At 47.7% G+C, this 51,640-nt stretch carries 41 protein-coding genes and 1 pseudogene; 19 read left to right on the top strand and 23 right to left on the bottom strand.

From position 1 onward, the window contains the following. The first annotated feature begins 103 nt into the window (after nucleotides 1-103). On the top strand, nucleotides 104-232 hold the full coding sequence (locus tag Y697_RS14960) for a hypothetical protein (RefSeq protein WP_259462363.1): 129 nt from the start codon (nucleotides 104-106) through the stop codon (nucleotides 230-232). Nucleotides 233-496: 264 nt separating this feature from the next. On the opposite strand, the gene Y697_RS07020 is transcribed toward Y697_RS14960, so the two are convergent. Beyond that, nucleotides 497-2,161: a dipeptidase gene (locus Y697_RS07020; RefSeq protein WP_121550935.1), complete on the bottom strand. Its 1,665-nt coding sequence runs from the start codon at nucleotides 2,159-2,161 to the stop codon at nucleotides 497-499. 542 nt (nucleotides 2,162-2,703) lie between these two features. Here Y697_RS07020 and Y697_RS07015 point away from each other — a divergent pair. After that, entirely contained in the window at nucleotides 2,704-3,810 is a 1,107-nt protein-coding gene (locus tag Y697_RS07015; protein WP_259462362.1) for a YibE/F family protein, read from the top strand. Between the two features lie 645 nt (nucleotides 3,811-4,455). Continuing rightward, entirely contained in the window at nucleotides 4,456-4,629 is a 174-nt protein-coding gene (locus tag Y697_RS14655; protein ID WP_183083753.1) for a hypothetical protein, read from the top strand. A gap of 330 nt (nucleotides 4,630-4,959) precedes the next feature. Here the strand turns inward: Y697_RS14655 and Y697_RS07005 are convergent, their stop codons facing one another. Then, nucleotides 4,960-6,624: a dipeptidase gene (locus tag Y697_RS07005; protein ID WP_121550933.1), complete on the bottom strand. Its 1,665-nt coding sequence runs from the start codon at nucleotides 6,622-6,624 to the stop codon at nucleotides 4,960-4,962. 1,369 nt (nucleotides 6,625-7,993) lie between these two features. On the opposite strand from Y697_RS07005, the gene Y697_RS14650 reads away from it, so the two are divergent. Beyond that, a complete protein-coding gene (locus Y697_RS14650; RefSeq protein WP_183083752.1) occupies nucleotides 7,994-8,167 on the top strand; it encodes a hypothetical protein in 174 nt (57 codons plus the stop codon). 141 nt (nucleotides 8,168-8,308) lie between these two features. Here Y697_RS14650 and Y697_RS06995 read toward each other — a convergent pair whose 3' ends face one another. The 11 genes from Y697_RS06995 to Y697_RS14645 form a co-directional block, all read right to left on the bottom strand. Then, nucleotides 8,309-10,144 (bottom strand): PfkB family carbohydrate kinase, encoded by a 1,836-nt coding sequence (locus Y697_RS06995; RefSeq protein WP_121550931.1) that lies wholly within the window; start codon nucleotides 10,142-10,144, stop codon nucleotides 8,309-8,311. Continuing rightward, nucleotides 10,141-11,142 carry a hypothetical protein gene (locus Y697_RS06990; RefSeq protein WP_259462361.1) on the bottom strand — a complete coding sequence of 334 codons (1,002 nt, stop codon included), beginning with the start codon at nucleotides 11,140-11,142 and terminating at the stop codon, nucleotides 10,141-10,143. Before Y697_RS06990 ends, Y697_RS06995 begins: the two co-directional genes overlap by 4 nt. A 16-nt stretch (nucleotides 11,143-11,158) precedes the next feature. After that, the gene (locus Y697_RS06985; protein WP_121550929.1) at nucleotides 11,159-11,755 is read right to left on the bottom strand and encodes an SIS domain-containing protein; all 597 of its coding nucleotides are present in this window, start codon (nucleotides 11,753-11,755) and stop codon (nucleotides 11,159-11,161) included. 3 nt (nucleotides 11,756-11,758) lie between these two features. Beyond that, a complete protein-coding gene (locus Y697_RS06980; RefSeq protein ID WP_259462360.1) occupies nucleotides 11,759-12,685 on the bottom strand; it encodes an ROK family protein in 927 nt (308 codons plus the stop codon). Between the two features lie 27 nt (nucleotides 12,686-12,712). Further along, nucleotides 12,713-15,829 carry a glycoside hydrolase family 38 C-terminal domain-containing protein gene (locus tag Y697_RS06975; RefSeq protein WP_121550928.1) on the bottom strand — a complete coding sequence of 1,039 codons (3,117 nt, stop codon included), beginning with the start codon at nucleotides 15,827-15,829 and terminating at the stop codon, nucleotides 12,713-12,715. A gap of 56 nt (nucleotides 15,830-15,885) precedes the next feature. After that, nucleotides 15,886-17,040, bottom strand: a complete 1,155-nt coding sequence (gene aar, locus Y697_RS06970) for a bifunctional L-alanine/L-glutamate racemase (protein WP_121550927.1) — start codon at nucleotides 17,038-17,040, stop codon at nucleotides 15,886-15,888. A 21-nt stretch (nucleotides 17,041-17,061) separates the two neighbouring features. Then, nucleotides 17,062-17,901, bottom strand: coding sequence for a carbohydrate ABC transporter permease (locus Y697_RS06965; RefSeq protein ID WP_121550926.1), 840 nt, complete (start codon nucleotides 17,899-17,901; stop codon nucleotides 17,062-17,064). Continuing rightward, a complete protein-coding gene (locus Y697_RS06960; RefSeq protein WP_121550925.1) occupies nucleotides 17,898-18,782 on the bottom strand; it encodes a carbohydrate ABC transporter permease in 885 nt (294 codons plus the stop codon). The genes Y697_RS06965 and Y697_RS06960 overlap by 4 nt, the downstream gene beginning before the upstream one ends. A gap of 115 nt (nucleotides 18,783-18,897) precedes the next feature. Next, nucleotides 18,898-20,148 carry a sugar ABC transporter substrate-binding protein gene (locus tag Y697_RS06955; protein ID WP_121550924.1) on the bottom strand — a complete coding sequence of 417 codons (1,251 nt, stop codon included), beginning with the start codon at nucleotides 20,146-20,148 and terminating at the stop codon, nucleotides 18,898-18,900. A gap of 30 nt (nucleotides 20,149-20,178) precedes the next feature. Next, entirely contained in the window at nucleotides 20,179-21,330 is a 1,152-nt protein-coding gene (locus Y697_RS06950) for an ROK family protein (RefSeq protein ID WP_121550923.1), read from the bottom strand. A gap of 367 nt (nucleotides 21,331-21,697) precedes the next feature. Further along, a complete protein-coding gene (locus Y697_RS14645) occupies nucleotides 21,698-21,904 on the bottom strand; it encodes a hypothetical protein (protein ID WP_183083751.1) in 207 nt (68 codons plus the stop codon). A 306-nt stretch (nucleotides 21,905-22,210) separates the two neighbouring features. Here Y697_RS14645 and Y697_RS14640 point away from each other — a divergent pair, with 306 nt between their 5' ends. Next, entirely contained in the window at nucleotides 22,211-22,390 is a 180-nt protein-coding gene (locus Y697_RS14640) for a hypothetical protein (RefSeq protein WP_183083750.1), read from the top strand. 112 nt (nucleotides 22,391-22,502) lie between these two features. Here the strand turns inward: Y697_RS14640 and Y697_RS06935 are convergent, their stop codons facing one another. Next, the gene (locus Y697_RS06935) at nucleotides 22,503-23,375 is read right to left on the bottom strand and encodes a type II secretion system protein (RefSeq protein ID WP_121550921.1); all 873 of its coding nucleotides are present in this window, start codon (nucleotides 23,373-23,375) and stop codon (nucleotides 22,503-22,505) included. Between the two features lie 1,195 nt (nucleotides 23,376-24,570). Here Y697_RS06935 and Y697_RS14635 point away from each other — a divergent pair. Further along, complete coding sequence (locus Y697_RS14635) at nucleotides 24,571-24,744, top strand: hypothetical protein (RefSeq protein ID WP_183083749.1); 174 nt, start codon at nucleotides 24,571-24,573, stop codon at nucleotides 24,742-24,744. Nucleotides 24,745-24,951: 207 nt separating this feature from the next. Here Y697_RS14635 and Y697_RS06920 read toward each other — a convergent pair whose 3' ends face one another. The 3 genes from Y697_RS06920 to Y697_RS06910 all read right to left on the bottom strand — a co-directional run bounded on the left by Y697_RS06920 (nucleotide 24,952) and on the right by Y697_RS06910 (nucleotide 28,997). Continuing rightward, the gene (locus Y697_RS06920) at nucleotides 24,952-26,424 is read right to left on the bottom strand and encodes a thioredoxin-like domain-containing protein (protein WP_409071769.1); all 1,473 of its coding nucleotides are present in this window, start codon (nucleotides 26,422-26,424) and stop codon (nucleotides 24,952-24,954) included. A 228-nt stretch (nucleotides 26,425-26,652) separates the two neighbouring features. Further along, a complete protein-coding gene (locus Y697_RS06915; RefSeq protein ID WP_259462364.1) occupies nucleotides 26,653-27,696 on the bottom strand; it encodes a LacI family DNA-binding transcriptional regulator in 1,044 nt (347 codons plus the stop codon). Nucleotides 27,697-27,716: 20 nt separating this feature from the next. Next, complete coding sequence (locus Y697_RS06910; protein ID WP_121550917.1) at nucleotides 27,717-28,997, bottom strand: MFS transporter; 1,281 nt, start codon at nucleotides 28,995-28,997, stop codon at nucleotides 27,717-27,719. Between the two features lie 288 nt (nucleotides 28,998-29,285). Here Y697_RS06910 and Y697_RS06905 point away from each other — a divergent pair, with 288 nt between their 5' ends. The 5 genes from Y697_RS06905 to Y697_RS06885 all read left to right on the top strand — a co-directional run bounded on the left by Y697_RS06905 (nucleotide 29,286) and on the right by Y697_RS06885 (nucleotide 35,349). Continuing rightward, entirely contained in the window at nucleotides 29,286-30,275 is a 990-nt protein-coding gene (locus Y697_RS06905; protein WP_121550916.1) for a tripartite tricarboxylate transporter substrate binding protein, read from the top strand. 48 nt (nucleotides 30,276-30,323) lie between these two features. Next, a complete protein-coding gene (locus Y697_RS06900; protein WP_121550915.1) occupies nucleotides 30,324-30,776 on the top strand; it encodes a tripartite tricarboxylate transporter TctB family protein in 453 nt (150 codons plus the stop codon). A gap of 15 nt (nucleotides 30,777-30,791) precedes the next feature. Then, nucleotides 30,792-32,303, top strand: a complete 1,512-nt coding sequence (locus Y697_RS06895) for a tripartite tricarboxylate transporter permease (RefSeq protein WP_121550914.1) — start codon at nucleotides 30,792-30,794, stop codon at nucleotides 32,301-32,303. Further along, entirely contained in the window at nucleotides 32,300-33,595 is a 1,296-nt protein-coding gene (aroA, locus tag Y697_RS06890; protein ID WP_121550913.1) for a 3-phosphoshikimate 1-carboxyvinyltransferase, read from the top strand. The genes Y697_RS06895 and aroA overlap by 4 nt, the downstream gene beginning before the upstream one ends. A gap of 680 nt (nucleotides 33,596-34,275) precedes the next feature. Continuing rightward, the gene (locus tag Y697_RS06885) at nucleotides 34,276-35,349 is read left to right on the top strand and encodes a succinylglutamate desuccinylase/aspartoacylase family protein (protein WP_121550912.1); all 1,074 of its coding nucleotides are present in this window, start codon (nucleotides 34,276-34,278) and stop codon (nucleotides 35,347-35,349) included. Nucleotides 35,350-35,422: 73 nt separating this feature from the next. On the opposite strand, the gene Y697_RS06880 is transcribed toward Y697_RS06885, so the two are convergent. From Y697_RS06880 to Y697_RS06870, 4 genes and pseudogenes are all read right to left on the bottom strand, one after another. Next, nucleotides 35,423-37,054, bottom strand: a complete 1,632-nt coding sequence (locus Y697_RS06880; RefSeq protein WP_121550911.1) for a hypothetical protein — start codon at nucleotides 37,052-37,054, stop codon at nucleotides 35,423-35,425. Then, the gene (locus Y697_RS06875; protein WP_259462356.1) at nucleotides 37,032-37,373 is read right to left on the bottom strand and encodes a hypothetical protein; all 342 of its coding nucleotides are present in this window, start codon (nucleotides 37,371-37,373) and stop codon (nucleotides 37,032-37,034) included. Before Y697_RS06875 ends, Y697_RS06880 begins: the two co-directional genes overlap by 23 nt. Further along, a pseudogene (locus tag Y697_RS15145) lies at nucleotides 37,374-37,439 on the bottom strand (prepilin-type N-terminal cleavage/methylation domain-containing protein); the annotation flags it as partial. After that, nucleotides 37,435-38,139: a hypothetical protein gene (locus Y697_RS06870; protein WP_147433190.1), complete on the bottom strand. Its 705-nt coding sequence runs from the start codon at nucleotides 38,137-38,139 to the stop codon at nucleotides 37,435-37,437. The pseudogene Y697_RS15145 and the gene Y697_RS06870, both read right to left, overlap by 5 nt. A gap of 804 nt (nucleotides 38,140-38,943) precedes the next feature. Between Y697_RS06870 and Y697_RS06865 the strand changes: the two genes are divergently transcribed. From Y697_RS06865 to Y697_RS06835, 6 genes are all read left to right on the top strand, one after another. After that, nucleotides 38,944-39,207, top strand: a complete 264-nt coding sequence (locus Y697_RS06865; RefSeq protein WP_121550908.1) for a hypothetical protein — start codon at nucleotides 38,944-38,946, stop codon at nucleotides 39,205-39,207. 481 nt (nucleotides 39,208-39,688) lie between these two features. Next, nucleotides 39,689-40,405 (top strand): CBS domain-containing protein, encoded by a 717-nt coding sequence (locus Y697_RS06860; protein ID WP_121550907.1) that lies wholly within the window; start codon nucleotides 39,689-39,691, stop codon nucleotides 40,403-40,405. Between the two features lie 721 nt (nucleotides 40,406-41,126). Next, nucleotides 41,127-41,822: a helix-turn-helix domain-containing protein gene (locus Y697_RS06850; protein WP_121550905.1), complete on the top strand. Its 696-nt coding sequence runs from the start codon at nucleotides 41,127-41,129 to the stop codon at nucleotides 41,820-41,822. A 7-nt stretch (nucleotides 41,823-41,829) separates the two neighbouring features. After that, entirely contained in the window at nucleotides 41,830-42,270 is a 441-nt protein-coding gene (locus Y697_RS06845; RefSeq protein WP_121550904.1) for a DMT family transporter, read from the top strand. A 238-nt stretch (nucleotides 42,271-42,508) separates the two neighbouring features. Further along, the gene (locus Y697_RS06840; RefSeq protein WP_121550903.1) at nucleotides 42,509-43,897 is read left to right on the top strand and encodes a transglutaminase-like domain-containing protein; all 1,389 of its coding nucleotides are present in this window, start codon (nucleotides 42,509-42,511) and stop codon (nucleotides 43,895-43,897) included. A gap of 282 nt (nucleotides 43,898-44,179) precedes the next feature. Continuing rightward, complete coding sequence (locus Y697_RS06835) at nucleotides 44,180-45,373, top strand: winged helix-turn-helix domain-containing protein (protein ID WP_121550902.1); 1,194 nt, start codon at nucleotides 44,180-44,182, stop codon at nucleotides 45,371-45,373. 1,064 nt (nucleotides 45,374-46,437) lie between these two features. Here Y697_RS06835 and Y697_RS06825 read toward each other — a convergent pair. Continuing rightward, entirely contained in the window at nucleotides 46,438-47,688 is a 1,251-nt protein-coding gene (locus tag Y697_RS06825) for a pyridoxal phosphate-dependent aminotransferase (RefSeq protein WP_121550900.1), read from the bottom strand. A gap of 1,114 nt (nucleotides 47,689-48,802) precedes the next feature. On the opposite strand from Y697_RS06825, the gene Y697_RS06815 reads away from it, so the two are divergent. Both Y697_RS06815 and Y697_RS06810 read left to right on the top strand, forming a co-directional pair. Further along, entirely contained in the window at nucleotides 48,803-49,282 is a 480-nt protein-coding gene (locus tag Y697_RS06815; RefSeq protein ID WP_259462355.1) for a bifunctional 4-hydroxy-2-oxoglutarate aldolase/2-dehydro-3-deoxy-phosphogluconate aldolase, read from the top strand. After that, nucleotides 49,269-50,168 carry an ROK family protein gene (locus Y697_RS06810; RefSeq protein ID WP_121550898.1) on the top strand — a complete coding sequence of 300 codons (900 nt, stop codon included), beginning with the start codon at nucleotides 49,269-49,271 and terminating at the stop codon, nucleotides 50,166-50,168. The genes Y697_RS06815 and Y697_RS06810 overlap by 14 nt, the downstream gene beginning before the upstream one ends. 458 nt (nucleotides 50,169-50,626) lie before the next feature. Here Y697_RS06810 and Y697_RS06805 read toward each other — a convergent pair. Next, a partial coding sequence (locus tag Y697_RS06805; RefSeq protein WP_259462354.1) for a formylglycine-generating enzyme family protein occupies nucleotides 50,627-51,640 on the bottom strand: 1,014 nt, incomplete at its 5' end.

Raw genomic sequence — 51,640 nt, 5'->3', positions numbered from 1 at the left:
CAATCTTCTTTACATACTCGCCCCAAAATGAGAGGTTTCCTGCGAATCAGCGTAAGTTTAATCACCAATCTTACTGGTTTCTTCTCTCTCTCTCTCTTCTCTCGTGAGCGCAGCGAACCTCTCCACAACGCTCTTTCTCAACGGTCTTAGTTTGCCCGGCGTAGCCGGAACTGGCCGCACGAAGTGCAACTTGCCACCGAAGGTGACTGGCCTGCGCAGCAGACTGACTTAAAAAACGCCTCCTGCCGAAGGCAGCCTTGCGACCTGGGCCGTTCTTGCCCAGCCTTGCGTCTATTGTTTTATTCTTCCTCGCGCCAGCGAGCATCACTTCCGCCGATGTTCTTCGGCGCATCACTTCCTGCCGAAGGCAGACTTGCGTCCCGACGGAGTCGGCATTTCAATACCATTGTCTATTAATGCTCAAAAATGCGAAGGCCGCCCACTTTGGGCGGCCCTCTTCTGTACAACCTTTAAAAGGAGGTGTTACACCGGACGATCACTTAGCTTTGTAACCATCATCACCAAACAGGTGACCGTCGGCGTATCCTACTTCCTTGAGCCACCAGTCGGGATAACCTGCAGATGAACCAACGTTAGGAACGTTGATGTATCCGTCTCTGTATTTTGTAATAAGGTATTCGTTGAAATCCCACAGTTCTTCCATAACACTTTCAGATACGTTTGCAACGTAATCCGTGAGGAACTCCTTACAGAGTTCGGGATCGGCTTCGAAAAGCTGGGCCGCTGCCATATCAATTGCCGGCTGTACTGCAAAGAGCTTTCCTTCGATTTTCTGCTGAAGAGCCTGTATCTCGGGGTACATGTAGCTGAATTTCAGTTCCGCCCAGTTGCCCATGAAGTTCATGCCCCATGCCGCAACATCCCGATCAAACTTCTCTAGGCTACCGGTGTCAAAGGCATCAGGCACATCGGTAATCCCGCAGAACATCGGAACTAGAATCGATTCATGAGGTGCTGCCGCTCCGAACCAGACAACACCGCCAACGGGGTCAGGAAGCCAACCTCTGGACTGAGTAACAAAAACATAATCACATCTGAATATAGAGATTGCTCTTTCCCAGCTACCCTTTATGAGCTTGCTCGATCCTGCATAGCGTTTAGGATTGCCGAAAGGTCCTGCTGCGAGTCCTTCAGTTAGATCGAATTCTGTACCTTCGTAGAAGTCTCTGAAGAGAGAGATTGCATCTGCAACGGAAAGCTTCTCATCTGGAACGACAGAGAATGGAAGAGCTTTGCTGAAGCCGTCTTCTACCCAAGGAGAGAATTCCTTAGAAGGTGCTACGCTGTCAAGTACTCTCCAGATTCTTCTCAAACTGTAATAGGGCTGAGAATACTCGCCTGTGCTGACAGTTGCCATCCAGTCGATAGGACCGGTGCTGGGATCGTACCAGCCTGCTTCGGTAGCAACTTCGATCAAATTCGGAGAGAACATGATGTCGGGATTTTCCGGATCTAGTTCTCTGATCCTGAAAATATTGGCCTCGACGAAGACTTCTCCGTCCGGAACTTTCTTTGCTGCCCAAAGAGCACTCTTTTTGTCGGGCGTAGCACAGATTTCGAAGACCCATGCTTCTTCGGTATCGGCAACCGTCAATGTTTCTCCCCAGCCGTAATAACCGTACTCAACCGCAAGAGCTCCCATCAGCTCAACGGCTTCGCGAGCAGTAGTGCATCTTTCGAGAGCGACTTTCGAAAGAGCCGATACGTCAAAGATGCATTCTCCAGCCACCGGCTGGGCGTAGACCTTTGCCGAACAGGTACACTCCCCTATCGCCAGCTGATGCTCGTTTATGATTCCATACGCACCGTCGAAGTACGCATATGTGTGTTCCACCTGCTCGATGAAGCCAAGAGGTTCTGTCGGCGGGTAGTTAGGATCGTTGTACGTTGGACCCATAGCGGTACCGGAATAACGGGGGTATCCTTCGAGGAACGGATACACCGGTCTCAAGGTACCGGGTTCGTAGTCTTCAGCCGGTACATAGACATACCTGAAATCACACGCACCACAGTCGCATGAATGGCTTGTCATGACGGAGCCGTCAACAGATGCTCCCTTTGTTACGATAATCGTAGTACATGCCCAACCAAAGCTTGCGATCGCGGCAACCACAATCAGGACTAACGAAATCTTTCGCAATTGAAACCCCTCCCAACGAAAAGAATTTATGGGGATTAACCCCTTCTGAGGCCGTTGGACCTCATAAAGAATAATGTCTAAGCAGCACCTGCCAACAGTGTTAATTAGAGAGACCGCTATCTGGCGGGATAGCTCTAAGGGAGTCGGGATCTGCCTGTAGAGAAAAGGCCTGATAACTCGTTCAAAGAACGATTAGGCAGAATCACCGAACAGAAACGGATATTTTGCTCTGCATTTCACAAGCATGGTGGGTCGCAAGAAGAATAATGATCAGTGCGGTCACCGTCCCCACGGCAAACCATCAACTCAAACTTCAGAAGTAACGCGACCTCCTGCCTGAAGAATCACCCGTCTTGATTATATCAGCAGATGCTATGACAAACGAACTTTTCCAAAATCCGAAACACAAGTTTTATAAAGGAGAGATTTTCTCCGATTGGCTTTGACGGCTTTACGGCCTTTCGATAGCCTGGACCTCTTCGGGTAATGCATTAGATGATATAATTCCAAGGAAACAAAGTGAGCCTGGGGGAGATTTGCAGTTGAGATTGAAGAAAGCTTTGCTCTACATAATGGGAGCGGTCTTATTCGGTTATGTGCTTTTTACTTTCATAAATGCTTCGGTAAACGATCAAAGTACGATCAAGGGAAAGGTCCTGGAGATCGTAAGTTTCGATGAAACAGGAGGTTATTCGGGAAAGGGTCTGCAAACACTTAGGATCAAGATTCTTAATGGAAGCCATGCCGGTGAAGAGGTGATTGTCGAGAACCACTTTACAGATAACACCGCGATGGATATTCGCGTGGAAGACGGCGATACCGTAGTGCTTTACGTTGATCAAAGGGGAGAAGAGACTTTCCACATAACTGACTTCATAAGGCAGAGATACGTCTTCGTTATTGTGCTAGTATTCATAGCCTTGCTTCTGCTTATTGGAAGGACCTCCGGGCTCAAATCGTTTATAACTCTTACTATCACTGGCCTAATCATAATCAAAGTGATGTTGCCGCTGATACTTGCCGGGTTCGACCCTATAGGCGCTTCTTCGTTGTCGGCGGTATTGATTACAGTGCTTACTTTCGGAATCGTCTCCGGTATCAACACGAAGTCATTCTCTGCGGCCTTCGGCACTTTGTGCGGCGTACTCTCTGCAAGCGTTATTGCTTACATAACCGGCTCACTTGCCAACCTTACGGGTCTGAGCAGCGACGAGGCAACGATGCTCGTGTATATACCCCAAAATATTCATTTCGATTTCATGGGTCTGCTGTTTGCCGGAATAATCATCGGGACGCTGGGTGCAGTGATGGATGTCGCGATGTCGATCTCTTCGGCAATGTTTGAAATGAAATCCCTCAACCCCGATATCGCGACGGGCAAACTCGTGAAATCGGGCTTCAACATCGGCAGAGATATAATGGGAACGATGACCAACACTCTTACCCTCGCGTACACAGGAAGCTCAATCTTCCTGATGCTGGTCTTTCTGGCATACAAAACACCTTTGATAAGGATAATCAACATGGACGTAATTGCAACAGAGATCATCAGAGCGTTTGCAGGAAGCATTGGGATAATCCTTTCGATTCCGGCCACCGTCTTCCTCTCGGCTTATTTGCTTAACAAATATCATTCAAAGAAAACCTGAATGGTGCGAAACTTCCTTTTCATGTCGTAATTCCTTGAACCTGTGTCCTCATTCCAATAAGCTTTGTCGACAAGCGGGCATAGAGATGATTCACAGCTGGTCTGGGGTCTTGGGTCTTGGGTCTAGAGTCTGGCGAACAAAAGCGGCTGACAGATTCACAATTATTGGTGTTACAGAGGACGTCATCACGATAGCGGCTTTTCGAAGACTTCTTGTATTGTTATCACGAAGAGGCTTTCAGAAGTGCCTCACTTCATCATCCCGTAGTGTTCCTATACGGGATCTGGTACTTGATCTTGGCAAAGGAAGTCTCATTATCCGAAACAAGGAACCAAGCATGGATTTTCTGTGTCGAGCTCAAATGAGGATAACCTTTATCAAGTGGGGGGGACAGACAATGGAAAACCTGTCTGTCCCCGTATTTTACGAGCAAATTTGTGAGCGATCAGCGGTTTTTTGTTTTTAAGCGTACAGCGGTTTTTTGGAGCATGACTGACTGTGATTTTTTTACTTTCGGACCTAGAACTTGCAACTGATCTTATCGGTGGACGGTGGACCCATGACGGTTGACCTGAGAGGCTTCCTGCGAATCAGCGTAAGTTTCATCACCAATCTTACTGGTTTCTTCTCTCTCTCTCTTCTCTCGTGAGCGCAGCGAACCTCTCCACAACGCTCTTTCTCAACGGTCTTAGTTTGCCCGGCGTAGCCGGAACTGGCCTCGCCAAAGGCGAGACTGGCCAGGCGGAGCCTGACTGGCCTGCGCAGCAGACTGGCTTCAAAAACGCCTCCTGCCGAAGGCAGCCTTGCGACCTGGCGTGATCTTCGCCAGCCTTGCGTCCCGGCATGTTCTTGGCCGGCATTGCGACCTGGGCCGTTCTTGCCCAGCCTTGCGTCTATTGTTTTATTCTTCCTCGCGCCAGCGAGCATCACTTCCCGACGAAGTCGGCCTCACTTCCCCGGACGTTTCTCCGGGCATCACTTCCGCCGATGTTCTTCGGCGCATCACTTCCTGCCGAAGTCAGACTTGCGTCCCGACGGAGTCGGCATTTCAATACCATTGTCTATTAATGCTCAAAAATGCGAAGGCCGCCCACTTTGGGCGGCCCTCTTCTGAACAAGTTTCATTGTGAAAGGAGTGCTTCTAGAAGACTACTTTGCTTTGTAACCGTCGTCTCCAAATATGTGACCCTCATCGTATCCTACTGCGTCAAGCCACCAATCGGGGTATCCTGCAGAAGATCCGACGTTGGGAACGTTGATATATCCATCTCTGTACTTAGTTATCAGGTACCTGTTGAAATCCCAAACATCTTCCATGACTCTGTTAGTTACATCAGCCACGTAATCTGTGAGAAATTCCTTACAGAGTTCGGGATCAACTTCGTAGAGCTGTGCTGCTGCCGCTTCAATCGCTGGCTGTACTGCAAAGAGCTTTCCTTCGATTTTCTGCTGAAGAGACTGTATCTCGGGGTACATGTAGCTGAATTTCAGTTCCGCCCAGTTGCCCATGAAGTTCATGGCCCAACCTGCTACGTCAGCATCAAATTCGTGAAGATTGCCATGATCAAATGCGTAGGGAACGTCGTTAATTCCACAGTAAAGGGGAACGAGAATCGATTCATGAGGTGCTGCCGCTCCGAACCATACGACTCCACCGATAGGATCCGGCAACCAGTTTCTGACCTGTGTAACAAAAACATAATCACATCTGAATATTGAGATTGCTCTTTCCCAGCTACCCTTTATAAGCTTGCTCGATCCTGCATAGCGATTAGGATTGCCGAAAGGTCCTGCTGCGAGTCCTTCAGTTAGATCGAATTCTGTGCCTTCGTAAAAGTCTCTGAACAGAGAGATTACGTCTGCAACTGAAAGTTTCTCATCAGGTACTACCGAGAACGGGTAATCAGTCGTGAATCCATCTTCTACCCAAGGAGAGAATTCCTTAGAGGGTGCTACCCTGTCAAGTACTCTCCAGATTCTTCTCAAACTGTAATAGGGCTGAGAGTACTCGCCTGTGCTTACAGTTGCCATCCAATCGATAGGACCGGTGCTGGGATCGTACCAGCCTGCTTCGGTAGCAACTTCGATCAAATTAGGAGAGAACATGATGTCGGGATTTTCCGGATCTAGTTCTCTGATCCTGAAAATATTGGCCTCGACGAAGACTTCTCCGTCCGGGACTTTCTTTGCTGCCCAGAGAGCGCTCTTCTTGTCGGGTGATGCGCATACTTCAAAGACCCATGCTTCGTTGGGGTCAGTAACGGTCAGGGTTTCTCCCCAGCCGTAATAACCGTACTCAACTGCAAGGTCTCCCATGACCTTAACTGCGTCTCTTGCTGTTGTACATCTCTCTAGTGCCACTTTTGAAAGAGCAGCTATATCGAAGATGCACTCGCCTGCTACAGGCTGGGCGTAGACCTTTGCCGAACAGGTACACTCGCCGATCGCAACCTGATGTTCGTTGATGACGCCGTATGCCGCTTCATAGTAAGCAAATGTGTGCTCAACCTGATCGATGTATCCAAGAGGTTCGTAAGGTGCGAAGTTAGGATCATCGTAAGTCGGGCCCATATCTTTACCAATATAGCGTGGATAAGGTTCGTGGAAAGGATATACAGGTCTCTTACTACCGGCTTCGAAGTCGGCCGCAGGAATGAAGACATACCTGAAATCACATTCACCGCAGTCACAGGAATGACTTGTCATAACAGAACCATCAACTGATGCACCCTTGGTGACGATTACGGTCGTGCAAGCCCATCCTAGACTCACGATTGCAGCTACGGCAATCAGAACTAACAACGTTTTGCGCAAATAAAACCCCTCCTACTGTAATGTATTTATGGGGAATACCCCAAACTCGAGGTCTTACGACCTCCAGAAAAACAAGAAAATAACTCACTCAGGACAAAATCTCACCGAACGGCTAATCCGTTCAGTTTCGAATCAGACAAGAACCGACTTGAAGAAAGAAGCTAATGATCTTCGGGAGGCAGATCCTTGATCATGTCGAACAACTCACAGCAGAACTAACGAATAGACTTCGTTAATTATTGCTGACCAGCTAACAAGTATTCAATAACCTTGCAAAGCAAGGATCGCCTGCGGGAAGAATCGAACAAACTGATTATAACAGCAAATACTATGATAAACGAACTTTTCCAAATTATGCAACAGAAGTTTTAAAAAGGAGTGATTTACTCTGGTCTGGCTTTGACGAAGTCACTTAACGTCGTTATACCGAGGTTGGGGTTAGCAGGTAGGAGGTAGGAAAGAGCAAAGGAACTGGTTCATCGTTGAACGGTTCGCCGTTGGCCGAAAAGAGATGCTGGATGCTGGAAAGAGCACTGCATCGGTTCTAAGTTACAAGTTGTGAGTTGTAAAAAAGGCCGGGGTCGGAGGTTGGTGGTTCGAGGTTCGTAAGAGCAAAAGGAAAATGGTTCATCGTTGAACGGTTCGCCGTTGGCCGAAAAGAGATGCTGGATGCTGGAAAGAGCACTGCATCGGTTCTAAGTTACAAGTTGTGAGTTGTAAAAAAGGCCGGGGTCGGAGGTTGGTGGTTCGAGGTTCGTAAGAGCAAAAGAAACTGGTTGACCGCTGAGCGGTTCCCGTTCTCCGAATAAAAAACCTGTTCTTCGTTCTAGAGTAAGGGTCTGTTCACATTCTAGGTCAAAATCGAGAAGCAATACTCTCAAGATTCCGACCAAGAGCTTTGTCGGATTGACTGAATCTAGCCTTTTCGCGGTAACCGTTAATTGTCATTCCGATGAGCCTGCCCCAAAATTCTCCTGTTTGGGGCCTCCTGTTCAGAGTCATCCCGAACTTGATCAGGGATCTGGGCTTTTGAAAGACCGGGGTTGGGGTTAGCAGGTAGGGGGTTGGAAAGAGCAAAGGAACTGGTTCATCGTTGAACGGTTCGCCGTTCGGCGAGGAAACCGTTCTTCGTTCCAGAACGAGGATCTGTTCTTCCTGCTCTTTCGAAGGACGGGTCCATGCTATTGGACGAAGGACCAAGGACGGCTTCTAAATCCCCGCTCGAGCGGGGGGGACCGCTTGCGGTGGGGTGTGTGCTCTTCTCGGAGGACGGTGAACCCGTGACGGTTGACCTGAGAGGTTTCCTGCGAATCAGCGTAAGTTTCATCACCAAATCTTACTGGTTTCTTCTCTCTCTCTCTCTTCTCTCGTGAGCGCAGCGAACCTCTCCACAACGCTCTTTCTCAACGGTCTTAGTTTGCCCGGCGTAGCCGGAACTGGCCTCGCCAAAGGCGAGACTGGCCAGGCGGAGCCTGACTGGCCTGCGCAGCAGACTGGCTCCTCTTATGCCTCCTGCCGAAGGCAGCCTTGCGACCTGGCGTGATCTTCGCCAGCCTTGCGTCCCGGCATGTTCTTGGCCGGCATTGCGACCTGGGCCGTTCTTGCCCAGCCTTGCGTCTATTGTTTTATTCTTCCTCGCGCCAGCGAGCATCACTTCCCAACGGAGTCGGACTCGCGGCTGCTATCAGATCTCATTCTTGAAAATTAGTTTCGTAAGCGAGGCTCTAGTCGAGAAATCGGGAATTATTACGTCTGCCCCGGCTTTCTCCAGTCTTTCAAATTTCTCTTTGTTCCAGCCAAAACCGGCCTTCTCATTTGAGGCAACCCCTAAGGTGAATGCCCCGGCTTCTCTGCCTACAGTGATTTCAACGGGCCCATCGCCTATTACAACGAGTTCGTCGGGCTTTATTTTCTCCTCTTTCATGAGCCTTTCAATGACTTTCTTTTTCGAATACTCCTCGACGCTGTTCAATGCTCCAAAGACCCCGCCATTCATGTAGCTGTGTACTCCTAGGTATTTTGTTTCCTTTATCACATCTTCCTTATCGGTTCCCGATGCAACCAGAAGAGTGACTCCCCTTTTTCGCAGGGCCTTCAGGAACCCAAGCGCTCCGCGAAGTAAGTATCTGCTTTTAGTGTTTTCATTGATGCGTTTCTTCACTATATCTTTTAAGTATCCGGTATAGATCTTCTTATACTCCAGTGGAGTCATAATCTCGTCAGGTGGAACAAACCCGTACTGAACAACGAGCTTACGGAGTCCCTCCATCTGCAGTATTGTTTGAAAACCTGTGGTTTCAGCAATAAATTCGTTTACCTCGACCCTGAGTCTTGAAAGCTCGTCTTCTCCAATCTGCTTCTTTCCGGTAATGAAACGTATCATGAGATCTCTCATAATTGGCTGCCAGCCCTCTCTTAGGAGAGAAATCGTGCCATCAAAATCGAAGAGTACTCGCTTAACATTACCAGGAAGCCTGCAGGTGTTCCTGAAGATTGAAGGATCATCGATTTCGGAGTATTCGGGTTCACTCAACGCGGAAAGCGCTTGTATTGAAAGTGTTCCTGTCCCTTTCTGAGAGACGCAGAGTGCTGCGGCTTTCGTTGCCATTCTAGCTGAATCCAATAAGGTGTTTTCTTCAGAGCATTGATCTACCGTGAGTGCGGCAATGTAAGCATCTCCCGCTCCACAGACATCTCTCACTTCTCCGTCAAGCCTGAAAACCCGGTTCAACACACCATACTCGAAACAGAACGATCCATCTTCGCCAGCGGTAATTACAACTGGCGATCTGACTTTCCGAGAGAAATCCACCAAATGTCGCTGGACCAGTATTTTGTCGGGAACTTCGCTTTCATCTTTGCTCAGGATATCCATTCCCTTCAAACCACGGATGAATTCATTCAAGTTAGCCTTCACAAGAAAACCGGTGAAGGCCTCGGGTTTGGTCCTGGAATCAGCTATGAAGATCTTGTCTCGAAATCTTGTGCGCATTTCGAGAAGGCGGCATACTATCTCGTTATCTACACATCCCCTCCCGGGAATGTCTGCCTGGTCTTCGACAACGACGGCATCGACGGTTGGCACAAGAAGTCCGATTGCTCCTAGCATCTCGGCTTTGCTTGTCTCGTTCAGACCAGTCGGAGGAACGTCCAGCCTTGGAAGATCCTCCTCACCCGTGGTCAAGTTTATGAACTTTGTATAAACTGGCGTGACATGAGCCTGCGACTTTATTAGGAACTGAGTGCATATTCCGTACCTACTGAGTTCTCTTTCGAGATCGTACAGCCTTCCGTCGCAGCCCACAGGCCCCAGCACGATTACTTCCACATCAAGCATCGCAAGATTCTTGGCCACGTTTCCAGCAGCCCCGGGAGAAAACTCCTCTTTGATTCCAGTTACTGTCATGAGCCCCGTCTCTAGGCTTGGTTTCGACAGAGCGGGATCGTAATAGACGTACCTGTCCAGAAACAAGTCTCCGATAACGAGGATTCTTGGCTTCTTTTCATTCATTGGACTCATACCGATCTCCTCACAATCGCCCTGTAAAATGCCGGCAGAGTCTCTCTGTGATCGCCCTTTATGTAGTAACCATTACCGCCAAATGCTTTGGGAATTCTTGTCACGATCGATTTTATGTCCCGAAAGTAGTAAGAAGGAGCGCTCTTGTTGTTTTTGGAAGCTTGCTCGAGATCAGCCTCTCTTATGTCGAAGCTGGCCGTTGTGATTCCCTTTGGAGGTTTTCCAACATTTGCGGCCATCGAAATCGCCTTCAGTATCACTTCAACCCCTATCACGGCCGAACCGATGACTATGACTACTCCGCCATTCTCCAGTTTCGAAATCTCGTTGGCGAATACAAGGAAGTCTCTTCCGGAACAACCACCAAGAGCCTCTCCATCGAAGTGAGCAGTCATATGAAAGATATCCGTTCCCACGGCGCAATGAACACAGAGCGGAATGTCTTTCTGGAACGCGTTATACTGAACCGAAACCTCGGGGTACATACATTTCGCCTTTTCGGGAAAGGGTTCGCCAGATATCAATCTGCCAATTGACTCTCCATAACCAATAAGAAGACTGTTTCCATGGACAAGTGCCTGGTTTATGTATCTGTTCGTCTCTTCTGCAAAGCCGAAAAGTCCTTCTGATAAGGCGTTGGGAATGCTCTCGGAGGTCTTTCCGCAGTAGGCCAGTTCGAAATCGTGTATTGTAAAGGCCCCGTTGACTCCAAGGGCAGAAATGATTCCCTTCTTTATGAGCGATGAAAGAAGCGGCCCCATACCATTCTTGATTATATGGGCCCCGCTGAATACTATCACCGGTCTGTCCTGCCTTCTAGCTTCCACAACCTTCGAAGCCAGCTCTTCCAGATCTCTTGAAGAGTAGCTTTCTGCTTCATCGATCGCTTCATTTTCATCGATCAAGTCTGAGATAGAGACCTCGCTTGGTCTATCCTTAAGCGGATAGGTTCTTATACTTGAACTGTCGAATATCTTGAACTTTCCGTCGTATCTCATCATTCCACCTGCCGTTTCAAATCTGCCCAATTCTATTTTTTTCAGCTACCATAGCTTCTACTAGCTGGCACAGCACGTGTCCCAGTGTTATGTGTGTCTCCTGTATTCTCGGCACATCCGTTGAATCAACCTTGAATAAATAGTCACATCGATCGACCATTTCGCCGCCCGTCCTGCCAGTCATGCCAATTCTAAAAGAGAGCCTTTTCTTAGCCACTTCGAGACCCTTAATTACATTCTTCGAGTTCCCGCTCGTGCTTATGGCTATTACCACATCCTCTTCTCTCAGAAAGGCTTCCAACTGTCTCGAAAAGATTTGATCATATCCGAAATCATTCGGGATCTCGGTAAGAATCGAGTCGTTGCTGGGCAAGGACACTGCCCTTATCGGCCTTCTCTCGAGATAGAATCTTCCCACAAGTTCCGCTGCCAGATGAGCGGCATCTGCAGCGCTTCCTCCATTTCCCATGAAATAGACCGTGCCACCGTTACCGATTCTACGTACTACCTCACGGGCAACCTCTAGAAGAGCCTCTCCATAACGTCCAATGAACTCTTTCTTCACCCTTATGCTTTCTTCAAAGGCCTTTCGGGCCACGTCTTCAAGCTCCATCTCCTATCGCCTCCCTCCTCTTCCACTGGCCACAATCAACGCCGCGTAATCACCGATCTTGTCTTTGAGTCCGGAGAGAACGACTCTTTCTCTCGCTTCCTCACCAATCAAAGACTCACAGACAGCCTTCTTCATTGCAGACTCCAGCCATACTTCGGGAAGACGCCACGCAAGATTTCCAAGTATTATTCTGTCAGGATCCAGAATGTCCAGAAGCACTGCCAGACCTTTGCCGAAGTAAGTTCCGCTTTCCTCAAGTACTATGACAGCGTAAGCATCTCCCTTCAAGGCCAAACCTGCGATTTCTTCGGCGGTTGTTCCCCGTCTGAATCTCTCCGGGAATCTATAACTGGCATACAGCGAAATCCCTGTTCCGCCGCAATATGATTCCCAGGAACCGTTCTTGCCGAAGAGCGACGGTCCGTCATCGGCCACTCGCATGTGACCGACCTCTCCGGCTAATCCCTTCGATCCACTGTACACTTTGCCGTCTATGATTATTCCCGCTCCAAGGCCTGTCCCAAGCGTCAGAAAGATAATGTTTGAGAAACCCTTTCCTGCTCCCAGAATACTTTCTGCCAGGGCTCCGGCTCTTCCATCGTGCTGAGCTGTCACGGAAAAATGAAAACGTTCCTCAAGCGGTTCTACTATGTTGACCGTCCCCCACCTGAGATGAGGAGGATTGTAAAGAGTTCCCGTATTTGCATCCATTGGACCTCCAACAGATACTCCCGCTCTGGCCGGAACCTCCCTCTCCACCAGAGCATCGATTTCAAAAGAGAGTCTCTCGACAAAGTTTTCAAAACCGCTATCGGGTTCAGTAGGAAACTCCCTTCTCCTGATGATATTCAGGTCTTCATCGCCCAAAACAACTGCGGTCTTCGTGCCTCCAATATCTATACCCAGTATCTTTCCTTCTGCTTCATTCATCTTCATCACTTCCCAAAGCTTCTCTCTTCACTCAAAAATCAGAGTATGTAAGCCGAACTGCCTGTACTCGATTTGAACCCTTCCATCTACAACAGGAAGTTCGCTGGCCTTGTCTTCAAGAATGTTGGAGATCCAGCAACGCTCAAAGGGCATAGAAGTTCTGACACTGGCAACCCCACATCTGCCTTCAACTTCGGCCACTCTGAGCACATAACCGGTTCCCTCGGAGTGTTTCAAGGCGAGAACTTTCAGATTCCTGGCCGATATCTGAAGGCAGTCTTCACCGAAATCCACCCTGCCAGATGCCAGAACTAGTGGTTTATTGAGGCCTTCTGCTTCTACTACTGCTTCTAGAGAGTCTGTGGAGTCATGAGAAAACAACGAGTACGTGAAACTGTGCCTTCCCTCGTCGGCGAAGAAATCAGGATAGATCGGCGATCTGAGAAGCGTCAACGAAAACTCGGAATCGGAGCAGGCGTGGCCGTATTTGCCGTCATTCAATATAGAGACGGCGAAACCCGGTTCCGAAACCTCCACCCATCGATGAGCCGGAAATTCAAATCGCGCTTCCTCAAAGGAGTTTCTGACCCTCGTGCTTCTGAACGAATGGCCGGCCGAAAGGTCGCACCTGATTTCCCTGGAGAGAAGATTGACAGGAAAAAGAGCCTTTAGCAAGGTCCTTCTGGTGTGCCAGTCGATTTCAGTTTCAATATCCAACCTCTTTGAAGAGGCATTCAGGACGTATCTCTGTATTATCGAGCTTCCCTCGTAATGATAAGTTGCCTGAACTACTTTCCTTACAGGGCCGCTTTCTATCGTTCTCACTTCATAAGCATCGAGCCTTTTTCTCGATCTGGCATAGTCATGATCGATATCCCAGCCGTCCCATGCAACGGGAATGTCTTTATAGACATAGAGAGAATTTCCCGGTCCAGAAAGAAGCTTTCTGTCAAGTATCTTGTCGTAGGCAGATATACTTCCGTCAGCATGCACTTCAACGATCAAATAAGCGTTCTCCATCAAGGTGTCGCCATCGGGCGCGTACCGCTCGACTTTCTCGTCAATGTATTCAAAGACTTGAGCGGAGAAAGGAGAGATCTTCTCGTCGAGACTGTATACGGATTTTCCATCATACGTTTTTTGGGAGGCGAGCTTCTTGCCGTCAGACCTCCGCAAACATCTCTCGCCTTCATCGGAAAAGATTACTTCTCGCGGAAATGAACCTGAATTGATAATGGTTCTGAACAGGGCATTTCCATCGCTCCTGGAACTCAGGAAGCCTCCGGAGATCTCGTCAGCCTCGGCGATCACCTCGCCGAGTTCGTTTTCAGCCTGATGATGCGCTTCGTTGATCGACGAGCCGGGAAGGATATCGTGAAATTCATTGTGAAGAAGAATCTCCCACAGCTTCCGAACTCTCTCGATCGGATACCCTTCTCTCTCGACAAGTAGCGCTCCCAATACTTCAAGTCTGTACAGCGCGTCTTCGGCCTCTTTGTGGAGCTTCTTAGTTCTTGCCTGAGTCGTGAAAGTACCTCTGTGCAGTTCGAAGTAAAGTTCGTCATCCCAAACGGGCAGCTCACTATCCTTCGGCAGATTCTCGTAGTACTTCTGCAGTGGGGCCATTTCAAGGCATGGCATTCCGGGATAGTTCTTCAACCGTTCATAGTACTCCAGCATCTCATCGGTCGGGCCTCCGCCGCCATCTCCGTAGCCAAAAGTTGTGACTGTTTTGTTGTAAATCTGCTTGTTCTGAAAGTTATTCCATGTTCCTAGAACGGCTTCGGGGTTGATCATTCCGTTGTAGCCCCCTTGAGGGTTATCGAAGAAATGACAAACGATCTCACTTCCGTCCAAACCTCTCCAGCGGAAGAGGTCGAGGGGAAAGCGGTTCTTCTCATTCCATTTCAGCTTAGTCGTGGAGAAGTACTTTATTCCCGCCTCTTTCATAATCTGGGGAAGTATCCAGGAGAAACCGAAAACATCAGGCAGCCACGCTACCGACGACCTGATACCAAACTCCTCTTCAAAGAACTTCTGACCGTAGAGGAACTGCCTAGCGAGAGACTCCGCGCTGGAAATGTTGCAGTCGCTTTCGACCCACATTCCGCCTATCGCTTCCCAGCTTCCCCTTGCTATACTCTCCCTGACTCTCTCGTAGAGTTCTGGATCGTTCTCCTTAAGATCCTTATACATCTGTGCCGAAGACTGGATATACACAAACTCGGGATATTTCTCCATAAGCCTAAGCGCATTGGCAAAGGTTCTTCTGATCTTTCTCTTCGTTTCGTCTATCGGCCACAGCCACGCATAGTCTATATGTGCCTGCCCGGCAACCTGAACAGAGCCCGCCGATCCGTGTTCCTCTCTCAGCTTCACTATTGAGTCATTCAGAGTTTTTCGCGCGTTCATTATCGTAGCCTTGTACTCCTCGGGCAATTCATTACCGCTCGACTTCTCGAAATCTGGGGAGTGCCAGAGATGATTAACGCTTCCGTATTGCTGCTGACCAAAAAGGGTGGGATTGTCCGGAGCGGTCTTGAAGTACTGTTCCGTCGATCTCGGCAGCTCAATTTCCGATAGGCAATCGCTGATGACCTTCAACAGTTTCTCGGCTAGCAGGTCATCCTTCGTCGCTTCAAAAACGTCGATAGCCACCATGAAATCGAGATATGCCCCCGAAACCGATTCATCTATGGTTAGAAGCTCCGCAGCTTCAAAGACTGGTCCGGACAGATGTGTACCGAAGAGCCCCTTCGGAACGGTCTGAACATCAAGAATATGCCCTTTTCCGTCTGCAAATCTTGTTACATCCAGGAGTTGATGATAGACGTTTATCTCGCCATAAGAACGACCGTCAACCATTACAAGACTCTCGCCTCCCGGAACAATTCTTAGAAAGAGCCTTTCGCCCTCTTCAAGCTTCCCTCTCTCAAGACTCGATCTGAACCAGACGGGAAAGCTCTCTTCATTCCAGCAGTAACCGGCAGACATCTCTTTCCATCCTTCTTCAGGCGGAGTTTCCGAAGGCGATCCGCTGAACTGCCAGTCACTGATACTCTCTCTCTTTCTCACAGTATAGGGAAAGAGCTCAGACAGTTCCTTTTTGAGCCTAACGTATGACTCGTATCTAGAATGATACACAGTATCTCCTCCAATATCCCTGAAACTCATTTATCATGAGCGGTACCAATAACCACTCAAAGAACGGTTCTTATTGCGTTCTCGAGATCCTCGGAAAGGACTTCGATTTCCTCCAATCCTGCGTGAATTCTTATCAGAGATACATTGTCACCGGGATCTCTGTGAGAAACCGCATAGGGAGAGACTAGGCTCTCATACCCGCCCCAGCTTACTGCCCTCCTGAAGAACTTGAGAGAGTTGACAAACTTCTTTATCCTGTCGATGTCTCTCGTTTTGAGCTTGAACGAAAAGAGGCCGGAACCTCCCCTCATCTGCTTCTTCGCAAGAGAGTACTGATCTGAAGATTCGAGCATAGGATACAGAACATATTCAACGGCTTCGTTTTCCTGCAATCTTCTGCTGAGCTCCATCGCATTCTGAAAATGAACCGGCATCCGAATATGAAGAGTCCTGATTCCCCTCAATATGAGCCAGGCGGCAAAGGGATCGGGCACGGCCCCGGTATTTAGAAACTCCTTTTCGAAGATTCTCTTGACATCTTCATTTGATCCGGCAACAACACCGCCGACTACATCGCTGTTTCCGCCAAGGTATTTCGAAGCCGAATGCACCACGAGATCAACTCCGAAATCAATCGGATTCTGATAGATCGGAGTTGCCCATGTATTATCGATTATCGTCTTGATTCCCTTTGATCTTCCCAGCGAGGACACTTCGGTCAGATCTTGAAGTTTGAAAGTGAATGTTGTTGGGCTTTCGAGATATATGATCTTTGTGTTAGGTCTGAGTGCCGCCTCAAGTTCATTTGCATCACTTCCTTCCACAAATGTGTGTTCTACTCCGAATCTTGCTAGATACTTCGCCACATACGTGGATGTCCAGCTGTAGCAGTCCTTGATCGTCACTATATGATCGCCACTCTGCACGAAGGCTGAAATACTGGAGACTATCGCAGCGACGCCCGACGCGAAAAGCTTTGCTCTCTCCGCATGCTCGAGCGCAGCCAATTTCTTTTCAAGAATGTTTACAGTCGGGTTGTTCCCCCTCGTGTACAGAAAGTGGTTCGTCTCATCTGAAAGGGCCGTTGAAAAATCGTCAAAGTCCTTGAACGAGAAAATCGAAGTCTGAAACAATGGAGGATTGACCGCTCCACAAGGTAGATCTTCTTCTCCAAGATGGTGCAAAATCTCAGTTATCTGCTTCTTCTGCATCCTCAAAATCCTCCAATCTCTTTATCCTTTTATTGCGCCTTCGGTGAGTCCGGCAATTATGTATTTCTGGGCAAAGGCGAACACTATCATCGTCGGTAATAGAGAGAGCACAAGTCCTGCGCTTAAGACATCCCAGCTTATACCTGCCTTTGAGATGAAGGAGTTCAGCGCAACGGGAACCGTCATCTTTTCGTCAGAGAAGATGAACATTGACGCCAGAAACAGCTCGTTCCAGATATTCACGAAGGCAAAACTGAAAATCGCCGCCAGTCCCGGTCTCGTGAGGGGAAATACAACTTTGAACATTGCCTGCAAAGTATTACAGCCGTCAATCACTGCGGCTTCCTCCAGCGAAACGGGGATCCTGTCAAAAAAGCTCTTTGACATGATAGTGCTGAAAGCAATTACCATGGTCACATAGAGGATGAACAACGTAGAAAGTCTATCAGTCATCCCGTAATTCGCGAGCATTACGAACAGCGGGGCCATAAGTATGAACGGTGGCACCATCTGCGTGAAGTACATGGCAAGCAATGTGCCGTTCCTGAATTTCTTCGCCTGAATTCGAGAAAGAGCATAGCCGCTGAACATAGATATAAGCATGGCAACTAAGGCCGCTGCAAGCGCCACTATTGCGCTGTTTCGGAAGTACACGCCGAAATTTGCGAAGCCAAAGAGCTTGGCGTAACTCTCAAATGACAGCTTCTCAGGAAGATACTTCAGCGGAAAAGTATAGATCTCTCTTGAACCCTTGAAGGATGTCACCACTACCCAATAGAGGGGCAATAACGCAGCCACAAGATAGAGCCCGAGGGCGAGCGCTTTCAATATTTTGCCAGTAACCTTCATGAGCGCCTTCATACGGTAACCTCCTTTCGGGAAGAGATTTTCAGGAACACAATCGCGTACAGCAAAAGCATCGACATTATTATGAAGCCAATCGCCGCGCCCTGACCGTAATCATAAAACTGGTAGATCCTATTTATCATGTGAGTCGCCAATATTTGCGTCGAGTTGGCCGGCCCTCCGCCGGTCATTCCATAGATTATCTCCGGGAAATTCATTATCCACATAGTTCTTAGAAGGACCGTACTGATAATGGTAGGCCTTATGTAAGGTATGGTTATTTTGAACAATTGCTTGAACCTGTTGGCGCCATCGATTCTAGACGCCTCGTAAAGCTCGTTCGGAACCGATTGAAGAGCTGCCAGCAGCATAATGGCGAAGTAGGGGATCCCATACCAGACGTTGGCTATTATTACTGACATCATCGCATACTTGGGATTCGAAAGGAAGCCAATAGGATTACTTATTATCCCCAGCCTCACAAGAATGTCATTGACTATCCCAAACTGGCCGTTGAACATCCACGCCCAGATAAGGCCTATAGCAAAACCCGACACGGCCCACGGATAGAATACTAAGGCCGAATAGATCCCTCTGCCCTTGAAGGGCTTTCTCATCAGAAGGGCAAGACCAAAGCCAAGACCAAACTGGAACACCAGAGAGAAAAAGACCCACACCAGGGTGTTGACAACTATTTTGAAGAAATCGAAATTGCGATCGTTTATTATTGCCTCAAAGTTGCCAAACCCTATGAACCCTATCTTAGAGAGGTCGAACATATTGTAGCGTTGAAAGGCCATAACTCCACCGCGAATAATGGGAGTGTACGTAAAAACGATCAGGAGGATGAAAGCTGGAATCATCATTATGAAAAACTTCCAGAAGCTCTTTCTCAAATCCAACACCTCTCAGTAGACCGGTCTGTATATTTCAGAAAAACGGCACGGCGTCGAAATCATTGAGTCTTTTTCCGCCGTGCCGAATCTTTAGTCAGTCTCTTTCAGTTCTTAATCAGTCTGCCCAGTACTCAGCCCATTTGGCAGCAACGGCTTCGATCGTTGTGTCGCCGAGAAGCAGTGACTGCATATCCTGCTGGTGAATCTCGGGCCAACCTGGCCACTTTTCGGAGTCTAGAGGGTACGACGCGAAGATGTACTTCTCCGGATGACTCATCATGTAACTCCATGCCGTGTAGACGCCGGAACTGAAATACGGATCATTCTCGTATGTGGAAGAATGGATTGGAAGCGGGCCGTAACTCTTGCTGTAGTACGCGTTAACCTCAGGGCTAGAGATATACTTAATGAATTCCCACGCCTCTTCCTTGTGCTTTGAGTATGAAGGGATTCCCAGTCCACTGAATCCATAGTCCAGATAAGCTTTCCCCGAAGGACCTACTGGAACCGGTACTACGGTGTAGTACTCTCTTCCAAGCATCTCATCTACGAGGGCTACCGTATCCGGATCCTGAATAAGAAACGGAGTGATACCCGATACGAAGGCATTGACCTGTTCGTTGAATCCCCAGTTAATTCCGTCAGCGGGGACTCCACCTTCGAAAAGTCTCACATACATCTTAAGTCCTTCAAGAGCCCTCGGGTCATCGAAGTAGACATCACCGGACTGCGTCTTATAGATATTGGCTGCATCGATGTCGCTCAAGAATGATGTGGCGATCAGATCAGAGAATTTGAACTCCCAGGACTTTCCCCTGAATCCAAATCCGAACTGATTCTTGTCCGGATCCGTGATCTCTATACAGAGTTCAACGAGCTCACTCATCGTCTTTGGAATGTAGTTCACACCCAGTTCTTCGAGGACGTCCGTTCTCACGAAAAGTCCCTTGATGAAGAAGAACTGCGGCACGATGAAAGCAGTGTTGTCTACAGTTCTTGCGGCCTGATTCGCAACGAAAGTGAGAGTGTCGTTGTGCTCCCAGCCTGAGAGATAGCTCTCAAGGTTCTCCAGCTTTCCGTTGTTCACGAACTGCTTCACTGTGTAGTCCCTGACTTCAATAATGTCAAGAGCCTGGTTAGTATTGAGCATGAGCGTTGCCCTCTGATCGGCCTGCTCATAAGGCGGAGATATGAGATTTATCTTGATATCCGGGTTCTTGGCCTCAAAGTCTGCGATAATCTCCTTGATTACCTGTGTCCTCGCAGGACTCGTAAGAACCTCGATGAAATTGAGCGTGACTACGCCGAATGAAAAGACTCCGATCAACATTACCAGTAGCAGCGAAATAAAGACTCTCTTTTTCATTTGCATGCCCCCTTGTGTAGTTTTGTGGTGCTAATCTGTTAGTGCCTTGCTCATCAAGTAACTGAATATTGCATAGCTGGCGGCTCCGGTCGAGAATGCTTCAAACTGGTCACTATTACCTCCTATAAGCCGAACTTGATCTCCCGAGAAGAGGCTTGATTCGAAAGAGGTTCTCAACGCTTCGAAAAAGATCTCTCCAAAATCCAGAAGCTTCCCATTTACCACGACGGCTTCCGGCCCGAAAATGTTTGAAACAAGCGCTGCAATACGGCCTAATTCATCACCGACTCTTCCGATCACAGAGGCCATTCTTCGACTGAAGACAGACCCTTTACAGAGAAAATCATCGATACTTCCGAGATTCTCTCCAAGCTCAGAGTTAAGAGCAGAGACAATCGTATCCAGACTCAGGCTGCTGTCATCAATTGGCTCATCACAAAAGCTCTTAAGCAGAGCGTAGCTGATCTCTCCTGAATAGCCGAAACTTCCGCTGTAGATTTCATCCTTCAGGATTATTCCCGCGCCGATTCCTTCGTCAAAATATAGACTTATAAAAGAACTGATGTCTCTGCACTTCCCGAAGCATTTCATGCCAAAGGCCGCGCCATCACCATCATTAACGAGAAAGACGGGAAGACCAAACTTCTTCTCCGTAATCTCACCAATCGAAAAATTCCGCCAGTCACTCAGGCCAAATGGAGAGTAGATTACTCCCTTCTCCTTATCCAGTGGGGAGGGAGCCCCGATCCCAATAGCGTCTACCCTGATCTCATTCCTGTAACACTTATTGATCAGTCTTTGAACAACATCGAAGAGATTGGCCGTAGCATCGGCCCTGGTCTTGTTCGCGACTGACTTGACACTCGAAGCGAGAGGCTTGCCGCTTGCTGACATGGCCACACCTGTTGTACTGCCTCTTGCGAGGTTCACGCCAATAACCGTCGCGGCGTCACTTCGTATCCTCACAGGAATCGGAGCCTTGCCTACAAGACCAGTCTTCTCTCCCGAAAGTTCTTCAGCTATTCCAAGATCAATCAACGACGCAACAATCGAAGAAATCGTCGTCTTTGTGAGCTCTGTCTGCCTCGCGAGCTCAACCCTTGGAGTATCGGGCTTTGCGAGGAGCAGCTGGATGACTCTTCCGATGTTTTTCCCTTTGAGGTCGCTTGGCTTGGATATCACTTTCTCACCTCAAACAACTTAAGAAACCTATTTAGTAATAGTCTCTTACTAAATATTATATACGATTGGCACAGTAAATAAAAGGAAAATCAAGTCACATTATATCCATTTAAGGCCAATTAAATCTGCTGAGCAGCGTTTAATATACAATTTTGCTTACCGTCGTAATAGCAAGACGCGAGTTAGGAAAGAAAGAAGTTCTTCCCTCCAGAGCTACGATCTGCTCTTCGTTCTTAGTCAAACCATTTTCAGAGAGTAGAGAGAAAGGAAAAGCAAAGAGGTGAAGTAAGGATCTGGCATCCGGAAAAGCCTTGAAGAGCTCTTTAATCAACTCTCGAGAGCTCATCATTACTCGTAAGTTAGGGTGTTAATTAGAGATCGTATGGTCTCTCTTCCCCCTTGACAATACATGCTTTACCTGGCTCTTGATGATCCTGCTCTCAAATCCTCCCTTGAGGAAGGAGGACCACGTAGTGGCGGAGAGTGTCTCAGAAGGACTGAATGCAAGATCGGGAGAGATTAATGGGGAGAGCTCCGCTTCGAGAAAAACCATCTTCGAGACTTCAAAGAGCAAGGAGAAAAAGCAGATCACGTTCAGAATAGCCGGGTCTGGGGTTGTTAGGTCTAGGGTAAGGCAAAAGCGGAAGAGTGGGTCAGGCTCAAGCGGGGATTTAAGATCAAGAGCAAAAGGGCGCAACAAAGGACCTTATGACCATTAAGGAGCCACTTTGCTGAAGGAAGAAGAAAAAAACATAAGATGCAATGCGCTGGAAAGCATCGGCGGACGCAAGGCTGGGCAAAGGCGAGCACTATCATCGTCGGTAATAGAGAGAGCACAAGTCCCGCGCTTAAGACATCCCAGCTTATACCTGCCTTTGAGATGAAGGGGTTCAGTGCAACGGGAACCGTCATCTTTTCGTCCGAGAAGATGAACATTGACGCCAGAAACAGCTCGTTCCAGATATTCACGAAGAATTCGAGATCATTATCTGGAAACCTCGACATAGAACACATTGCCAGAAAGCGAACTTTCAACATAACACACAAGAAGATATCTTAGGAAAACCTCTTCACGCTACTCACAGAACTGCAAGAAATATCTGAGTGGTCTTCTTGCACACAAAGAACAACAGCAAACCGGCAGACTTCCCGGTCAGTCATACTTCCTCCAATTACTTTACCTTAACAATTCTTAGGGTCGAGATGTCGACTTTCCTTCCTTCTATAGAGTTTAGGTACCAGTGCCCGGTATCAGAAGAATCATCTCCAATATTGAATATTAGGTCCCAGTTGTAACTGCTCGTAAGTTCAAACTTATCAGACGAATCGAGAAAGTTGAAGATGAACTTGTGGTCGGAATCAGGTATTACTCTTAGAAGTCTTCCCGAAGGTTTGTAAAGCACCCCGTCAACTGGAGGTGTCCAGGAAGCCTTGTCAAGACCAAGATCATCGTATCTGTAGTCGGCCCAATCTCTGGGATAGCTTCCACGGTTTTCAAAAAAATCCATAATGAGTTGAATTAAACCACTGCTTATCTCCTCAAAACTCGATCCGAATTCCGTAAGGGGAGCCACCGAATCCGGTCCTAAAAGGCTGTAATAGATCACTTCTGAGTACAACGAGTCTTCTTCTAAACCGTCTTCAAGGAAGGCATAATCATCTATTCCGAAAGGAACTCCCTGCCTTGAATCTGTGAGAATCTCCGACACACTCTCGAAATCAACTTCGCGGTTTGTGAAGACAAAGTAGCTGTATTCACCGTCTTCATTCTGCTTCCAAGCAGCCCCAAACGAAGTTGAGTCGATATTTCTCCCGAGTTCTTTGATCGAATCAGGCAACTCTCCATCCAGATAGATCCTATTTGACAAAGCATTCGAGAGCGTTTTGAGATCTCTTGCAGCGGAAACGGCCGCAGATCTACGCAGTACATTCGTTCCTATGGGAGCGATGACGGCAATAAGGGCAGCGACAACTGAGAGAACAATCAGCAATTCTACTAGTGAAAAACCCCTTCTTCTGTAATGTCTAGAATACTCTTCTCTCATATTTTTTCACTCTCCGCAATTATGGTCGAGTGTCTTGATGCAACACCGTGCCAACATACTTGATTTCTCTCATCCATGAGCATATGGTTATCAAGAACTCATCTGGTTCTTTCAGCGGAGAAGACTCTTTGCATGTGCAAAGCAACTGAGGCAGCAGCCTTTCCAAGCATAGCAGAAGGGTACTATCAATCAAAGACCTGGGTTGGGACTAGCAGGTAGAGACAAGATTGACAGCGGGTCTGGGGTCTCGGGTCTAGAGTCTGGCAAACAGAAGTAAGTGACCCATCAAGATCCTCAATGCTATCTAGGCCTTCATCCCGTGGACATTGCACTTTCTCAAGCCTCTCACATTGTCATCCCGGACTTGATCCGGGATCTGATCTTTGAAAACCGAGGTTGGGGTTAGCAGGTAGGGGGTAGGAAAGAGCAAAAGATCAGTTGCAAGTTCCGAGTTGTGAGTTGTAAAAAAGGCCGGGGTCGGAGGTTGGTGGTTCGAGGTTCGTAAGAGCAAAAGGAAAATGGTTCATCGTTGAACGGTTCGCCGTTGAAGGTTCGCCGTTAGACGAGGGAATCTGTTCTTCGTTCCAGAGCGAGGATCTGTTCTTCCTGCTCTTTCGAAGGACGGGTCCATGCTATTGGACGAAGGACCAAGGACGGCTTCTAAATCCCCGCTCGAGCGGGGGGGACCGCTTGCGGTGGGGTGTGTGCTCTTCTCGGAGGACGGTGAACCCGTGACGGTTGACCTGAGAGGTTTCCTGCGAATCAGCGTAAGTTTCATCACCAATCTTACTGGTTTCTTCTCTCTCTCTCTTCTCTCGTGAGCGCAGCGAACCTCTCCACAACGCTCTTTCTCAACGGTCTTAGTTTGGCCGGCGTAGCCGGAGCTGGCCTCGCCGAAGGCGAGACTTGCCACCAAAGGTGACTGGCCTGCGCAGCAGACTGGCTTCAAAACCGACTCCTGCCGAAGGCAGCCTTGCGACCTGGCGTGATCTTCGCCAGCCTTGCGTCCCGGCATGTTCTTCAAAAAGTCCGGCTCTTTAATCCCCGCTCGAGCGGGGGGGACCGCTTGCGGTGGGGTGTGTGCTCTTCTCGAAGGACGGTGGACTGTTGACAGTTGACCTGAGAGGTTTCCTGCGAATCAGCGTAAGTTTCATCACCAATCTTACTGGTTTCTTCTCTCTCTCTCTCTTCTCTCGTGAGCGCAGCGAACCTCTCCACAACGCTCTTTCTCAACGGTCTTAGTTTGCCCGGCGTAGCCGGAGCTGGCCTCGCCAAAGGCGAGACTGGCCAGGCGGAGCCTGACTGGCCTGCGCAGCAGACTGGCTTCAAAACAGCCTCCTGCCGAAGGCAGCCTTGCGACCTGGCGTGATCTTCGCCAGCCTTGCGTCCCGGCATGTTCTTGGCCGGCATTGCGACCTGGGCCGTTCTTGCCCAGCCTTGCGTCTATTGTTTTATTCTTCCTCGCGCAAGCGAGCATTACTTCCCGACGAAGTCGGCCTCACTTCTGCTCTGGTTCTTCTTCTTTTTCGGAGGACGGTGGACTGTTGACGGTTGACCTGAGAAGGCCTCCTGCGAATCAACCAATAACTAACTCGACCAGTTCCTTCCCGTCGAAAACTCGTATCAAGTGATTATTCGTGTCGGCTATGTACAACAGCCCGCTATTGTATTTGACATCGTTCGGTTCGAAAAGACCGAGAGTAGAGCACTTTTCTCCATCCAGTGTGCAGGTTCCCTCTCCTAGATTCTTGATTATCGTCTCGACACGCCTGATTCCCAGATCAATCTTTCTTATCGCGTGATTGTAGGTGTCGGCAATGTACAGAAATCTACCATTGCCGTGAATGCCCAGCGGATGCTGGAACAAGGCCCTTTGGAGGATCCCGTCGATATGACCGAATGAGAAGAGTCCGCTCCCGGCAACCGTGTGAACCTTTTCCGCTCCGAGATCAACATACCTTATCCCTGAAACTTCCGAGTCGGCAACATAAAGACTCCTGCCATCCAGGTATATTCCGCTGGGCTGCGCAAAATTAGCATCACTCAGCGAACCGTCTACGATATTCTCGGCCCCACTGCCTGCGAATGAACGAATTGTGTTCTCCTTCAAATCAAGTCTCCAGATCTGGTGCATTCCGGCCATTGCTATATAGAGGTACCTTCCGTCTGATTGGAGATCCCATGGGGAGTTAAGCCGCGCCTTAGATGCTTCACCGCTGAAATGCCAGCTAAATCCCTGAAGACCGTCTCCCGAGATCGTCCTTAGATTTCTTTCTATTAGATCGGCTTTTCTTATTGCATGGTTCTCTGTATCGGCTATGTAGAGTACACCCTCTGAATAGACCATGCCCTGAGGCTTGTCAAGGCGCGCTTCTTCGAAAGTCCCATCTCCGAAGCCGCTACTCCAGCCTCCGATCTGATCGACTATCTTTGCTTCGAAAGGAGAGATAAGCTCCGTTAGGAGTATCCGATCGTTGTTAGAATCGCTAATAAACATCGTTTTTGAATCCCCAAAAGCAATCTTCCCCGGAAATGAAAGTGTCGAATCTCTCTTGTACGCCTTTGGCGTGAGCGGAATTCTCTCGTTGCTCAAAATCCCTCTCATCTTCCCACTCTCGAGAGCTTTGGAAATCTCATTTGAGAGGTAATCTCGCTTGCCCTCGCCCGAGGTTTTTGACAAAATCTTTCCGTCGGGTCCGATCAAGACGTAGGACGGCCAGGCGCGAACCACATACCTGTCCCAAAGGTAATACTCGTTGTCGATAAGAACTGGATGCTCTATTTCATAACGCTCGACAGCGGCTCTAATACTCCTCTCTTCACGTTCATTCTCAAACTTCGCTGAGTGGACGCCGATAACAAGAAAAGGACTGTCATTGTACTTCTCTTCCAGCCACTTGAGGTCCGGGATCACATGAATACAGTTTATGCAGCAGTATGTCCAGAAATCAAACAGCACAACATACCCTTTGAGATCCTCTAGAGTCAGAGGTCGCTCTACATTTATCCAGCTTCCAGAAGATGGAAACTCTACAGCTCTTCCATACAAATCAATCACCTCTTTCCAGCTTTGACTGACAATTATATGAGTTGGATCTCATCGGGGTCTTTCGAAGCTCAGCTAACTCACTTGATGAGCACAGTGCGAGCGGGTAAATGGTAAGCGCAATAAGCGTTCCATGCGTTGGTGAGAAGGCTTTGTTTATTTGGCTTCTTCAGACATATCTATCAAGGGGATCTAGAGTTTTTCGTGAAAGATACTCGATCAAATGAGAAATCAGTGATGCATTACACTTGTGGAGTTTCTTATCGTAAGCTTGACATCGATAATAGTGTCAGAGACTTTCTTTCCGGACAGTATCTTCGATAGAGCAACGACCGATTCCGACCCCAGGGTTCTGGGATCCTGGTCGACAGATGTGAGAGTGGGAATCGTTATAGGAGCAATCAGGTTGTTGTCGTAGCCTACCACCGAGATCTGATCGGGAACATTCACGCCCTGATCCGTGAAGAAGGCTATCACCCCGGCAGCAACCAGGTCGTTCGCGGCGATGACCGAATCGACCTCGATCATTCTCTCCAGCAACTCTCTTGCCGCTTCATAACCTGCCTCGTAACTGTATCCGCACAACACTACGAGAGAAGGATCGTATTCTATGCCCTCTTCATCAAGCGCCCTCCTGTATCCCGTATATCTGTCGAGGGTAGTGTATTTGCCAGCCTCTTTGCTGGAAGCCACTTCTCTTATATTGTCTACAGTACAGGGGGTTGACCAGAAGCCAGCGAGAAATCCTACTCTCTTTCTGTCGAGTCTCAAGAGGTAACGAGTGGCAAGATAGCCACCTTTCACGTTGTCGGTATAGACGTGGGGCTTCGATTCAAAGACATTTCTTCTTCCTACAACCACTATCGGGAGATCTTTGAAACTCTCTATTTCGGGAAGCGGGTCTCCCGTGGAGACCGGACAATAGATGAGGCCATCCACGACGGTCCTTGCAAGGCTGTCTATCGCAGCCTTTTCGATCTCTCTCTTTCCATCGGCAGTCGAAATGATTATCACGTGCTCTATTTCCTGGGCCTTCAAGATCGCCCCGGCAATCATAGCACTGAAAAAGGGGTGTGAAACATCCGGCACGAGCATTCCTATCGTGTTGGTCGTCTGGCCTTTCATGAATCTTGCGGCAACGTTGGGCCTGTAGTTGAGCTTCTTTACGGCCTCCCAAACCCTGGTTTGAAGATCCTCTCTCACTGGTCTCGAACCGTTGATAACCCTCGATACCGTTGCCGCCGAGAGACCGGCGTAATCAGCAACCTGCTTTATCGTAATCCTGTCACTCTTTTTTACAGTACATCACCTCTCTGCTCGGAAAAAGATTTCAGAAAAGGTAGCGCTACTAGACTTATTATAACCAGCAATGTCACTATCCCAAAAGTCGAATTGAATGCCCTTATTTGCGCTTCAGCTCCACCGGATGATGAGAAACGCTGAACTAGAAATCCCGTTCCAGACTGAAATATGATCACCGATATGAAAGTGAAGAGATTCATTCCTCCAAAGAGCGAGCCTCCTCGCCCTTTCATAGCCAGATCGTTCACTCCGGCAGTAAGATGGTCGTAGGTGACGCCTGCACAGAAACCTAGGAAAAATCCAACGATCCCAGGCACGGGAATTGGCAACTGGCTCTTCATAGACAACCAGAATACAATCCACGCTGCTCCGTAAGATACACATGAGACGATAATTGCAGTCAGCCTCAGCCTTGCTGGTCTTGCTATATATGCCCCAGCGAAATTACCTACCATTACCCCGATGCTTATCAGCGTAGACCAAAGACTGGCCGTTCCGTACGAAACACCGTACGCCGACTGGTACCATGTAACGGCCCAGAGTCCCTGCAAAGCCATCAAAGAGCCAAAAGAAGTCCCCCACAGTATCAACATCAACTTCAGTCGTCGCGACTTGAAGATCTTTCTGAACGAATCCTTCAAGTTGTCAATGAAACTGCTTCTCTCAGTCGTGTTGCCTGCAGTTGTCACGGGGTCTCTTCTCCTCAGAATTATCAGCGAGGCCGCAAGAACAAAGTTAAGAACTGCAAGCAATATGAAAACGTTTCTTCTTCCGAAACGATCGAGAGCAAAGGCGAGCGGGGCAACGGAAATCACCGCTCCGAAATTTCCGAGAGTATAGGTTATGCCGGAGAAAAAAGAGTACTTGTCCCTGTGAAATGAGTGCGACTGAAAGACGAGAACTCCGGAGAGCATCGGCGCGAGGCCCAGTCCAGTCAGTAACCTGCCCGTGCCGAGCAACACAGGATTCGCGGCAAAGCCAAAGAGAAGAGCTCCAATTCCAGATGTAAGCATACCGAAGGAGACAATTCTTAGTGGGCCAAATCTGTCGTTCAGCGCTCCGCTGATGGGCTGCATGAAGGCATACGCATAGAAATACAGACTGGATATGAAGCCCACAAGGGAAGCGCTCATTCCCCATTCCGCCGAGACTATTGGAAGGCTCACAGAGGCCGAGACTCTAAAGAAGTAAGAAAAGAAATACGCCGATACAAGCAGAGCGTATATCGAAAGTTTGCTGCCAGAGGTCGATAAAACAGATTCGTTTTTGTTCATAATTCTGCCTCCAAAAATCTGGAAAACCTTTTCCTAAAACTGCAAAAAACCATCTGACTTCTCTCAAACCGTTGTCATTAATGCCGCCCGATCCCGGAGAAAAGATTGAGAATCTCTTCTTTGAGGAAAAAAGCAGTTTCTTCCTTCTTGCTTGTAAACATTATACATTAAGAGTTAGGGAATAATCAATTGTGAGATATTTGAATTTCGAATTTTGCCATGCAATAAAGTATAATCTATATATTCTCAAATGGCAAACGTTTTCCGATTCCGAGGAGGTGGATGGTAGTGAAGAAAGTTCTTCTGTTTTCGCTAGTTCTTGTTATTGCAGTCTCGATTCTTGCATCATATCCAACAAGAGCCGTTACTTTAGTTATCCCGTGGGCGGCCGGCGGTATTACCGACAGAGTGGGAAGGGCATTGGCACCTTATCTTGAAAAGCAGCTTGGTGTTTCGGTGATTGTACTGAACCAGGCGGGCGCCTCTGGAGCTATTGGAACGGACTTTGTGTACTCGAAACCTGCCGATGGCTATACGCTTCTTTTGTCTGCCGAGACTCCAGGAGTCTTCAGGGTTATGGGTACCGGGAAACTGGGTTTCGACAACTTTGAAGGCATCATCATGAATGTTGAAGACATGAAAGTGGTTGTTGTACCGGGAAATTCACAGTTCCAGACCATGGATGAGCTTGTCGCGGCAATCAAGGAGAACCCCGGAAAGATCAAGATGTCCTACTCCGGTCCCGGTGCAAGCGGTCATATACAGGGACTACTTCTGAAAGAGGTAGGTCTTGATGTGTCGATGACACCATTTGGTGGAGGAAGTCCCTCGATGCTCGCAACAATAAGCGGTCAGGTTGATTTCACCTTTGGAAACATCGGTACGGTTCTAGATTACTTGAAAACCGGTGATCTGAGAGCCCTTGCAGTCTACACAAAGGGCGAGAGATCTCCTGCCATTCCAGATGTTCCTCCAATAGCGGACGCAATTCCCGAAATGGCGCGCTACCTGCCTTTGACATTCCCGAACTGCATTCTCGTAAAGGAAGGAACTCCGCCCGAGATCAAACAGGTTATTCTCGAAGCCGCGCAGAAGGCAGTTCAGGATCCCGGATGGATCGAATTCACCGAGGCGAGCTTCTACACCAGAATGCATGACGTTCAGGGCGATGCAGTAATCGAATACTGGAATCGCTGGACCTCGATCGTCACGTGGCTTCTATATGACGCCGGTGTAGCTCCCAATAGTCCTGCAGACTTCGGAATAGAAAGATTCTAATCTATCTATCGACGGTAGACCTCGTGTCTACCGTCTTTGGAGGTTACTATGAAAGAGAAAACGAGCGGTAGTCTAAATTTTCAGATACTCGAGGGGGCTTTCTTTGCAGTAATCGCCGTCTTCATAATTGTAGTATCGGCGGGAATGAACCCTTACGGTTCCTGGTCGCTTGCGCCCGGTCTCTTCCCATTGATCATGGGAGTAATACTTCTTGTGCTTGCGATATCTCTGATATTCCAGGCGGTAAGAAGCAAGAGTTTCAAATCGGGTGGTTTTGATAAGGTTGATTGGCTTAGGATAACGATTTCAATGGCACTGACGTTCATATATGTCTGGCTTCTTCCGATGATTGGCTTCATTGCTATTTCAATTCCTTACCTGGCCCTTATGCTGCTCCTCCTTGGAGAAAAGCGTTGGTGGCTGCTAGGGATAATCTCTGTGGGGACTACTCTTAGTCTATATTACGCCTTCGGTGTTCTACTGAGTGTCTACCTGCCTTGAGAAGGTGATGTGCATATGATTGAACAGATACTTGCTGCGATAGATCTCAGGTTCATTTTCCTGGTATTTGTTGGTGCCTTTGCCGGGCTTATCGTTGGAGCAATGCCGGGGCTTTCCGTCACAATGGCCACCGCAATTCTGGTTTCGGTAACTTTTACATGGGCTGTCAACGATGCGATGGCCCTCATGATGGGAGTGTATGTCGTCGGAGTCTTCTCCGGGGCGATATCGGCCATACTGATCAACATCCCCGGTGCTCCCGGTTCTGTCGCAACTACTCTTGATGGCTTTCCCATGACCATGAAGGGGCAAGCAAAAAAGGCTTTGCGGGTAGCCACTTTCTACTCGTTTTTTGGGACAATGTTCGGTCTGATCATGCTAGCCTTGCTCGCAAAACCAGTTACAAAGATAGCCCTACAGTTCTCGCCCATGGATTACTTCCTACTTGCTCTGTTCGGCCTTACAACTGTCGGATCCTTGACTTCAAAGAACTTCCTCAAAGGATTGATCAGTGCGGCCTTGGGAGTCATCATAAGCTTGATCGGAATCGATCCGATTATGGGTACACCTAGATTCACATTCGGCTCGATGAGGCTTCAGGCAGGTATCTCTCTAATAGCTGCACTGATTGGACTCTTTGGCTTCTCGGAGATCCTGATTCAGATAGGGCAGCGCTCACTCGAACCGATAGCCGGAAAACTGGGAAAGGAGAAAGTTAGTTTCAGAGAGCTGACGAGGCACATTCCACTTTCGATTCAAGCGTCTTTGATTGGAACATTTATAGGTGCATTACCAGGAACGGGCGGCCCCGTTGCCGCTCTTATCGCTTATGATCAGGCGAAAAAGACGGTCAGAAAACCTGAAGTTCCGTTTGGCGAGGGGGCAATCGAAGGGATAGTTGCCAGTGAGTCTGCAAACAACGCCTGTATAGGTGGAGCACTCATACCTATGCTGACACTTGCCGTCCCTGGAGATGCGGTTACCGCCGTTCTCTTGTCTGCAATGTACGTTCATGGTTTGAGGCCCGGACCCCTGCTTTTCACGCAGACTCCTGACCTCTTCTACGTAATACTGGCTGCTGGAATAATTGGATCTCTATCGATAATTGCTCTCGGAATCGGTGTGGCACCTCTAATGGCAAGAATGGTGCTGATTCCGAAGAAGATCCTGCTTCCAGTGGTTGCAATCTTGTGTATAATCGGTGCTTATGCGATAAATTCAAGTGTTTTCGATGTTCTAATTATGGCCATCTTTGGTCTGATTGGATTCGTTATGAGAAGGAAGGGATACTCGGTGGCTCCCATGGTGCTCGGTATAGTGCTGGGATCGCTGATGGATTCCAATTTTAGAAGAGCGGTTTCACTGGCCTCAGCCGGTGATAATCTGATTATCTCCATGATCTCCAGACCGATCAGTCTCATACTGATAGCCTTCATACTAATATCGCTGTTTTCAAATTTCAAGTTTGTCAAGACCGGATTGAGGAAGCTTTTCTCCAGAAGGTCTGGCAAAGGACAGGAGGAATGAAAATGATAGCCTTTGCTTCCAGGCATAACCTCTCAGGGAGGCTCTCCGTACCCGGTTCAAAGAGCCACACAATAAGAGCGGTCCTCATCGCCACAATGGCAAACGGGCTCTCAACCATAAAGAACCCTCTTCCCAGTGAAGACTGCCTTTCGGCGACAAGAGCAGCAAGGGCTTTTGGATCGGATGTGAAGATCGAAAAGGGAGTGTGGACGATCCAGAGCTCTCAGGATGGTTTGAAAGTTCCCGACGATGTGATCGACTGCGGCAATTCCGGGACGACCTATTACTTCGCCACGGCGATCTCCGGAACTCTGAACGATTACGTCGTTTTGACGGGTGATTACCAGATACGTAGGAGGCCCGTGGGAAAGCTGTTGGAGGCGATGAGAGATCTGGGAGCCTTCGCCGTCACCACGAGGATAAACAGCAATGCAGCTCCTGTAATAATAAAAGGCCCAATGAAGGCCGGCACGATCGTCTTTGGCGGAAAGATGTCCCAATACATTTCCGGGATGCTTCTGGCCTCCGCGAGAATAAATGGCAAAACAAGAATCGAAGTCCAAAAAGCCATAGAGAGACCTTATCTCCAAATGACTGTGGACTGGATGACCGAACACGGAATAAAAATCGAATACGACGAGAAGAACTACAGCTTCTTCGAAGTGGAAGGCCCCCAGGAATACAGAACAGTCGAAACCTCAATACCAAGCGACTGGGAATCCGTTGCATTCCCACTCGTAGCGGCGCTGGTTACCGATTCCGAGATTGTGATAGAGGATCTAGATCTGTCCGGAAGCCAGGGAGACTCTGTAATCGTAGATATCCTGAAGGAGATGGGTGGAGACGTAACTCTCGACGGGGCTACTAACTCTCTAAAGGCCAGGGGGGGAAACAGACTCAGGGGAATCACCATAGACTGTTCCGACATTCCCGATGCTCTGCCCATTCTCTCAGTTGCCGCCTGCTTCGCAGAGGGAGATACCGTATTGACCGGAATAGAAAGCATAAGAGTGAAAGAAACCGACAGAGTCGAGGTAATGAAGAGGGAGCTCTCGAAAATGGGAGCGTCGATCGAGGATACTGATCATGAAATGACTATCCATGGCGGCAAGAAACTAACTGGAGCGAAGGTCGAAAGCCACGACGACCACAGAGTGGCTATGTCCCTCGCAGTCGCCGGGCTCTTCTCGGACGGGGTTGCGGAGATCGGCAACGCCGAATGCGTCTCGGTCTCCTTCCCGGGCTTCTATGAACTTATGAACGGCGTTGGAGCTGGATTCGAGACTGAATAGAGTCGCCCGTTTTGTAAAGGTATCCGGCAGTTATCACTTTTCGGATGGAAATCAAAGAGAACATCACCTATTAACCCCCGGCTTCTCGGCCGGGCTTTTTCTTTCCATGCCGGGCGCTTTCGGTAGATCCTAAAACGGTTAAGCTGTGTCTTCTCGAACGCTTTCCATGAATGGGTCAGATGGAGAAACTTCAACAGCAAGCTTAACTCTCGGTGTTAGTTGCAGCTTTTTGATGAGAAGGACCCATAGGCAGTCTTTGTGAGAAGACTCTTCTTAAGAACTCCCCGAATTACTCCTTGGTTTTTTCTTTTCAAGACCATAGCAAAAAAACAGCTCAATTCAAGAATGTCAGAGTTACCTTAGCAATACTTACTGTTAGTCAGGGCCGGGGCAGATCGAAAGCGAAAGCCGGTTTTCAGAATAAGTAGGAAATTCGACAGCGTCAATAAATCAGACAGTCTATAACTCCAAAGAAGAGAATCAACATCCAGTCTTCTAATCTACATGGTTCAGACGCACATCTGCGAAACGATGAGGACGTTTGATATCACCGTTTTCGAGCACATTCCACAGGTAAAAAGGCTTGACACTGAGAATTCAAAACGTGATAATGTAATTGTACAAGCTGATAGAGTCCTGGCGCCCCTTGCTTTTCTTCAAACGATCGGAGGTAATAGAAAATGAGAAAGATTCTTATCATCTTTATGCTGGTTCTCGTTGCGTCATTTTCGATGGCAAATTTTTTCAGGCCTGATATTCGCGCAGGTTACGGCGTAACGAGCACGGGATGGCTTTCGGATTACTTCGAACCTCTCAAGGGAACGAACATGGATACTCCCGTCTACTACATGGACAGCGGAGTGCCCGGGCCTACTTTTCTGCTTATGGGTGGTACTCATCCAATGGAAATCGCAGGAACCGTAGCTGCGACAATATTCATTGAAACCGCTTTGGTAAAGAGCGGCAGGATAATTGTTCTGCCTTTTGGCAACAGCAGCGCGGCTTCGATAGGAACCGTATTCTACCCAAACCAGCCGGACCACTTCCTGCAAATCGAATCGAAGACGGGGCCTCGTTTCCTTGTATATGGAGATAGAAACACCGACATCGAAGATCAGGGTGTTCCCGATCCAGATGTCTACATCCATTATCAATCGGGACAGGAACTTCCGGGGTATGAGTCGAGAAATCTAAATAGAAACTTCCCCGGTCGACCCGACGGAACCCCCACCGAAAAGCTGGCCTTCGCAATAATTGAACTGATAAGAACCGAGAAGGTCGATTTCAACCTCGACATGCATGAGAGCGATACTCCAGACAACTACAGCATTGTTGACGGAAATAAGGTTCAGGGAGGCAGACTGGCATACATGCTTGTCTGTCACCAGCGCGGGCTCGAGATTGGCGCATACGCCACGATGGAAATAGAATTCAACTACGGGGTCTCGTTGAACCTCGAAGAGTCCGATATACGATTCAAGGGCCTTAGCCATAGAGAAATCGGAGACGCCACAGAAAGTATTTCATTCCTTGTTGAATCTCCTAATCCCGGTTTCGATTACACGTGGCGAGAAAACGCCGATGTGCTCTACGATGAGAAGTATCCTCTCAAACACCGGGTCGGCCTGCATCTGGCTACAGTCGAAGCGCTGATCAACGGTTACAACATGTTCATGGGCACGGAGCTCACCTACACAGATGTTCCGACGTACTCAGACCTGATGGAAAACGGCTTCGAAGCTTATTTGAACTAGAGAATGACAATATCTTGTTGAAACAAAAAGCCCCGGCGATACCGGGGCCTTCCTTCTCTCATGCGAATCTATTTCACCAGGTCTGAATACCAATGAGTGACAATCTTCCGTTACCTGTTCCAGGTGATGAAGAATCACAAGAATCTGCAACTGCAACAAAGGAATCCAGATTATCTGCATCTCCATCTGGATCAAAGGAATAAGCTGTGAGCGATCCAAAGAGGAAGAGCTGGGGAGTGTGACCATTTCCGTGATCAAGATTCTCTATTCCAGAAAATAGAATATCTCCGCCTTCCCCCTCATCTTTCCATGAGAAGAATGAACCTATCAACGACTTGTTTCCGTGGGTGGAGTTTCCTTTCTCAAATTTAAGGATCATGTCTCCACCGATAGTGGCGAGCATCAACGAAGAGGTTTTCTCCTCGCCGAGCATATTGCTGATAATCGTTTCAGAGACTTTCTTTGTCTTGTTTCCTACAGGTGAATTTCCATTTCCGTTATTCACATAATCATATTGATGGTCCAAGACGATGTTCGTGTTGATTGTCGCATTGCCAAGCACGGAAACGTTATAATGACCGACAACTTCACTGATCTTGTGGGGATCATTACCAAAAACAGTATCTCCTGCAATCTGTATAGATAGAGTCGCAGAGGAAGTCAGTGACTCGGGAATCTCAAGGCAATTATTGCCAAGGCAGATCTCCAAACCCTCATCGCTAAAGCTTGCTTGAAACTGAGGATCGCTGACATTGCTTGGAGCCTTCACGACAACCATCACATTTTCATCCACACTCGAAAGCGTTTGATCCTTGCTGAGAACAACTGTATAACTTGCATCGGGAAGAAGCTCCACATACTCGGCCTTCCACTGGTTATAAACATCATCAGATGAAATGTTTGGGTCGGAAGGCGTATACCAGCCCGGGAAATTCTCGAGAAGCTCATTTACGCCTTCCTGATCAAGCTCATCTCCATCTTCATAAACAGTCAATGAGTCTCCCGTGACTCCTCCCGTAATTATGTCACTCGGTGTACTGGTAGAAGTCATGTCTATCGTCAATCCATTAAGCACAACCGCGCTCCCATAGACTAGATCTCCATGGACTTTCGGATTGCCATGACCTCCTGTCACATTCATAAGTGCGAGAGTCCTGTTCAATGCAGCCATGCGGATAGCAGGAATCACAAGCCCGCCTCTAACATAAGAGATCAAACCCAGCGCATAGGCCTTCCTGCCTCCTATCTGAGCCGAAGCAACGATCGTATAGCGCCCACCGACCTGGTAAACATATGCTTCTAGCGTGTACTCGTCCCCTCCCAATCCTGGATCTGCCGAGAGTGCCCGTATCTCTTCAGTAAGATTAGCACAGTCAACCGAGCTATCTATGTCTGCGAGGAAGCTCTGCCAGTAATACTTTTCTACCCCTCCTCTGGCAAGAATGTGCGACTTGAATTCTTCTACCCCGTCCCAAGGAACCAGATCATAAGTGCCAATGTTCTCAAGAAATATGTGAGAAGCAGTATCAACAGCATTTGTTGCATAGTTCTGAAGGCTAGAAGAAGTCTTGTAGTTCTTCATCTTCTGAGATGTCCTGTTCAGTTGAGTGCTTGCAGCAAACAGAACAAAGGCTCCAAAGGTCAGGAGAATAAGTGTCATTGGAAGAGCAAACCCTTTGTTTCTATCGTATCGAGACCACAACATGGTAGGCCTCCTCTCTTCTGGCCAGATTATCGGCCAGTTTGAATGAGATTGTATATATCTCATCATCTTCTATTAATGGAACTCCAGTAATTGTCGAAACTTCGGTGCCTGCAAAACCCGAATTGGAAATGTAGTCATCGTTAAGGATAGCAATCAGCTCGCTGAGCCTGCTCGAAACTTCCTCCTCGTCTTTGCAATCCAGAAGTCTTCTATCCTGCCTGATAAAACCGCCAACAAGGTTTGCCACCGCTTCAATCTCGGAAACCCTGCTAACCTCCATAGACATTTTCTTGTGAGCAATAACCAGAGCAAATCCCATGGTTAAAAACCCTGCGAGAATTGCAAGGGCAATCAATGTCTCGGCAAAAGTGAATCCTTTCTTAATAGAACCTCACCGCCCCTTCCGCTTTGCGACTCGTAATTGCTCTTCCCGAATTGTCATAGTATGTGAAAGTAGCCTGGTAAGTGAGAAAATTAACGATGGGAATTACTTCAAAAGCGTCAACGTGATTCGATATCGTATTAGTTGCTACAGCCCCGTCTGTGCTGGTCTGAAAAACATGGACAATTCTCTTCTCAAGTGGAATATATGTGATGGTCGAAGTCGTTGTCAACCATTCAAGAACACTCTCTGCTGGAATACTGTGCATGAGTTCGATAGTATCATTTTCCCCTTCAACGCCATCCTCAAGTCCGGCGACACCCGCAAGCAGAGTCCATTGCCTTGACACAAGAGAACGCATAGAAGTATGGAGTTTTGTAATCTCTTCATCTATGGCCATAGAGGCGCTAACCTGACCGGATGACTTCAGAGAAAGCGAGGCAATTATTGTTACAGTGACAAGAACCATTGTTGATACTGCTAGGGCTGCGAGAAGCTCGGCCATGGTCATACCTCTCTTGCCGTATCTATTCTTATTACCCTCGCCAAAAAACCAACCGGCCCGATGCTCATCGTACGCTCGAGTTAGATACTCTTTTTTCACAGTATTCCACACCTCTTCCAGAAACTCTGATTTTGCTTCATTTATCTTAAGCGGATCACTGCACGACCAGTTCCTCTTGCTTACTTCAACTGATCGCATTCGCCAGGACCAAGTTGTCATTAGATGTCCGTAACATCAACTCTCTTCCAAACTCTGACTTTGCAATTAGGTGCCAGCCAGAGGGGCTATTCGGAAAGCTTCAATCTGCTCCAGTCAAACACTTTCCCGATTCGAATTCACGATCTTGAATTCGCCCAGAGCCTTATCACTCGATCGCTTGGCAAGCTACTAGGCTTACAAGATCGTCCGGTTCTCATTGTCAAACGCTCGGTTTCCCCAGAAATTAATTTCCACAAATCATTCGATTTGAGGAAATTCACTTCCGTTTGTTTCATTCAGTTAGGCAGTATTGACGAAAACCTCATTAAATAGCAGATGATGAAGATAGATAATAGCCTTAATGAAATTCAAGCGGCGTCAATCAGTCAATTTCCTTTCATTATCATCACTGTGAATTAACACTTTAGACTGAATCTCAATTAAGAAATGATCAATTCTTGATTTCTCCTCGACTGGCTCCAAGATACTTGTAAAAAGGATCAGGAGGTCATCTAACAGTAATCTCCCGCCTAATGAACAAATCTAAATTGTCGAAAAAGAAAGATCATCTGAATGATGTAATTCCTATTTGTCGAACCACCATGACTTTTCGAAAGCGGCTCGCAAGTATAGAATATCTCACGGTTCTTGTTCCGAAAATGAGCTCACTGCAAAATGCTAGTGTAATTTCAAATTAGAATTACTGAATTTTCTTTTCAACAGGCACTGTTTTGCATGGACATCAGAGGAAGATGATGAAGATAGAAGATCATTCTTTTAATACGATTTGAACGGTGATGAATTGTGAGGGAAAAGGAAAGGGAAATTATCAAAAGACAGATTCGAGAGCTGATTTCGGACTCCGCAAAACCCTATCTCTACAAGAGAGCCGATATGATCCTCGAGAGCAACCTTCTTAAGGACGAGGAAATAGCCGAACTGATTCAGGAAGGAAGAGCTTACACAATGGCAGTTGCACTCATAAACGACTGGCTACTTACACTCCCTTATCCGCAGAAAGGGAAGACGTTCAAAAAGCTGAAAAAAATTCTGAAAAGTCTGATGTAGCAGATGAGGACTGAATTGATTAGGCCTCTTCCACATTGAGATGAGATTTCCATACTTCTATTATGAGAGCAGCTCTTAGTTTCTTTACTTAGGATACAGCAGTAGTAAACTCCATACTGTTCATTTATGCGACTTGCACGGCAGCAGTTAGATTCGGTTTTCTCCTGGAGAGCAGCCATCCCCCGGCTGCTCTTTGAAACATTGTGAACAATATTCGTTCCACAAAGTTCTGGTAAATATCGGAATGAATAGATAGCTTGTAATTCTCCTCAAGAAACGGGTCCGCGTATTCGGGAGATCTTGCAATTACCAGAAATACTCCGACCCCTAATGACGATTGTAGATCTGCTGTTCTTCTACTGCCCGATTTGTTTTGATATACTCTATTTAAGCAGAGAGTCGTCTCTTCACTTCTTGCCTGGTTTTGTTACCATTGCTGATTCTCTGCAATTGTAAGCTGAGTTCCATTCAGGAGGTCGATATGGATAATTCAGAGAGATTTATGCAGGCCTTCAGATCAATAGAAGGATACTTGAGCAGATTTAACGAGGATTATCGGATAGATGGATTCTCACGATCCTTGAGAGACTTATCGAAGAGAGACAAGGTCCTGAGAAGCTTTCTCGACATGCTACTTGAATATGCCGAGTTACGCAACGCGATAGTGCACACCCTAACAAGCGATGCCAAACCTATCGCAGAGCCCCACGACGAAGTAGTCCAAGACATAGAGAGGATTGCGCGGATGCTAAACAATCCGCCAAAGGTAACTTCAGTATTTGGATACGAGAAAGTAGCGACGATAGATATAAAAGAGAGCCTGGAGAAGGCGCTTACAATCATCGCGGAGAAGTCATATTCTCAGATTCCAGTCTATGATGGTGATGAATTCATAGGTATTCTAACGACAAATGCAGTCGCCAGATGGATGGCAGGTGTAGATAATGAAGAAAGGGCAAACATAAGAAAAACGCGGGTACGTGATGTAATGAAATATGCCGAAGAAGACGAGGCAGTGGAATTCGTAAGCAGAAAGTCAACCCTCTTCGACATTGTTGACTCATTTGGCGAATTCAGCGCTCTTGGAAAAAGACTCGAGGCTATACTTGTGACCGAAAACGGACGAAGAAGCGAGACTCCACTGCAGATAATCACCATCTGGGATGTACCGACGATGTCCGCCGTTCTACGAAAGTAGCAGTAACAAACTTCATCCGACTAAGTCGTTTTGTAGTTTTCCTCTTAAGGCTCATACAATGCATCCCTTTCGGGCATATCTAATGAAAGTATCCGAAAATGCTCTTCTCAACTAGATTGGTTTTTCCGTTTCGTAATACCCCGTACGGACTCTCAATTTTGAGAATCTCGATGTTCCTCTCGAATAAAGCCTGATCGTTCACAATAGCTATTGCAGTTTCTCTTCTTCCTGAAGCGAAGCTAACGAATGTTATTTTTCTTGATTCTTTCTACAGCTCGACACATTTGGAACTTGCCCTTGTCTAGACTTATCGGTATATCATCTCTGTTTACCTTTGCGCTCACCCGCTATTCACATCTGTTTCTTCAGATTACTAAAGCCTATCCTGTCTATCTTCCGCTCTGTAGAGTGTGTGGATCGAAAAGCACACCGATACAGGCAGCAAGTTCAATTCTCCGATGTTTCAATCCATTTGTGAAACAAACCATTTTCCACTGCAGAGAACATTGCTCTTCGAAGGTAATGCTAATCATAGTTCCTTTTTTACCTCGTGAATCTAGCATCAAACTTGCATTTGACAGCGGAGTCTCCGCAAGCGAATAGCTGACGAAACTTTCGAGAGAAGCAAAATCCTTCCAGCATCCGAACATTGTCTTAATAGACATCTGTCCTATTCATTCAACTTGCACTGGTAATATACTGTTATCCGGGAGGGCTATTCATGAAAGAAATAAGAGACAGAAAGCGAATAACGGAATACTTGTCGAGATTCAAACTGGCCGGGTTTTTCGAGGAGGAGGTCAATAAACTTTTCACCTTGCACAACTTCGAAAGAGGCGAAGACATTTTCACCGTAGACGAGCGACCTGAGTATCTGTACTTTCTTGTGAAAGGCAAGGTTAAGATCTCGATTCTCTTGAGAAATGGCAACAGAGTATTGCTTAGGTTCTGCGTTCCCCTTTCTTTGCTCGGAGACCTGGAAATAGCCAATGAATTCACCGTCAAGACTTCGGTTTCGGCAGTCTCTGAATCTGAACTTCTGGCTCTCAGGCTTTCTCAGGTAAGAGAGAATCTGATGACCAATCCCGCCGTCCTGAGACTGATCATTCGTGAACTGTCTTTCAAGCTTTATCACAATGCCGTCGTGAAGACCTTGACTTCTTCCGCACCCCTAAAGACTAGAATCGCATCTTACCTTCTGCTGATGACCTCAAATGAAAGGAATGAAAAAATGCTGGATGAACTGGAAACTGAAAGTCAAGCTGAGATCGCCGAGCTTTTGGGGGCTAGCTACCGCCATGTAAACAGGGTTTTGAACGAACTGGACAGAGAAGGAATACTTAGAGTCAGTAGATCACAGATTAGAATAGTCGATTACGACAAACTCAAGAATCTGGCCTCGGATCTTTACGGGTGAATAAAAAATGATTAAGGGTATTCTCTTTTCCGTGACTGCAGGCATAGTAATCGCCATGCAGAGCGTTTTCAGCGCGCGACTTAGCGAGAAAATCGGCTTTTTTGGCTCGAATTTCTTCATACACGGTACGGGTTTTCTCCTTGCTTCATTTCTCTTACTGCTTTTTGGAAGAGGCGAACTTAGCTACGAATCACTCAAGGGATTGAATCCGATATATGCGACTTCAGGATTCATCGGTGTCCTTATCATCTTCAGCATTGCGCAGGGCGTATCTGCACTTGGCGCCAGCAGAGGAATCGTGATAATTGTTATCACACAGATAATCTTCGCACTAATAATCAACATTTCGGGGTTTTTCGGTGAAACACCTCTTCAGCTGACTCCGGCAAAACTCACAGGTCTGCTCTTAATGCTTTTCGGCGTCCTGATCTATCAGCTATCAAAGTGAGAGCGATGAGATGCAGCTCTTTCGGATAGCCCAATGTCATCCCAACCCGGGATCTGGTCAAAGAACTGCCGTCGAATCTTCTAGCCTTCGTTAGGCGAGCCATCATTGACAACAAAGGATCCAGGTCTTGATAAATTTGTTTCGGTCATAAGAATATATTGCCTGTCTGAATTATGAATAATCAATAGTTGTATACTGTTGTCATGTCTTCTCTTTAGACAAAATGGGGGGTAAATGTGTGAAAACAAAACTTGTTTTTTTGATCTTGCTTCTGTCCGCGCTAGTTCTAGGCAACACTCTTCAGAGATCGGACGAGCATTTCCAAAGTCAGAATGAGCTGAAACTCACGATCGAGTTCTCGCTGACTTTCGAAGAGGCCAAAGAGATAATCTTGAGGCACTATCCGGATCTCAAGAACGATGAAGAGATCAGACGATTCATAGTGGATAGAGATATTCAGAGGTTTGTTGTCGAAGGTGTCGAGATGTATTATGAAGACTTTGAGCACAACCTTTTCACCCGCGATCCAGAACTGGTTAAGAGAGAACCTAAATGGTCGGCCACCAATACTTTGCTGGTCAAGCACCTTCTCAGCGAATACGGGCCGCGGCAAACGCCTTTTGCCAATTTCAAGTCGGACTTCAGCCCTTATTTCAATCCCAAAGAGTATCTTATTGAATACACTTTACAGACTGAAAGGTCCTTGTTGCCGGAAACGGGCTCACTGAGAATCTGGCTGCCGCTTCCACTTCAGACTGCAACTCAAGAGAAAATTACCGTTCTCGAAGTTATTCCGAAAGAAGCGATGGTTGGCCTACCGAAAATTGATGGTAACATAGCCTATATTCTTTTCAAATTTGATCTTTCAGCTCTGGAGGAGGATCTCGATATTTCGGTGAAATTCACTTTTAGACACTACCAACAACAGTTCGATGTCGATCCTGAAAAGGTTGGAGACTATGACACCGAAAGCTCCCTGTACCGCGAATTCACAAAGTCTGAAGGTGACATTTACTTCGATGAAAGGTTCGAGCACCTGGCCAGAAGCATCGTTGGAGATGAGACAAACCCGTACCTCCAGGCCAGAAAGATATATTACTACGTTGTGGAGAATATCCCTTACAGCTTTATGGCTCACGCTTCAATCGACGCGTCAGGCGTTCCAGAAAGCGTCTATTCCTTCGAGCATGGGTTCGGGGACTGCGGAACCCAGTCGATTATCTTCTCCGCCCTTTGCAGATCTATAGGGATACCGGCGAGGACGCCGGGAGGCTTTCAGATTTTCGCTGGGAGCCTTGGCACACATTTCTGGGCCGAGTTCTATCTACCCAATTACGGTTGGATTCCGGTCGATACTTCCGCGGGTCAGATTGCGACGTACACCCTGGGTATTACAGAGCAAGAGCGAAGTGAATTCATCGACTACTTCTTCGGAAACCAGGACCCTCTAAGATTCATTGTCCAGAATTCTTCTAATTACATGCCGGAAGAAAGGCCAGCCGATATTCAGTCTCTCGAAATAACTATGCAGAGTCCTTACGTGGAGAGTGAGTTTGGAAATGAGAAGCTCGAAGTGACAATAACGATACTCGAATCATTTGCGATGAAGACGACTTTGTTGAGGTGATTCTCGAAAGCGTAATCTATTGAAATTCAACCATCGATTCAGCTCGGGGAACCTTCCCGGGCTTTTATTTGCGAAGAAATAGACGAACAACTAAATGGAGTTCTTACTTGCTTCACATAAGATATGCAGACCTGCCCAGATACGGAGAATGGTAGATCGTGAATCGTCAGTATTCGCCTTATAGTCTCTTCAATAGAGGCGCTTCACCGAACGTACGCTGATGATCACGAAGACATATGATAACATTCAGGGAGAAGATTTGTCAAAGAAAGGAAGTTTAGCATGAAGATCACCAAAGATCACGCAAAGAGGATTTTGCTCTCCTATCAGAATCTGCTACCTCCAAAAAGGATTCAGTGTAGCGACGGAATACTTCAGTTTGTAAGAAAAGTCGGTTGTCTGCAGTTCGATCCGCTGAACATCGCCGGGATGAACACAGACCTCGTTCTCCAGTCAAGAGTGGAAAATTACAGACCGGAAATGCTTTACAAACTACTTTACGAGGATAGGAAATTGATTGAAGGCTTTGATAAAAACATGTCTTTATACCCGGTCGAAGACTGGCCGTATTTCGAAAGATTCAGGGAAGACTCAAAAGCTAATATAAGAAGTAGCGAGCACATAGACGAGATAGCCGATCACATAATGAAAGAAATTGAGGTCAGAGGCCCGCTTTCCTCGCAGGACTTTGACTTCGACAAAAAGGTCGGCTGGTATTGGGCGCCGACCAACGTCTCCAGGGCGGCACTCGAGAGTCTGTACTGGCGGGGAGAGCTTGTGATACATCACAGGAACGGAACTAGAAAGTTCTACGACTTGGCCGGGAGGTGTATGCCCGAGAATCTTATGAGAAGGTCCGACCCCAACACGACCGAAGAGGATTATCACCGCTGGCATATCAGAAGAAGGATCGACAGCATCGGGCTTTTCTGGTCGAGATCGGGCGATGCCTGGCTTGGAATAAAGGGTCTGAACAGCAGCGGACGGATAGCCGCAATAAAGGAGATGGTCCACTCGGGTGAGTTGATCGAGCTGGAGATCGAGGGGGTTGAATATCCAGTTTACATTGCTAGCTCCAATCACGAACTTCTCGATCGATGCCTCGTAATCGATGAACCATTTGAGGCAGCTTTTTTAGCTCCGCTTGATAATCTGCTATGGGACAGGAAATTCATAAAGAGCATTTTCGAATTCGAATACGTATGGGAGGTCTATAAACAGCCTAAGGACAGGAAGTACGGGTATTACGTTCTACCCGTTCTCTACGGAGCAGACTTCGTTGCCCGTTTCGAGCCAGTTCTCGATAAAAAGAAGAAGATCTTGAATATAAAGAACTGGTGGTGGGAGGATGACGTTACCGTCACAGAGGAAATGGAAGCGGCTATAAAGAAGGGCATCGACGACTTTGCAAGTTTCCTGGGTGCTGTTTCCGTTGTTTCTCCTGCCAGACTAGAAAGGCTTTTGAAGAAGCTTTAGCAGCTCGAATCATGGTCAAAGGCAGAATATTTTGGGTTCGAAAAGATATCTTTCGTTCCAATGCGACGATCTGTTCTTCCAGCTCTCTCGAAGGGAGGATTTATGTTCTGGGGCGAAGGACCAAGGACGGCTCCTAAATCCCCGCTCGAGCGGGGGGGACCGCTTGCGGTGGGGAGTGTGCTCTTCTCAAAGGACGGCTTCATTATCTGGAACGAAGAAGGCTCTTCCCAGCGATCAGCGTGCAGCGTCTTCTGGCAAGCGTCCCTTTCCCCGCGAAGCGAAACTGGCCGCACGCAGTGCGACTGGCCACCGGAGGTGACTGACTGTGACTGAGACACCCAACACCGTCATCCCGGACTTGATCCGGGATCTGGGCTTTTGAAAGACCGGAGTTGGGGTTAGCGGATTGGGGGCTGGAAAGAGCAAAGAAAATGGTTCTCCGTTGAGCGGCTCTCCGTTCGCCGAGGAAACCTGTTCTTCGTTCCAGATTGAGGATCTGTTATTCCTTCTCTTTCGAAGGACGGGTCCATGTTCTGGGACGAAGGACCAAGGACGGCTTCTAAATCCCCGCTTGAGCGGGGGGGACCGCTTGCGGTGGGGTGTGTGCTCTTCTCAAAGGACGGCTTTTCACAACGTTTTACGACCAGAGAGGAGAGGGGCTCTTTCCTCGCGCCGGCGAGCATCACTTCCCGACGAAGTCGGCCTCACTTCCCCGGATGTTCTTCCGGGCATCACTTCCTGGGATGCTCTTCCCAGCATCACTTCTTGAAATGTTCTAGTCCAGCCTTGCGTCCACTGATGCTCCTCAGTGCATTGCGTCCCGGCACGATCTTTGCCGGCATTGCGTCCAATGTTCTATAATGGCATCACTTCCCCGGATGTTCTTCCGGGCATCACTTCCTGGGATGCTCTTCCCAGCGTCACGGTCCTAAGGTTAACTGAATGTAAAAAATGGAGTCTGTCCCGAAAGAAGGGATTCGAAAGAAGGGATTTATCCAGATTTGAGGTTAGCGATTACCATTCCTGAGTAACAAAGAGGCACTTGGATAAACAAATACCGCTTATTATTTTCTCCGGTATCTTTCAATCAGCTGTACCGTACGATTAATTGCCTCCGCTGCAAAGTGATGATCTTGAGAGAAATTGATGCGAAAACTATTAATAAACTGAGGGCCAAATTCCGTTCCGACTGTCACCGTAACATCGGCCTGAAATCTTAGGATTTTAACAAACTCTCTCATAGTGACGGTCAACTCGGGAACTGTCACAAATAGATAACTACCGGCTTCTGTTTTTCTGACTTTGACACCTTCCACGCCGTGAAGCAATTTTACCAGATCGTCACGGATCCTTTGATGTGCATCGATTCGATCTTCCATCCATCCCTCTGGTTCGTTGAACCACAATGTAAGTACAGCTTGAGAATAACCTCCGGCGCGCAGAGAGACAATAGCCTGCAGTCTTTCCATTCGTGCAATGATATTTTCGGAACCAAATGCAACTCCTAACCGATAACCGCTTAAAGACTCTGTTTTGGATGGACCGATGATTGTGATTAGATTGACTGGTATTGTGTCTTGGGCACACAGATGTGTATACACTCTGCCATCGAAAATTTGTCTTGCATAAAGCTCATCTACGACAACCGATACATCATATTTCTTTGCAAGGTAAGCGATAGACCGAATCTCATCAGCCGTGTAAATAGCACCCGTCGGGTTGTTAGGATTGGAGAACAAGAAGACCTTAACACCGGCTTTGAAAGATTCTTCAAGCTCGGCAAGATTCAAACCGGCTAGCCCATTAGACTCCAGAAAATCCAGCGCTACTGGAACGATTTCGCCATCGAAGAATTGCACCAGTTTTCTGTTGGCGAAATAGTCGGGCTCAACTATTGCGACCTTATCTCCCCGGCCAATTAGTGATCCCGCTGCCAGAAAAAGCGCTCCCTGGGTCCCCTGTGTAATGATGAGCTGCGTATCTGGAGAAATTGGAGTGTTGGTGAATGTAGAAAGCTTTTCAGACAAAGATTCTCGTATGTTGCCTCTTCCTTTGTATTCAGTATACGCTTGCTCACCGCCCGAGCGGACGCCTTCTACAAATGCATCCAGTGATCCCGGGATCGGTTCAAAAGCATTGACATCCCCATGAGAAAAATCAACCGGTCTTCCGGGAATCTTCTCTCCTATAAGTTGAAGCCCCTCGCCATCTTGAAGACTCTCCTGTCCAGGAGCGTTATCTACACCAAGTTTTGAAAACTTTTCTATTAACTGATCCATTATCACATCGTCCTTCCATAAGATATCGCTCCACATTCGGTGCACTCACAGATGCCCGACGCTTCAACTATCTGACCCTTTATTGAAATCACTTCAGATCCTCTTCGATGAAGAACCAACAATACAAGCAAGTTCAGATTTCTAATGCTATTACACTTCTCTTCTGGCGGAAACCTTTTGCTACACTTAACGAAGCTCTCCTCCAATAAAAATGCATACTAATACCGAAGAAAACCAAGAATGCCCTCATTCTATCATTTAGTAATTGAAAATCGTAACTGCGGAAAAGCCATTGTCGGGCTCAGCGGGTTAGATGTGGGAAAGAGCGGAAGTTCAGTTGCAAGATGCAAGTTGTGAGAAGAAGGAAGATTGAAGCAATCTGATCAGAACGAACTCATTTTGTCATCCTGAAGTGCTCCTGTTCAGGATCTGGGCTTTTGAAAGACCGGGGTTGGGTTAGCAGGTAGGGGGTTCGTAAGAGCAAGAGAAACTGGTTGAACGTTGAGCGGTTCTCCGTTCTCCGAATAAAACCTGTTCTTCGTTCTAGAGTAAGGGTCTGTTCACATTCTAGGTCAAAATCGTGAATCAATACTCTCAAGATTCCGACCAAGAGCTTTGTCGGAATGACTGAATCTAGCCTTTTCGCAGTAACTGTTAATTGTCATTCCGATGAGCCTGCCCTTAAAGCCTGCCCCAAAATTCTCCTGTTTGGGGGGTCTGCACGGTATCTCGCAACCAAGAGCCGCTTTTCGCTTAAGAAAGAAGACCCGCTGAACACTCTCAAGACATCGTTGTCCGTCAACGGTCCCCCGTCATCCGAATAAGCCTTCAAATTCGTCTTTACTTGTCTCAGCTTCTTTCTCTTCAAGAACCCGTTCTGATAACCCGCTTTTCTAACCCGATTTTTTGCTTCCCCGCGAAGCGGAACTGGCCTCGCCATAGGCGAGACTGGCCAGGCGGAGCCTGACTGGCCTGCGCAGCAGACTGGCTCCTTTTTGCCTCCTGCGAAGCAGCCTCACTTCCCCGGACGATCCTCCGGGCATCACTTCCGCCGGTGATCTTTCGGCGCATTACTTCCTGGGATGCTCTTCCCAGCGTCACGGTCCTAAGGTTAACTGAATGTTAAAAAAGGAGTCTGTCCCTTTCAGGAATGCACGAACTCAAGAAGGAATTCTACGGAAAGCTCGTGATCGGGGCCGGTACAGTATACGATGATACGGCATATTCGAGAGCGCTCCGCTCGAATGCCGATTTCGTTCTCAGCCCGGGGTTTAGCGAGGAAATCGCAAAGTTGTCGATAAGGGATGGAATAAGCTATATACCCGGTGTCTACACTTCTACAGATATACAGACGGCGCTGAACAACGGATTCAACTTTCTGAAACTCTTCCCCGGCGGTGCGGAAGGACTGAATTTGCTCAAAGCATTCAGGGGTCCCTTTCCCACAGTCAAATTCATGCCTTTCGGCGGGGTAACGTCCGAAAACGCTACAGAATACATGCGAGCAGGAGCTGTTGCGCTCGGAATCGGTTCCTACATAGCAAACAGAAACCTTTTTGATGAGGGAAGAGAAGGAGAGGTTCTTGAAAGGATCCAGAAAATTCGGAGAGCCGTAAATGCCAGCAGTTGAAATAGCGATCGACGTTGGAGGTACCAAAACTCTCGTATCGGCTTTCAATGAGAAAGAAGTGGAGCCTTATTCATCGGAGGAATTTCCCACCAGACCGGCTGAAGGAATTGATAGTTTCTTCGAGCGACTTAGTAACATCTGTCTTCGCATGAAAGGAAGTAGAAATATCAACCGCTGGGGGCTTTGCACGGCAGGTGCCGTCAGTCCCGAAAAGGGCAATTTGATCTGGTCGCCGAACCTCGGGTGGAAAAACGTGGAGCTCTTCAGAAGAGCCTCCTCCTTTCTCGGTGCAGAAGGTGTAATCGAAAACGATTGCAATGCGGCCGCTTTCGGCGAATGGGAATTCAGAAAGGAAATTGAGTCGCTCATCTACGTCACCGTCAGTACGGGAATAGGTATGGGAATGGTCGTCCGGGGTAAAATCTTACGGGGAGCAAACAACGCAGCGGGCGAAATCGGCCACACAATAGTGAAAGCGGATGGTCCGCTTTGCACTTGTGGTCGTCGCGGCTGCCTGCAAGCGATTTCAGGCGGCAGGGGTCTTGAAATTAGAGCACATGATTCGCTTGGAATAAAGATCGGCACAAAAGAGATAATGAATCGAGCACAGTTGAACGAGCCGGTTTTCAAAGAAATGATAACCGAAGCTTCTGAAACTCTTGGACGCTTTCTCTGCAACCTCATAGATTCTCTCGATCCTGGGGTACTGGTAGTCGGAGGAAGTCTCGGGAAGAACCGGTACTATTTCGACAGAATGCTTAAGACCATTGAAGAGAACTACTACAGAGTTCCAGGAAAGAAGGTAAAGATTGAGCTTTCCTCTATAGAACCCAATCCAAACATACTTGGAATACTCTCCCTGTCAAGGAGAGTTCACAAAGACTGACTTCTGTAGCCTTTATCTTGACTTCAGCAGTTAGGCTATGATGCCAATAAAAAAGCAGAAAGTACGCTATAGGAACCGGAAAGCCGAGTTTGTAACCCTTTTCCTTCTTCTGGTCCTTCGGCTTTTCGAATACTTCCTTCTATCCTTTACCCTGAGGTGATGTCAGCTTTTCAACGCTTCTATCCTCTATCTCTTCATATTCCAGAAAAACGCCCCAGAAAGGCTTCTAGAAACAGATAAAGAACTTAACTCAATAGCTTTTCACCTTCTTGTCCAGCAGGAAGTTGTTGATCTCGTTATCCGGGAACACTTCTCTCTAATTGTCGAATGGGACCGTTATTATCCTGAAGGCCATATAACCTCCGGTACCTCCTGCGTCTCCTCGCGCCTGCGGGCTACTCCGTGCCAGGCGCTCGAAACCGCAGAAAAGGGTAAATTGTAAAAAGGCTAAAGCGTATTCAGTACACCATCCTGCAAATACGTAAGCCCAAGTTGCTGCCCGTACCAGTCGGATCACTATAGCCGCGATTAGCTACACGCGGCCCTGTCGCACCAAAATACCAACAACCCCCACGATTCATACGGTAGGAATCAATTGTACTGCTGTAGGGGTTCGTCTTTGGTGTTTCTGTGTAGTAGTACCACCAGTCGCTACACCATTCCCATACGTTTCCAGACATATCGTATATACCGAGCACGTTAGCCAGTTTTAGTCCGATCTCGTGGGTCTTGCTTCCCGAATTTTCCTCGTACCAAGCAACTTCATCTACATTATCGCTTCCCGAATATTTGTAAGGCGAGCGGTATTTTCCTCCCCGGGCAGCATACTCCCATTCTGCCTGTGTCGGTAATCTATAACCCACCACCTTAGTTATGTCAGTAGTCACATTGCCATTCGCGTCCAAGATCTGTCCTTCATCAGTTTCTCCCAACAATCTGTAAGCTACGGGCAATCCTTCTTTCGAGCTCAACCAGTTACAGTAAGCTATCGCGTCCCACCAGCTGACATTCATTACAGGTCTGGTTCCCCTTCCCCAACCCCAGTCGTCAGGCTTACTCCTGCCAGTGGCCTCACAGAAAGCGTCGTATTCGTCGAAAGTCACTTCATATTTACCCAACCAGAAATCATATGTGAGAGTTACCTCATGAACTGGTCTGCACCAGTCCTCTAGATCCCCAAACTCATCTCCCATCGTGAACGTTCCACCCTCGACGAGTACCATTTCTCCGACTACTACCGCTCCCGTCGAATATGTGAAGCTCCAGCTTACTGTGCTTGAGTAAGCGCCTTCGTTGTCCTGAGCCCTAACTTCAAATGTGTGGTAATCTTCTAAGTAGCCGCTCCATGTATAGCTTGTGCTCGTCCCATTGCTTGTCCAAGTACCTCCATCTTTTCTGTATTCGTACTTAGCAATAGTCCCATCCGAATCACTACCATTCCAGCTGAATGTGCTGCTGCTCTGGGATATAGT

The organism is Mesotoga sp. BH458_6_3_2_1, from assembly GCF_003664995.1.
Classification (GTDB): Bacteria; Thermotogota; Thermotogae; order Petrotogales; family Kosmotogaceae; genus Mesotoga.
The sequence above is the reverse complement of the archived record's forward strand: the minus strand, read 5'-3'. Positions and strand labels throughout refer to the sequence as shown.

Excerpts from the sequence above, each read along its gene's own strand:
- Y697_RS06995 (WP_121550931.1), bottom strand. The coding sequence starts at position 10,144 with ATGAGTCCAATGAATGAAAAGAAGCCAAGAATCCTCGTTATCGGAGAC.
- Y697_RS06990 (WP_259462361.1), bottom strand. The coding sequence starts at position 11,142 with ATGAGATACGACGGAAAGTTCAAGATATTCGACAGTTCAAGTATAAGA.
- Y697_RS06985 (WP_121550929.1), bottom strand. The coding sequence starts at position 11,755 with ATGGAGCTTGAAGACGTGGCCCGAAAGGCCTTTGAAGAAAGCATAAGG.
- Y697_RS06980 (WP_259462360.1), bottom strand. The coding sequence starts at position 12,685 with ATGAATGAAGCAGAAGGAAAGATACTGGGTATAGATATTGGAGGCACG.
- aar (WP_121550927.1), bottom strand. The coding sequence starts at position 17,040 with ATGCAGAAGAAGCAGATAACTGAGATTTTGCACCATCTTGGAGAAGAA.
- Y697_RS06965 (WP_121550926.1), bottom strand. The coding sequence starts at position 17,901 with ATGAAGGCGCTCATGAAGGTTACTGGCAAAATATTGAAAGCGCTCGCC.
- Y697_RS06955 (WP_121550924.1), bottom strand. The coding sequence starts at position 20,148 with ATGAAAAAGAGAGTCTTTATTTCGCTGCTACTGGTAATGTTGATCGGA.
- Y697_RS14640 (WP_183083750.1), top strand. The coding sequence starts at position 22,211 with ATGAAGGGGTTCAGTGCAACGGGAACCGTCATCTTTTCGTCCGAGAAG.
- Y697_RS06935 (WP_121550921.1), bottom strand. The coding sequence starts at position 23,375 with ATGAGAGAAGAGTATTCTAGACATTACAGAAGAAGGGGTTTTTCACTA.
- Y697_RS06910 (WP_121550917.1), bottom strand. The coding sequence starts at position 28,997 with ATGAACAAAAACGAATCTGTTTTATCGACCTCTGGCAGCAAACTTTCG.
- Y697_RS06900 (WP_121550915.1), top strand. The coding sequence starts at position 30,324 with ATGAAAGAGAAAACGAGCGGTAGTCTAAATTTTCAGATACTCGAGGGG.
- Y697_RS06895 (WP_121550914.1), top strand. The coding sequence starts at position 30,792 with ATGATTGAACAGATACTTGCTGCGATAGATCTCAGGTTCATTTTCCTG.
- aroA (WP_121550913.1), top strand. The coding sequence starts at position 32,300 with ATGAAAATGATAGCCTTTGCTTCCAGGCATAACCTCTCAGGGAGGCTC.
- Y697_RS06885 (WP_121550912.1), top strand. The coding sequence starts at position 34,276 with ATGAGAAAGATTCTTATCATCTTTATGCTGGTTCTCGTTGCGTCATTT.
- Y697_RS06880 (WP_121550911.1), bottom strand. The coding sequence starts at position 37,054 with ATGTTGTGGTCTCGATACGATAGAAACAAAGGGTTTGCTCTTCCAATG.
- Y697_RS06875 (WP_259462356.1), bottom strand. The coding sequence starts at position 37,373 with ATGGGATTTGCTCTGGTTATTGCTCACAAGAAAATGTCTATGGAGGTT.
- Y697_RS06870 (WP_147433190.1), bottom strand. The coding sequence starts at position 38,139 with ATGCGATCAGTTGAAGTAAGCAAGAGGAACTGGTCGTGCAGTGATCCG.
- Y697_RS06860 (WP_121550907.1), top strand. The coding sequence starts at position 39,689 with ATGGATAATTCAGAGAGATTTATGCAGGCCTTCAGATCAATAGAAGGA.
- Y697_RS06850 (WP_121550905.1), top strand. The coding sequence starts at position 41,127 with ATGAAAGAAATAAGAGACAGAAAGCGAATAACGGAATACTTGTCGAGA.
- Y697_RS06845 (WP_121550904.1), top strand. The coding sequence starts at position 41,830 with ATGATTAAGGGTATTCTCTTTTCCGTGACTGCAGGCATAGTAATCGCC.
- Y697_RS06835 (WP_121550902.1), top strand. The coding sequence starts at position 44,180 with ATGAAGATCACCAAAGATCACGCAAAGAGGATTTTGCTCTCCTATCAG.
- Y697_RS06825 (WP_121550900.1), bottom strand. The coding sequence starts at position 47,688 with ATGTGGAGCGATATCTTATGGAAGGACGATGTGATAATGGATCAGTTA.
- Y697_RS06815 (WP_259462355.1), top strand. The coding sequence starts at position 48,803 with ATGCACGAACTCAAGAAGGAATTCTACGGAAAGCTCGTGATCGGGGCC.
- Y697_RS06810 (WP_121550898.1), top strand. The coding sequence starts at position 49,269 with ATGCCAGCAGTTGAAATAGCGATCGACGTTGGAGGTACCAAAACTCTC.